General features: G+C 32.7%; 33 protein-coding genes and 3 tRNA genes (1 of these 36 only partly in view). 13 read left to right on the forward strand and 23 right to left on the reverse strand.

Features of this window, described 5'->3' with window-relative positions:
* On the forward strand, positions 1-1,040 hold the 3' portion of the coding sequence (locus DG508_RS09685; protein WP_108867949.1) for a glycosyltransferase. 199 nt of this gene lie to the left of the window's left edge; 1,040 of the gene's 1,239 nt are visible here — the last part of the coding sequence; the start codon falls outside the window, past its left edge; its stop codon occupies positions 1,038-1,040.
* 100 nt (positions 1,041-1,140) lie between these two features.
* Here DG508_RS09685 and rpsT read toward each other — a convergent pair whose 3' ends face one another.
* From rpsT to proS, 4 genes are all read right to left on the reverse strand, one after another.
* Complete coding sequence (rpsT, locus tag DG508_RS09690) at positions 1,141-1,389, reverse strand: 30S ribosomal protein S20 (RefSeq protein WP_108867950.1); 249 nt, start codon at positions 1,387-1,389, stop codon at positions 1,141-1,143.
* Positions 1,390-1,423: 34 nt separating this feature from the next.
* Positions 1,424-1,495, reverse strand: a tRNA-Glu gene (locus DG508_RS09695).
* A 68-nt stretch (positions 1,496-1,563) separates the two neighbouring features.
* A tRNA-Glu gene (locus tag DG508_RS09700) sits at positions 1,564-1,635 on the reverse strand.
* A 76-nt stretch (positions 1,636-1,711) separates the two neighbouring features.
* Positions 1,712-3,190: a proline--tRNA ligase gene (gene proS / locus DG508_RS09705; RefSeq protein ID WP_108867951.1), complete on the reverse strand. Its 1,479-nt coding sequence runs from the start codon at positions 3,188-3,190 to the stop codon at positions 1,712-1,714.
* 99 nt (positions 3,191-3,289) lie between these two features.
* On the opposite strand from proS, the gene DG508_RS09710 reads away from it, so the two are divergent.
* Both DG508_RS09710 and DG508_RS09715 read left to right on the forward strand, forming a co-directional pair.
* The gene (locus tag DG508_RS09710) at positions 3,290-4,360 is read left to right on the forward strand and encodes a hypothetical protein (RefSeq protein WP_108867952.1); all 1,071 of its coding nucleotides are present in this window, start codon (positions 3,290-3,292) and stop codon (positions 4,358-4,360) included.
* A 103-nt stretch (positions 4,361-4,463) separates the two neighbouring features.
* Entirely contained in the window at positions 4,464-5,981 is a 1,518-nt protein-coding gene (locus DG508_RS09715) for an OmpP1/FadL family transporter (protein ID WP_108867953.1), read from the forward strand.
* Positions 5,982-6,047: 66 nt separating this feature from the next.
* On the opposite strand, the gene DG508_RS09720 is transcribed toward DG508_RS09715, so the two are convergent.
* Complete coding sequence (locus DG508_RS09720; RefSeq protein ID WP_159090784.1) at positions 6,048-8,033, reverse strand: T9SS type B sorting domain-containing protein; 1,986 nt, start codon at positions 8,031-8,033, stop codon at positions 6,048-6,050.
* 132 nt (positions 8,034-8,165) lie between these two features.
* Positions 8,166-9,665 carry a T9SS type B sorting domain-containing protein gene (locus DG508_RS09725; RefSeq protein ID WP_159090785.1) on the reverse strand — a complete coding sequence of 500 codons (1,500 nt, stop codon included), beginning with the start codon at positions 9,663-9,665 and terminating at the stop codon, positions 8,166-8,168.
* Between the two features lie 287 nt (positions 9,666-9,952).
* Between DG508_RS09725 and folE the strand changes: the two genes are divergently transcribed.
* The 4 genes from folE (at position 9,953) to lgt (ending at position 13,493) form a co-directional block, all read left to right on the forward strand.
* On the forward strand, positions 9,953-10,630 hold the full coding sequence (folE, locus tag DG508_RS09730) for a GTP cyclohydrolase I FolE (RefSeq protein ID WP_108867956.1): 678 nt from the start codon (positions 9,953-9,955) through the stop codon (positions 10,628-10,630).
* A gap of 37 nt (positions 10,631-10,667) precedes the next feature.
* The gene (gene cysS, locus DG508_RS09735; protein WP_108867957.1) at positions 10,668-12,164 is read left to right on the forward strand and encodes a cysteine--tRNA ligase; all 1,497 of its coding nucleotides are present in this window, start codon (positions 10,668-10,670) and stop codon (positions 12,162-12,164) included.
* Between the two features lie 24 nt (positions 12,165-12,188).
* Positions 12,189-12,437 carry a membrane protein insertion efficiency factor YidD gene (gene yidD / locus DG508_RS09740; protein WP_108867981.1) on the forward strand — a complete coding sequence of 83 codons (249 nt, stop codon included), beginning with the start codon at positions 12,189-12,191 and terminating at the stop codon, positions 12,435-12,437.
* Between the two features lie 126 nt (positions 12,438-12,563).
* Positions 12,564-13,493, forward strand: coding sequence for a prolipoprotein diacylglyceryl transferase (gene lgt / locus DG508_RS09745; protein WP_108867958.1), 930 nt, complete (start codon positions 12,564-12,566; stop codon positions 13,491-13,493).
* 105 nt (positions 13,494-13,598) lie between these two features.
* On the opposite strand, the gene prfA is transcribed toward lgt, so the two are convergent.
* The 5 genes from prfA to DG508_RS09770 all read right to left on the reverse strand — a co-directional run bounded on the left by prfA (position 13,599) and on the right by DG508_RS09770 (position 21,325).
* Entirely contained in the window at positions 13,599-14,675 is a 1,077-nt protein-coding gene (gene prfA, locus DG508_RS09750; protein ID WP_108867959.1) for a peptide chain release factor 1, read from the reverse strand.
* Between the two features lie 174 nt (positions 14,676-14,849).
* Positions 14,850-16,742, reverse strand: a complete 1,893-nt coding sequence (locus tag DG508_RS09755) for a DUF5018 domain-containing protein (protein WP_108867960.1) — start codon at positions 16,740-16,742, stop codon at positions 14,850-14,852.
* Between the two features lie 227 nt (positions 16,743-16,969).
* Positions 16,970-18,529: a peptide MFS transporter gene (locus DG508_RS09760; protein ID WP_108867961.1), complete on the reverse strand. Its 1,560-nt coding sequence runs from the start codon at positions 18,527-18,529 to the stop codon at positions 16,970-16,972.
* A 137-nt stretch (positions 18,530-18,666) separates the two neighbouring features.
* The gene (locus tag DG508_RS09765; RefSeq protein WP_108867962.1) at positions 18,667-19,776 is read right to left on the reverse strand and encodes a hypothetical protein; all 1,110 of its coding nucleotides are present in this window, start codon (positions 19,774-19,776) and stop codon (positions 18,667-18,669) included.
* 526 nt (positions 19,777-20,302) lie between these two features.
* The gene (locus DG508_RS09770) at positions 20,303-21,325 is read right to left on the reverse strand and encodes a hypothetical protein (RefSeq protein ID WP_108867963.1); all 1,023 of its coding nucleotides are present in this window, start codon (positions 21,323-21,325) and stop codon (positions 20,303-20,305) included.
* Positions 21,326-21,500: 175 nt separating this feature from the next.
* Between DG508_RS09770 and DG508_RS09775 the strand changes: the two genes are divergently transcribed.
* The gene (locus tag DG508_RS09775; protein ID WP_108867982.1) at positions 21,501-21,986 is read left to right on the forward strand and encodes a peptide-methionine (S)-S-oxide reductase; all 486 of its coding nucleotides are present in this window, start codon (positions 21,501-21,503) and stop codon (positions 21,984-21,986) included.
* 4 nt (positions 21,987-21,990) lie between these two features.
* Here the strand turns inward: DG508_RS09775 and DG508_RS09780 are convergent, their stop codons facing one another.
* From DG508_RS09780 to DG508_RS09820, 9 genes are all read right to left on the reverse strand, one after another.
* The gene (locus DG508_RS09780; RefSeq protein ID WP_234418210.1) at positions 21,991-24,642 is read right to left on the reverse strand and encodes a WG repeat-containing protein; all 2,652 of its coding nucleotides are present in this window, start codon (positions 24,640-24,642) and stop codon (positions 21,991-21,993) included.
* A 69-nt stretch (positions 24,643-24,711) separates the two neighbouring features.
* On the reverse strand, positions 24,712-25,890 hold the full coding sequence (locus tag DG508_RS09785; RefSeq protein ID WP_108867965.1) for an AIR synthase related protein: 1,179 nt from the start codon (positions 25,888-25,890) through the stop codon (positions 24,712-24,714).
* Positions 25,891-26,028: 138 nt separating this feature from the next.
* Positions 26,029-27,516, reverse strand: a complete 1,488-nt coding sequence (locus DG508_RS09790) for a carboxypeptidase regulatory-like domain-containing protein (RefSeq protein ID WP_108867966.1) — start codon at positions 27,514-27,516, stop codon at positions 26,029-26,031.
* 40 nt (positions 27,517-27,556) lie between these two features.
* Positions 27,557-29,035 carry a CsgG/HfaB family protein gene (locus tag DG508_RS09795; protein WP_108867967.1) on the reverse strand — a complete coding sequence of 493 codons (1,479 nt, stop codon included), beginning with the start codon at positions 29,033-29,035 and terminating at the stop codon, positions 27,557-27,559.
* Positions 29,036-29,042: 7 nt separating this feature from the next.
* Complete coding sequence (locus DG508_RS09800) at positions 29,043-29,450, reverse strand: curli production assembly/transport component CsgF (protein WP_108867968.1); 408 nt, start codon at positions 29,448-29,450, stop codon at positions 29,043-29,045.
* Positions 29,451-29,458: 8 nt separating this feature from the next.
* Positions 29,459-30,175 carry a CsgE family curli-type amyloid fiber assembly protein gene (locus tag DG508_RS09805; protein ID WP_108867969.1) on the reverse strand — a complete coding sequence of 239 codons (717 nt, stop codon included), beginning with the start codon at positions 30,173-30,175 and terminating at the stop codon, positions 29,459-29,461.
* Between the two features lie 19 nt (positions 30,176-30,194).
* Complete coding sequence (locus DG508_RS09810; RefSeq protein ID WP_159090786.1) at positions 30,195-30,722, reverse strand: hypothetical protein; 528 nt, start codon at positions 30,720-30,722, stop codon at positions 30,195-30,197.
* Positions 30,723-30,816: 94 nt separating this feature from the next.
* The gene (locus DG508_RS09815; RefSeq protein WP_108867983.1) at positions 30,817-32,340 is read right to left on the reverse strand and encodes a hypothetical protein; all 1,524 of its coding nucleotides are present in this window, start codon (positions 32,338-32,340) and stop codon (positions 30,817-30,819) included.
* 340 nt (positions 32,341-32,680) lie between these two features.
* Positions 32,681-34,867: a glutamine synthetase III family protein gene (locus DG508_RS09820; protein ID WP_108867971.1), complete on the reverse strand. Its 2,187-nt coding sequence runs from the start codon at positions 34,865-34,867 to the stop codon at positions 32,681-32,683.
* Positions 34,868-35,085: 218 nt separating this feature from the next.
* On the opposite strand from DG508_RS09820, the gene DG508_RS09825 reads away from it, so the two are divergent.
* Positions 35,086-36,111, forward strand: a complete 1,026-nt coding sequence (locus tag DG508_RS09825) for a glutamine synthetase beta-grasp domain-containing protein (RefSeq protein ID WP_103863563.1) — start codon at positions 35,086-35,088, stop codon at positions 36,109-36,111.
* Positions 36,112-36,301: 190 nt separating this feature from the next.
* Here the strand turns inward: DG508_RS09825 and DG508_RS09830 are convergent, their stop codons facing one another.
* Together DG508_RS09830 and DG508_RS09835 are read right to left on the reverse strand one after the other, a co-directional pair.
* Entirely contained in the window at positions 36,302-37,255 is a 954-nt protein-coding gene (locus tag DG508_RS09830) for a calcium/sodium antiporter (RefSeq protein WP_108867984.1), read from the reverse strand.
* A 130-nt stretch (positions 37,256-37,385) separates the two neighbouring features.
* Positions 37,386-38,243: a M57 family metalloprotease gene (locus tag DG508_RS09835; RefSeq protein ID WP_108867972.1), complete on the reverse strand. Its 858-nt coding sequence runs from the start codon at positions 38,241-38,243 to the stop codon at positions 37,386-37,388.
* Between the two features lie 181 nt (positions 38,244-38,424).
* Here DG508_RS09835 and DG508_RS09840 point away from each other — a divergent pair, with 181 nt between their 5' ends.
* The 3 genes from DG508_RS09840 (at position 38,425) to DG508_RS09855 (ending at position 42,143) form a co-directional block, all read left to right on the forward strand.
* Positions 38,425-40,335 (forward strand): tetratricopeptide repeat-containing sensor histidine kinase, encoded by a 1,911-nt coding sequence (locus DG508_RS09840; RefSeq protein WP_108867973.1) that lies wholly within the window; start codon positions 38,425-38,427, stop codon positions 40,333-40,335.
* The gene (locus DG508_RS09845) at positions 40,304-41,050 is read left to right on the forward strand and encodes a LytR/AlgR family response regulator transcription factor (RefSeq protein WP_108867974.1); all 747 of its coding nucleotides are present in this window, start codon (positions 40,304-40,306) and stop codon (positions 41,048-41,050) included. Before DG508_RS09840 ends, DG508_RS09845 begins: the two co-directional genes overlap by 32 nt.
* A gap of 307 nt (positions 41,051-41,357) precedes the next feature.
* Positions 41,358-42,143: a hypothetical protein gene (locus DG508_RS09855; protein ID WP_159090787.1), complete on the forward strand. Its 786-nt coding sequence runs from the start codon at positions 41,358-41,360 to the stop codon at positions 42,141-42,143.
* 53 nt (positions 42,144-42,196) lie between these two features.
* Here DG508_RS09855 and DG508_RS09860 read toward each other — a convergent pair whose 3' ends face one another.
* A complete protein-coding gene (locus tag DG508_RS09860; RefSeq protein ID WP_108867977.1) occupies positions 42,197-42,709 on the reverse strand; it encodes an adenine phosphoribosyltransferase in 513 nt (170 codons plus the stop codon).
* Positions 42,710-42,933: 224 nt separating this feature from the next.
* Here DG508_RS09860 and DG508_RS09865 point away from each other — a divergent pair.
* A tRNA-Arg gene (locus DG508_RS09865) sits at positions 42,934-43,007 on the forward strand.
* Positions 43,008-43,481: the final 474 nt, after the last annotated feature.

The following is a 43,481-nucleotide window of genomic DNA, read 5'->3' on the forward strand; positions in this document are numbered from 1 at the left end:
CAAATTTTGATACCTTCATCAAAGAGCTACAACCAAACACTGTACTATTTGATAGATTCATGACAGAAGAACAATTTGGGTGGAGAGTAACAAAACATCTTCCTAATGTATTAAAAATACTAAACACAGAAGACCTACACTCATTAAGAAAAACAAGACACGAGGCTCATAAAAAGAAAAAAGAATTCAACACACAAGACCTTTTAAATAGTGATCACTCCAAAAGAGAAATAGCTAGCATCTACAGATGCGATCTATCATTAATTATATCAGACTTTGAAACAAAACTACTCAAAGACACTTTTAAGATAGATCAAAACCTTCTATTCTACCTACCCCTCCTCTTTGACCCAATCACCTCAATAACCCAAGAAAAATGGCCTTGCTACGAAGATAGAAACCACTTTGTCACTATAGGCAACTTTCGTCACGCTCCAAATTGGAATAGCATACTATATCTCAAAGAAATTATTTGGCCACTTATCAAAAAAGAATTACCAGAAGCAGAACTACATATTTACGGAGCATACCCACCCCCTAAAGCAACTCAATTACACAATCCAAAAGAAGGGTTTCTCATCAAAGGATGGGCAAAAAATTCCAAAGATGTAATATCCAAATCTAGAGTCTGCTTAGCTCCGCTTCAATTTGGAGCAGGGATCAAAGGAAAGCTTATTGAATCAATGTTATATGGAACTCCTAGCGTAACAACATCTATTGGTGCAGAAGGAATGCTCGACGAAGAATCAGACTGGAATGGCTTTATAACAAACGATCCTGAAAATTTTGCCAAAGCTGCTATAAAAATATTCAACAACAAAAATTTATGGCAACAGTCACAGCAAAATGGAGTAGAGATCATAAACACTAAATTCCAAAAGAGCAATTTCTCTTCCCTTTTTATAAATCGCATCAAAACTCTACAACAAAAATTACCCAAACATCGTACACAAAATTTCATTGGAAACCTTTTACAACATCACACCATGAGAAGCACTGAATTCATGGCTCGCTGGATAGAGGAAAAAAATAAAGCATAACACATACAACAAAGCAAGCATTACACGATTTTTAATAACAGACAAAGGCAGAAGTAAATAACACTTCTGCCTTTGACGTATATAAATAAAGTAGCACTTCTTATAAAGCAGCTACATATTTTGTTAGCTGAGATTTTAGGTTAGCTGCCTTATTCTTATGAATAATATTGTTTTTTGCTAACTTATCAAGCATAGACACTACACTAGGAAGTAAAGCCGTAGCCCCTTCTTTGTCAGCTTCACGTAATTTCTTGATAGCATTACGCGTTGTTTTATGTTGATATCTGTTTCTAAGACGCTTTGTCTCATTACTTCTGATTCTCTTTAATGCTGACTTATGATTTGCCATCTCTCTTCTATTAAATTTTTTACTATAAAATTCGTAGCCCGTAGGGGAATCGAACCCCTCTTACCAGGATGAAAACCTGGCGTCCTAGCCGATAGACGAACGGGCCATTTTCCTTTTTCAAGGATTGCAAATTTAAAGCTTTCACTTTAAACTTACAATTAATTTCAATATTTGTAGCCCGTAGGGGAATCGAACCCCTCTTACCAGGATGAAAACCTGGCGTCCTAGCCGATAGACGAACGGGCCATGTTGCCTAATTGCGGATGCAAAAATACAACTATTTTTGAATGGCGCAAGTGTTATTTCATTTTTTTCTTCACCCTTAATACGCCTTTGCAAATAACACTCTGATTTTAGATAAGTTACCACTAAAAATACATTTTCCATTTTCTTCCTCTGCATCAAAAGGAATACATCTAATCGTCGCTTTAGTCAACTCTTTTATCTTTTCTTCTGTCTCAGGGGTTCCATCCCAATGTGCAGAAACAAATCCTCCTTTTTTCTCTAAAACATCTTTAAACTCATCAAAAGTATCTACTCTTGTTATATGCTCATCTCTAAACTGTGTTGCTTTTTGATGCAAGCTGTTTTGAATCTCTACTAATAATGACTCTATCGTCTCTACCACTTTATCCTTAGAAACAAACTGTTTTGTCAATGTATCACGACGAGCTAACTCTACCGTTCCTTTCTCTAAATCTTTAGGCCCTATAGCAATCCTCAAAGGCACCCCTTGTAATTCATATTGAGCAAATTTGGCTCCAGGTCTATGCGTATCTCTATTATCAAACTTTACAGAAACACCTTTAGATCTTAAATCAGCAACTAACCCATTGGCTACTTCAGAAATTTGATTCAATTGTTCCTCTCCTTTATATATTGGCACAATTACTACCTGTATTGGAGCCAAGTTTGGAGGCAACACCAATCCATTATCATCACTATGAGTCATTATCAAAGCCCCCATCAAACGAGTAGAAACCCCCCAAGAGGTCGCCCATACATAATCTTGCTTACCTTCATTAGTAGTAAATTTAACATCAAAAGCTTTTGCAAAATTCTGTCCCAAGAAATGTGAAGTACCCGCTTGCAAAGCTTTTCCGTCCTGCATTAATGCTTCAATACAATACGTATCTTCTGCACCAGCAAAACGCTCACTTTCAGTTTTTCTTCCTTTAATAACAGGAATTGCCATGAAGCTTTCTACAAAATCTGCATATATATTATTCATTTGCTCGGTTTCTGCAATAGCTTCTTGTCTTGTTGCATGTGCAGTATGCCCTTCTTGCCATAAAAACTCTGCAGTACGAAGAAACAGTCTTGTACGCATTTCCCAACGCACTACATTTGCCCATTGATTTACCAAAATAGGAAGATCTCTATAAGATTGCACCCATCCTTTATAAGTATTCCAGATAATAGCCTCAGAAGTTGGTCTTACAATCAATTCTTCCTCTAGTTTTGCATTTGGATCCACAATCAACTTAGAAGCATCTTCAGGATCAGTTTTAAGTCTATAATGAGTTACTACAGCACATTCTTTTGCAAAACCTTCTGCATTTTTCTCTTCTGCTTCAAACAAACTTTTAGGTACAAATAATGGAAAATATGCATTTTGATGCCCCGTTTCCTTAAATTTTTTATCCAATTCAGCCTGCATTTTTTCCCAAATAGCATATCCATAGGGCTTAATTACCATACATCCTCTTACTGCCGAATTCTCGGCTAGATCAGCCTTTACGACCAATTCATTATACCATTTTGAATAATCTTCACTACGCTTTGTTAAATTCTTACTCATAAACTGCTATTTGGCACAAATGTTGTGACTTTGTTAAATATAATTTAGTTAGCGCAAAACTAACTAAATTTGTATTGTTCGACAATAAAATAGGAAGATATGCGATTTAAAAATTATTTTCAGAAAAAAGGAGCTGTAGGTTTTTTACTACTTACCTCTACACTTATGTTGACGTCCTGTGGTTCTTATGAATACACATCTTATAGAGATGGCATTTATGACGAAGCAAGAAGCCAAAAAAACACTGAATCTCAACCCAGAGCTACAAATCAAGAAACGAGTTATTATGCGAATTATTTTTCAGAAAAATCTTCGCAGATAGATAATGCTATTGAAGATGATGCCGTTTTCACCGATATCGATTCATATTCTAGTGGTGAATATGATGAAGCAGATACCACAGCTACTGCCTTAGGTTATGAAACAGGGCAACCTGCATGGGGTAGCAACCATGATGAAGTAAGCATCAATGTGATCAATACAGGATTTGCTGGAGGATGGTATGGACAACCTTATTGGGGAATGGGATTTAATAACTGGTATGGGCCTAGATGGGGCGGTTATTATGGTTCTTATTGGGGAAATTGGGGAATAGGATGGAACAATCCACATTGGTATGGAGGGTTTTATTGCCCACCTTTTTTCAGACCATACTATGCTGGTAATTACGGTTACTATAATAGATATCCATATCGCGGAAGAAATAGATATTTTGCCTATAACAGAAGAGCAAGAAATTCATACGCATATTCTACCAGAAGTCGTAGAGCTTATAACTCAAATTATAACAGATCAAGAAAGTCATCTGCTTACAACAGAAGTAGACAAGGATATAATAATAGTAGAAGAGTAAATGCATCACGACGAACTCGATCATCATCTAGCTACTCCAACCGTTCATCAAACAGTGGCACATATTCTCGTTCTCGCTCTTCTTCTCCTAGCAGAAGTAGTTCTAGATACTCAAGCCCTACAACGCGTTCTAGAAGTAGCTCTTCTACAAGAAGTAGAAGTTACTCTCCTTCATCAAGAAGTTCTTCTAGAAGTCGAAGCTCAGGATACTCAAGAGGTAGCTCATCTCGTAGTAGTGGTGCTTCTAGATCTGGAGGCGGCAGTAGATCAAGAAGTAGTGGAAGCCGTGGAGGTGGTAGAAGTCGAGGAAGAAACTAAAATTTTCTTTAAACACTTTATGTAATTAAACGTATAGTCAATAAAACTCTTGAATATCTTACCTAGTTATTGAGAAATTCTCTAATTAAAAATTAAAAAGTAAATGAAAAAGCTATTCTTATTCATAGGTATATTATCTATGTCTTTTTTGAATGCTCAAGATATTAATGATGCATTGAGGTATTCTCAACAAAACATTCTAGGAACTGCTAGATACAGAGGTATGAGTGGTGCCTTTGGAGCTCTTGGAGGAGATCTATCCGCCTTACAAATAAATCCTGCTGGTTCTGCTGTTTTTTTAAATTCTTTTGGTTCTGTAACAATTTCTTCCAGAAATATTAATAATGATACTAATTACCTCGGAACATCTAATAATCGCAACTCAAGTAATTTAAATTTTAACCAAATAGGAGCTGTTTTTGTATATAACAATTATCAGAACGATGATTCTTCTGGGATCAACAAAATATCGTTAGGACTAACCTATGGCCAGACTACAGATAATGCCAATAAATTATTTACAAATGGTCAAAGCAACACCTCTATAGAAAGTTTCTTTCGTACAGAAGCACAAGGATTTCCTTTAAGCCTGATTTCAAGAAGAGCTGGAGAAAGCATCAGTGGTCATTACAACTATCTAGGAGAACAAGAAGGATATGCTGCACAACAAGCTTTTCTTGGTCGTGAAGCTTTTATTATTGAAGAAAGAGATTCAATCCCAAGTAACACCTCTTATATTTCTAATATAGCACCTGGTAATTTTGATCAAGAATATTTTACAGAAAGTACAGGACTAAATGGAAAGTTTACTATAAACGGAGGAATGCAAATTAATAAGGATTTTTATATAGGAGTTAACCTTAATACTCATTTTATTAACTACGATAGAGTTACTGAGTTTTATGAAGCAAATAATAATACAGGAAGCATTATTAATGAAGTAATTTTTACTAATAAACTATCTACTACAGGAGCTGGTCTTTCTGCACAAATCGGAGGTATCGCCAAAATATCCAATATGATTCGTCTTGGTGCTTCTCTTGAATCTCCTACAGTATATTATATTGAAGAAGAAACCATACAACAATTAGAAACTTATAGTCGTGATAGAAACGAAACATATTTTACAGATCCTGATGTAATAAATATTTTTCCAGAATATCGATTACGAACTCCTGCAAAAGCAACAGGTAGTATTGCTTTTTTATTTGGTAAGCAAGGGTTAATCAGTTTGGATTACGCCTATAAAGATTACTCAACCACAAAATTAAGTTCTGATGAAGGAATTAGCTTTACCAATACCAACAGAGAAATAGATCGTAACCTACAAGGCACTTCTACTGTTAGAATTGGTACAGAATGGAGACATGGCAACTGGAGTGTAAGAGGTGGATATGTTTTTGAGGAGAGCCCATATAAAAACGAACTGGTTATGGGAGACAAAACAGGGTTTTCGCTAGGAACAGGTTTTGATTTCGGAAAATTCAAGTTTGATATTGCCTATGATTACTCAGAACAAGAATATACAGAAAATTTTTACCCTAATTCTGGTTTTAGCAATTTCACCTCTGTAGATAACTACACAGAAAACTTAACATTTACATTAGGAATGAATTTTTAAAGTACTGATATCTTAAAAAAATAAGCCTGTAAATAACACTATTGTTTCCAGGCTTATTTTTTTTTATTATCGTATTAGAGAAAAACTTCCTGAAAATACCCTTCTTTTTGTATCTAAACTAGTAGGGTCATCAAACTCAACCCTAAACCAGTACTCTGACGAAGGCATATTTCTTCCATTATAAGTACCATCCCATCCTGATCCTCCTGCTCGTAATTGTTTAAGTAATTTACCATATCTATCAAATATATAGATTTGAGCTGTGGATTGATCTTCAATATTTACAAGACTCCATCTATCATGAAAACCATCACCATTTGGTGTAAAATATTTAGGGTATCCTAACAATTCTATCAATTCAGAACGAATCTCTGGGGTACATCCAAATTTATTACGAATCGTTATCATATAATCTCCTGAACTTAAATTTGTGAAAATTGGAGAATCTTGATACTCTCCATCATTTAATTGATACTCATAGTCTGAAACATCTCCTATAGAAAACTCAGGAATTGCCGATATGGTATAACTATCAAAAAAAGCTTCTTCCCGCACCTCATAATTCACTTTATTCGGAGCCGCTGTAGGAATTAAAGTTATTTCATACTTTTCGCCCGTTTCTGGATTAATAGCATTGGTACAGGTGGGAATCATAGCAGACCCTCCTACTCGTGTTATTGACACCGTATAATTTTGTTCTTCAGTTAACTCTGTCACTACAAAAATAGCATCCTCCTTACCATCCCCATCTATATCTAGATTATCAGGAGTCCAATCATATATATATTTTTGCCCATCAATTTTTTCTAAATCCTCACCCAGTTCAACCGCATTTTGTGGTGTTCCATCTTGAAATACACATACACTCCTTTTACCTATAAAAGATTCATTATCCATAAAAAAAGGTAAAGGCGTTACCAATATATCAAATTGCGCAGGCACATCAGATACACAATCTAAAGCCGTATTCACTATCGAAGCGTATATCGTTTGCGGGTTATCTGTATTCTTAAAAGCCGAAATCTCAGATTCTGGGATAGGTTTTTCAGAATTATAATTCTCCTCATTGGCATAATACACAATCTTATAATCAAGATTGGGAGTTTCTGGAATATTTATATTATTTTTTGTTAAATCAAAAATCGAGACATCTTGATTCATCACAGAAGATGCACATTCTACAAGATCAGGAACACTTGCATTCACCAAAGGCCTATCCACAAACGTAATCTCAATCTCATCTGTTACCACATCTCCTTCTGTATCTTCTACCGATATTTGATACCTCCCAGAGGTAGTAACATTCAAAAAAGGAGTAGTCTCCCCTATTAGCATATCATACACTGATGTAGATTCATTAAAGATTGCCCACTCATAACTTACAGCACCATCAGTCGTACCATTGAGCGCTACCGTTTCTCCTTCACAAACTGTCTGATTTGGCCCTAACAACACTTCCAAGATTGAGCAATCTGTAACTCCTGTTCCTCCTGTTTTCTGAAAATTAATAAAACCTGGCAGTTGCGAAAAATTCGTTATCAGCACTAAATAATACTCACCTGCTTCTGCATTGGGTATTGTCATAAACTCAGTATAAGAAGAACTATAGCTACAACTTATTGTATTACTAAACGTGAGGTCTGAAGCGCAGGGTGTAACAGGGTTATCAAAGGGACCATAGCATATAAAGTCTACATCCAACTGGGTTCCTGTTCCATCCTCATTTTGTGTTTGCACAATAGTAAACTCCATTGTTCCTGAGTCTTTTATTCTCAAATAATACCAAGCAGGAAAAGGTTGCGATATTAAACAACCATAATCAGGACCTGATTCTGCTTCTACAGTACAATCAGAATTTAAACTATTGCAATTAGGAAAAACAATACCTGCAACACTACAGAAAGGATCTGCACCAGTATCTCCTATAGGATCAGAACAAACTGAACCTTGACCTATAGCAGGGTATGCTCCTAAAAAAACAATTAAAAATACTAATAAACGAAGTTCGTGGACACCTGTTTTTAATTCTGACTCGTAAAATATAAATTTCATTATCAAAACAATTAAAAAAGGGATAAAAAAGACCATAATTGGTCTAGTAAATTTAATAAATCCTTTGTATAAAAAAAACCTTTTAATTGATTAAAAGGTTTTTTTTATATTTTTATTAATAGAGAGAGAGTGCTAACGAATTAGCGAAAAATTACCTGCAAAAACTCTTCTTCGCATATTTGGATCTCTAGGCTCATTAAACTCAACTCTAAACCAATAATCAGATGAAGGCATATTTTTTCCATTATAGGTACCATCCCAACCTGGACCTCCTGCTCTCAATTGTTTAAGAAGCTTACCGTACCTATCAAAAATATAGATCAACGCATTAGGTTGCCCTTCTATATTAACAAGGCTCCAGGTATCATGAAAACCATCACCATTTGGTGTAAAATATTTGGGATATCCCAAGATCATAATTACGTCTGTTCTTTGTTCGCTATCTGGGCAATTTGCATACCGGGCGGTAATAAAATAATCTCCAGGAGGAACATCTGTAAATACTGCTGAGGATTGAAAAGGTCTATATTCTATAAAGCCATTGCCTATATCTCTATCTAGCCTATATTCAAAATCATTAAAGCCTGCAGCTACAACTTCTGGAGTTGCTTCTACAACCGCTGTTATTGTATAACTTCCTGCAAAAGATTCTTCTGCAATAGAATATCCTACCGACACCACTGACGAGGACACATCCAAAATCACTAAATCATCGGGAGATTCAGGCACTTCTGCACCTGTAGTATCAAAACCACTTAATCTATACACTCCTTCTGTATTGGCTTCCAGAAAAGGAAACATACCTTCAGGATCAGGAATATCAACAAAATTAGTTGTTCCAACCTCTGCTCTTGCCCATCTAAAAGATACTGCACCTGGAATACTAGGTGGGTCCCCAGGAAATCGCCCTTCTATAGTAACAGGGAAATCACCACAAGTAGCTATATCTCTACCAACACCTGGCTCGAGTATACTACAATCTGTAGTTCCTGCTCCTGGTTCATCCAAATTTGTTTGTTGCAATTGTATAACACCAGATTCATTAGCAAAATTGGTAATTAAAATCATATAATACTCACCTGATTGAGCTTCAGGTATAGTTAATGTCTCAATAAAAATATCATCATCTGGAGTCCTAGCATAGCTACAATCTATAATATTTGTATTATCCTGATTTTCTATATAATATAATGGATCATCTACATTGTTCACACATTCTGCTGGGCGTATATTATCACCATCTCCATTATTATCACATCCTTGGGATAAAACATCACAATTCAAAAACGAAGTAGTAAAAGGCCCCCAAGCAACAAAATCCACATCTAATTGTCTTTCTCCTCTATCCAAGCGACTATCTTCATCACCATCCACCCATTGCTGGATATCAAAAACCAAACGTCCTGGTTGATCTATACGAATAAAATACCAAGCTGGATTTGGGGTTGTATTCAGACATCCTATTTCACCTAATCCATCCATATCACCAATTGTATTAGGAAAAGTTAATTCCTGAGAAGCATCAGAACAAAAAGGGCGAGCAATCCTACATGCTACATCAAAATCCTGAGCAGATAGAATAGTACTCTTAAATATAAAAAGTAGTAAAATTTTAGGTAATATTTTTGCCATTCTCATAACATTTAAACTTTATTTTCTATTTGTTATAGTTCAATTTGGGACTTAAATATACATAACTTCTATAATAAACCTAATATAGGCAATTGTTTAACATAGCTTTTACTGAGTGAATCAACAAAATTGTATCTTTGCAGACTTATAATCTGAATGGTATCTATGTAATTACCATTTAAATTACAAAAAACAATAAAGTAAGAAGTTATTAGAACATGTCCTATAGATTATATAACTTCATCATACTTTATAAAAGTTTTGATTAAATAATAAAATTTTGAAGTGTGAAAATAGATAAGGCCCTTGAAGCAATTGAAGCGTTAGGTGATAATCATATAGCTACTAGCGCTACTACTCCTCTTAGAGAAGATGCCTTTAAACTTAGTGATGCAGAAAAAATTGCTTTGATTAAAGAAGATGTAAAACATATTATGGAAACCTTAGGATTAGATCTAAGCGATGATAGTCTTAGTGGAACCCCTCAACGTGTTGCAAAAATGTTTGTAAATGAGATTTTTTCGGGGCTTCACCCTGATAAAAAACCAAAAGCTTCTACATTCAAAAACCATTATAAATATGGGGAAATGTTGGTAGAAAAAAACATTACTGTATATTCAACCTGTGAACACCATTTACTACCTATTGTTGGTCGAGCTCATGTAGCCTATATTTCTAATGGTACTGTTGTGGGATTATCAAAAATGAACCGTATCGTAGATTATTACGCAAAGCGCCCGCAGGTACAAGAACGTTTGACAATGCAAATTGTGCAAGATCTACAAACTGTACTTGGTACAAAAGACGTAGCCTGTGTAATGGATGCTAAGCATCTATGTGTAAACTCAAGAGGAATACGAGACATAGAAAGTAGTACTGTTACTAGTGAATTTGGTGGTAAGTTTAAAGAAGAATCTGTAAAAAGAGAATTTTTGGATTACATCAAGCTTGACACTACTTTTTAATTTTTTTCAATAAAATTCATAAGCATCAATTTATATTATGGCAGCAACTTCGTTGTATACAAATCAAGAATTAAAGATTTACAACTCCATTTCAGGGCAAAAAGAAACATTCATACCTATTACAGAAGGTAATATTGGCATGTATGTATGTGGTCCAACAGTATATAGTAATGTTCATTTAGGAAACTGCCGTACCTTTATTTCTTTTGACTTAATTTTCAGGTACTTAAAACATTTGGAATACAAAGTTCGCTATGTACGAAATATTACTGATGCTGGGCATCTTGAAAATGATGCTGATGAAGGTGAAGACAAAGTGGCAAAGAAAGCACGATTGGAGCAATTAGAACCTATGGAAATTGTGCAACGATATACATTGGATTTTCATCATGTAATGTCAAAATTTAATACTATTCCACCTAGTATTGAACCTACTGCAACTGGTCATATTGTAGAACAAATTGAAACCATTAAAACAATTATTGATAATGGTTATGCTTATGAAGCTAATGGCTCTGTATATTTTGATGTAGAAAAATTCAATAAAGATTATCATTACGGAAAATTAAGTGGTAGGAATCTCGAAGATATGATTGCAAATACTCGAGAACTATCTGCACAAAGTGATAAGAAAATCCCACAAGATTTTGCCCTTTGGAAAAAAGCAGAACCTCAACACATTATGAGGTGGCCATCTCCGTGGAGTGATGGTTTCCCAGGGTGGCATTTAGAATGTACCGTTATGAGTACCAAATATCTCGGGGAACATTTTGATATTCATGGAGGAGGAATGGATCTAAAATTCCCTCATCATGAATGTGAAATTGCACAAGGAGAAGCTGCATGCGGACATGAACCTGTAAACTATTGGATGCATGCCAATATGCTTACTCTTAATGGTAAAAAAATGTCTAAATCAACGGGTAATACAATATCACCAGGAGAGTTATTCTCTGGTAATAATGATTTTCTAGACAAACCTTTTGACCCGACAATTGTACGATTTTTTATGCTTCAGGCACATTATAGAAGTATTCTGGATTTCTCTAATGATGCATTAGAAGCGTCAGAAAAAGGATTTTACAGACTAATAGACGCTATACAATCTTTAAATAATCTATCAATTAGTACAGATACTAATGGATTTAACATTCAATCTTGGAGACAAGAATGTTATGATGCAATGAATGATGATTTTAATAGCCCTATTTTGATTGCTAAATTGTTTGATGCTGTTAAGTTTGTCAATACTATTAAAGAGCAAAAAAATACAATCTCTGCTCCTGATCTCGAATTACTAAAGCAAACAATGCATAATTTTGTTTTTGATGTTCTTGGATTAGTTAATATAAACGAAAGCTCTTCTGACATCAGCGATAAACTTACTGGTACTGTTGAGTTATTAATTAATTTACGAGCAGAAGCAAGAGCGAACAAAGATTTTGCTACAAGTGATAAAATTAGAGATCAATTATTAGAAATGGGGATCCAACTTAAAGATGGTAGAGATGGAACAAGTTTTTCATTAAACTAAATTATTTTGGGTTTAAAAGCAAACATAAAACAAATTCTGATATTCCCTTTTGTCATCTTGGTAAAGTTATATCAGAATTTGATTTCTCCTTTGACTCCTGCTACATGCAGGTACCAACCTACATGTTCTCATTATACAATTGAAGCATTACAGAAACATGGAATATTAAAAGGAGGATGGCTTTCTATAAAACGTATTTTTAGTTGTCATCCGTGGGGAGGGAGTGGTTATGATCCTGTACCCGAAATTGATAATGAATCTATAAAAAAATAAATCAACAGGTGGTTTTATAGCTATACTATTAATAACACATATGCTTGCTATTTGATTACCTATACAACAATTCAAATTTGTTGTATAAATACCTATATTTAACTTTCAAAAAAATAAAACTCATACATGATACTATCTAAAATTATATGGAACCCAGTTGAAGGAATCGACCTTGGCTTTTTTGTTATTCGTTTCTATAGCCTAATGTTTGTTATTGCTTTTTCTCTAGGATGGTATTTGATGAAAAAAATCTATATCCGAGAAAATATTTCTATGGAGAAGCTAGATTCTATCTTTATCTATGCAGTTATCGCCACTTTATTAGGTGCTCGCTTAGGGCATGTTTTCTTTTATGATTGGGGGTATTATAAAAACAACTTGTTAGAAATTCTTTTGCCGTTTAGATTCAAGCCAGAGTTTGAATTTATTGGATTTCAAGGACTAGCAAGTCATGGAGCTGCTATAGGAATTATTATTGCTATGTATTACTACTCAAAAAATGTAATCCAAAAACATATATTATGGGTATTAGATAGAATTGTTATCCCTGTAGCTTTTGGAGGAATATTTGTTCGCCTTGGTAATTTTTTTAACTCTGAAATCATTGGTGAAGAATCAGGAGATTCTCTTTTTGGTGTAAAATTTGTTCGAGAAGCTATCAGTAAATCTCAAGCAGTAAAAGAAACAGGAATAAAACATGTAAATAATGCATATGCGGCTATTGTCGAGAATCCAAAATTTTCTGGTTTGTTAGATGCTGTTCCCTATAGACACCCTGCTCAATTGTATGAGGCATTCGGGTATATTTTTGTAGCTATTATTTTATGGTTTATTTATTGGAAAACTAATAAAAGAAATCAAAGAGGATTTCTTTTTGGAGTATTCCTTATTTTATTATGGACCGTGAGATTTCTTGTAGAATTTGTTAAGAAAAGTCAAGGTGGGTTTGAGGACGCACTTGGTGAATCTTTATCTACAGGACAATGGTTGAGTGTGCCATTTATCATTGCGGGTATCTATTTTATAATACGATCAAAGAATAAAATATCTGAATAAAAAAGTAGACCTTACAGTATTTACTCAACAGTAATTGAAGTAATAATTGGTTTTAAAAAAAGGTAGTAAAAATAAAAATCCGATACGTTGTATCGGATTTTTTATTTAAAATATTTCGTTGGATTCTTTTAGTTTCTCTGTATTGGCCACCAATTGAAGTTCGTCTATTATTTTCTGAATATCTCCATCAATAATATTACCTAAATCATATAATGTCAAACCGATACGGTGATCTGTTACACGACCTTGCGGGTAATTATATGTTCTAATTTTTGCAGATCGATCTCCAGAAGACACCATACTCTTACGTTTCTCAGAATCTGCTGCTTGTTTCTTTTCTAGTTCCATATCATATAATCGAGAGCGCAGTACTTTTAATGCTTTTTCAAGATTTTTATGTGATGATTTTTGATCCTGGCAGCTTACAATCATCCCTGTTGGTTCATGGTGCAATTTAATGGCAGAATATGTTGTATTCACAGATTGTCCTCCTGGGCCTGTAGAGGTTGTTCTTTCTATTCTTACTTCTGTCATATCTAGTTCTACATCAAATTCTTCGGCTTCTGGCAATACCATTACTGTAGCTGCACTGGTATGCACACGCCCTTGGGTTTCTGTTTGAGGAACACGTTGCACTCGGTGCACACCTGCTTCAAATTTTAAAATACCATATACATCTTCGCCATTGACCTCAAAAATAATCTCTTTATATCCTCCACTTGTACCTTCATTAAGATCAACAACACTTGTACTCCATCCTCTGCCTTCACAATATTTGGTATACATTCTGAATAAATCTCCTGCAAAAATACTTGCTTCATCTCCTCCTGTTCCTGCACGAATTTCTACCACACAGTTTTTAGCATCTTCAGGATCCTTTGGCACTAGCATGAATCGAACTTTTTCTTCTAAACTAGGCAACTCTTCTTTGGCTTCTTCCAACTGCATTTTTGCCATCTCTACCATTTCAGCGTCACTACCATCTGCAATAATCTCTTCTGCCTCTTTTAGATTATTGGTAAGCTCTATATAAATATCACGCACATCCATCAGTGCTTTAAGATCTTTATATTCTTTATTAAGTTGTATATATTTTTTTTGATCTGCAATGATATCTGGTTGAATGATTAAATCAGTCACTTCGTCAAATCTTTGCTTTACAATATTTAATTTATCAATCATAGTAAATATTTCCTATCTGTAGAAGATACAAAAGTACGCTTTTTTACCCAAAACCCATACTAACATTAATTATCTATCATTCATATCTTTACCACAAATCATTTTTTTTATAATAAACAAAAGCCTTTTGGATATTATATCCAAAAGGCTTTTTATTTAATGATTTATATTCTTTTATCGTTGTACTGTTAGTGTAAAGTATATTTCATACTCTACTCCATTATCTTCTACGAGCACATACCCTGTGCGATTACTAAAAACTTGAAAATAACCACTTATTTCTCCTGTTAAAACTGAGGTTGGATAGGTAAAAAAGCTTCCTATCTCCTGTTCTGGACTTGACCCTAATAAAACTATTTTTTTAATCGTATAGCTTGCTATATTCTCATTAAAAGCAACCCTAACTTGTCTTGGAAATACTGCACTAGTATCACTGTATAGTGTTGCTTCTGAAACATTCAAAGTGGGATGCTGATTTGGAGGAAGTTTAACGGTTACATCTACTCCTGTATCTATCCAACCAAAAGCTTCTACATTTCCTTTATAGCGTATGCGGTACGTTCCTGGCTTGATACTTCTATGAATACCAAATCGCATTTCTGTAGTATTTACATAATTTGTATAAGAAGTAGTTGTATTAAAAACTACATCTCCTCTTCCATTTATTAATTCTATTTGAACTCTAGAAAAAGAAATATAATCAAAATACAAATTCTGACCTGTCAATGTTATCGATGTACTATTAACAAATAATTCATTCTCTCTAATTCCTGTTACAACAGGTGCTTCTCCTTTTGTTATTGTAATTGAATTTCCTTCATTATTAAGAAAATCATAAACTGTCTTTACTCCGTCTAATTCAATTACAAATTCATGTCCTGTACCTGCAATTGCAATATCGGTCATCAAATCTGGCATTTGCAAAGAAAAACTATCTGAATTATTACTCATCGTTTTTCTTATTAATGGATACTCTACTCCATTTTTTCTGAGGTAAAAATTATGGTCAGCATATCTTGATTTATCAATGATAGCTGATACCGAGAATATTTGATCTGGTATCAATAACTCTCTAACTGGGTTACTTGCTCCTAATGCATATACAGAGTTTACTTGTCTGAATTTTGGAGTTCCTTTATCTAAAACAAAATTACTACTTACATCAAAATTATCATGCTCTATAAACACTTCTACTTTATAATAATCATTAATATATTCATCAGGAAGTTGAACAGTTATCGTCTTTTGATCAACATCTATAGAATTAACCAACAATCCATAAGAGCGTTCATCATTTTTGATATTAACTTTGATACTATCTTTATGAGGGTTAATTTCATTTACATTAAAGGTAACAAGAGCTCCTTTTTCTTTACCACTAAACGTATCCTCTATATCTGATGGCAAACTTAATTGAGGCAGTACTAGTTCTACAAAAACTAAATATTCTTGTTTAGAACCATCATCTGCTGTTACAATGTGTTTAACTGGATTTGTAAAATCCAACGTTTCTCCTGATGCAGGAACAATAGTTGCTTTATCATCAATAACAATAACTGTTTCTAAGGCTTCTATCGGACTTGCATAAGGTACATAATGAATGATCGTATCTTGATCTTCTTTTACTTTATTAATTAAATCATATCTGGAACTTCCAGGCGCTAGATTATTAAAAGAATGATAATATATATTTGTATCAGAATTTTCTTTGGTAATCACAGCATAATACTCTTTACTGGTATTATCTTCTGCTGTTACTTCAAAAATAAGGGAATATGTAAAGTCTAATGTAATTCCTGATGCTGGATTAATAGTCGCTTTTTCAGAAATTTCTATCACAGGAGTAAGATTGGTAATATCTGCACCTGAAGGGAATTTATAAATAATTGAATCATTCCTTAATGTCGCTTTATGCTCCTCTCCTTCAACAACAAACTTAACAGATAAGATTTCTTTTTCACTGCTTCTTGATTCATTACCAGAACCTCCATTTGGTTGTGCATCATCTCCACTAGAACAAGAAATGATCGTTCCTAACAAAAGAAACATTACAATTATTTTTTTCATTTTTTGGGTTTAAAATTCGCGCAAAAGTAATAAATATCAATTAATTACAATTATACCGTACCAAAAGTATGTCAAAACCTTGTCCTCTATCTTCAAGTCTAAAAAAACTGATCCTTATACTAAAAACAAACCTTCAAGAAGTGTACCTCTTGAAGGTTCTGATATTCGCAACACAATACCCTTGCACCTCCCAAAACAGAATTAGATCGTATATAAAGCGAGATAAATCAATGTACTCCTTCCATTAATTTTTTTATAATTGGTGAAATTAGTATTGCTATTATCCCTATCCAGATTGTGATGACTCCAAAATTAGCATATACTGATACATAAGAATATAACTGCTGAAAAGCTTCTGCATTACTTCCTTCTACTACTGTATTTGACAACCCAGTAATAGCCTCGCTTATAATTCCAAAAACACCTTCTGAAAAAGTACTAACTTCTCCTTCTTTTACGGTTGTAAGTTTTGCTATTTTACCAGCAAAGAAATGACCATAGAAATTAGCAGAAAACCACACCCCCATAATAAACGTAACATATTTTACTGGTGACAATTCTGTGATTTTTGAAAGCCCGATGGGAGATAAAAACAATTCTCCTATAGTTAATATAAAATACCCAAAAACCAGATAAAACATAGGGGTTTTTGCATATTGATCTACTTCGTTTGCAGACATCCCAAAAACTAAAAACCCTAATCCCAGAAATAACATTCCCAAGCCAAACTTAACAGCTGAGTTGGGATTTGCTTTTTTCTTACTCAAAAACGTCCATAACACTGCAAAAGGAACGGCCAGCAAAACTATCCATATAGAGTTTATACTATTGGTTTGGGCAGCATTGATCCCGATAAGATTTACATTTCTATCTGCAAATAATGTAAGTGAACTACCTGCTTGCTCAAATACAGCTGCAAATAAGGCATACAGTGTGGTAAAGTATACTGCAACCAGTAATCTTTTTCGTTCCTTGATTGATACTTGGGTTAAAATGTAAGTTATATATCCTATCAAAAACAAAGAGGCTACCCATACCAAATAGTGTTCAAATTCATTAAACCGCACTATCAATGCAAACACAGGAACCGATAGCCATGCAGATAAACTTACCAAGTCACCCTTATTGAGCCCATATATTCTCTTTTGATAACTTTTTAAATCTGGCACCAATCCTTTATTACCAAAAACATGTAATTGCGTTCCTCTTTTAAATACTAGCAACCCTACCAACATTCCTATACCAGCTAACAAAAATCCATAATGCCATCCATATAACTCTGCCAGCCATGCACACATCAAAGGAGCTATTGCTCCTCCTAGATTAATCCCCAAATAGAAAATTGTAAATCCAGAATCTCTTCTTTTATCTCCTTCTCTATACAATGACCCAACCATAGTAGAGATATTAGGTTTAAAAAAACCATTTCCCACAATTATTAATGCCAAGGAACCATAAAAAAATACAGGAGTTTCAATGGTAAGGAAAAAATGTCCTGCTGCCATTAAAATCCCACCTAGAAAAATAGATTTTCTATACCCCATATACTTATCGGCTATAATTCCTCCAATCATAGGTGTCACATAAACCAATGACATATAGGCGGCCATTACACCAAATGATTTATCATCAGAATACAAAAGATGTTTGGTCATATAGAGTACTAAAAGTGCTTTCATCCCATAAAATGAAAAACGCTCCCATAGTTCTGCAAAAAATAAATATAGTAATCCTTTTGGGTGTCCAAATAATTCCTGTTGGTTTGTAACAGCTTGATCTGAATTCATGTAATGTGTTTAAATTTATAGTAAACACAAAGCATCAATTCTTTACTTAAAATTAAAAATGAAGTACTAAAAAATACCTATTTATACCAACTTGTGCCTCCCGCACATCTAGTTACAAATAGTTACAAACTCAGTTTTTACGAGGTTTTATTGAATTCTTCTAATAGAATAGGGTCTATGGTAATATTTTCTGGAATAACTCTGAGCCTGTATTTTCCCTGCCCCATAAAGGTGAATAAATCTTTTCTTTCTAGTCGTGATATTGATGGTAATTGAAGTATCGTATTCATATTTTCTATAATACGACTCAGATATGTTTGACTCTTTATCTCTCCGCCCGAGCTCACCAATAGGTACTGTCCTTCTCCCTTCTCACATTTACGTCTAACTGCAAATTTAAGCAAGTTTTTATACTGGGTAGTTTTTGAACCAAAGTCTATGGTTTTATCATAAATTTCTTTTGAAGGAATTGTAATCTTCACTAATGACCAATCCAAAAATTTAATAGTCATCTCACTTGGTCTAGGGGTAAGGGCTAGCTGAATGACCCAACTGGTTGCCAACACCAAGAATATCGAAATAAATGTGGTTTTGGCAATAATCTTTATCAAATTACCATACATCACATCATTCATCACCACAAAAACATCTGGTGTTTGTGATACTAACATGAGTAAAAAGGCTAGTACAGATATTACAGCAACTAGCTTCAATCCACGATTCATAAATGTTTTATAAAAAGATACCATAAACAGGTAGGTTAAAAAACAAGAGAGTATCAAATCAGGTACACTACTTATTCTAATTCCGTTTATCACAGGACTATCCTTATAGTTTTGTATCAAAACAAATGTCATTATAGAGATTACAATAACCAAAACAGTGAGGATAATTGTATTTTTTTTATTCTTATACAAGAATCGAGGTGCAAAATCAAAATAGAATAATGCCAATAGTAAAACCAGCGTATTTATTACTGAAAAAAAGCTATACCCGATATCATAAATAATCATGGTGTCAAAAGCAAAAAGGTGCCCCAGATAAATCCATGTTCCAGAAAACACCCAAATAAAAAGAGAGATGCTTAGATACAATAAGCCTTTATCTATCCTTTTTTGTGAATCATCTTCTTCTAAAAATTGTTTGAATCGCTTTCTAATATTATACCATATTGCTAATAATAATATTCCTCCGATCAATGAGATACATATATGTGCAAGACTATAAAATTTGGTAATATCGGACATGAGTTTGTGTCTTATTATATTGGAGCAATTTACATATATCTTCAAAAACAAACACCTTCTTATTTTGAAATCTTCCTGAGCTCTCTACCAAGCCTATATTCTTTTTTTTAGCACGAAACACTTTGATACAATACTCCTTGTAGTAGTTTTTTGTTTCCTTGTATATAAAAACCAATTCCTCGCGCTCTTAATATGTTTCCTCCTTGCAGGGAAGACTCAAAGTAGTATGGGGAGCGATAAAAAAGGTACTGGAAACACCTGTCTCACCACGGGGAACAATATAAATACTGTGGGGACAGGCAATATAACTACGAGGAAAGGTGAAAAACGTGCGGGGATGCTGCTCCCTCTATATTTATCGTTTTCTGTACACTGTATATCCCTAATATTTTAAGACCGTAGTGTTCTCCTAAGGTGTTATAAAGTGTAAATATTTAACACAATATAATTCTCTCGTATTTTGTAATGTCAATCAAAAATTACAATTGAGATATACCTATTTTATAATGAAGACCTTAAAAAATAATTATTCCTTCCTTACAATATATGTAACCGAGCGATCATAATCATACCTTTCATGCTTAACATCAAGTAAATAGGTATTTGTATTTGGGATGTTTCTTGAAGTTATTTTTTGAGCGAGCACATATTCCGCAAAAATTTTGAATTGAGTAGTCTCATTATTTACACTAAATTCATAATATTGATATCCTTTGGGGTAGAACGTTCCTGGTACGAAATGATTTCCCCCAGAACTACCATTTGCAGTTACAGCTTTATCTTTAATAATTAACTCTTTGCCATCGCCTATTATAAACCTATCTCTCTGTCTACATTGATCAAATTTATGAAGCAGCTCATAAGGCCTCTTCCTATTTCCAATATTCTCATCCCAAAGAGGAGTAGGTATTTCTTCTATTATAAATTCATTTTGAGGATATGTTAGCAAATACTTACCTCCAATATCTCTAACACACTCTAGATTTGTTAAAACCTGTTTATTAAATTCGTCTGCTGCTTTATGATAACTTATAGAATCTATTTTACGACTTATCTCATAATGCAAACTATCTGGAAACTTATTTAATGCATAGGCTCCTTTTTCTTTAAGCTCCTTCTCTAGGTTATCTTTATATAGTTTACCATGAAATGGATGAGTGGGTATTTTCTGTGGTTCAGATTTTAGGTTATTATATTTAACCACATTTCTATTTTCATCTTCAAGATAAAAGTTCCCATTTTTTGCGATAAAATAATCTCCATGTCTAGGAATAGAATCAATCCTATTTAATTCATCATCCATCTCCATAATATATTGCCCTGTAGCACCATCATCATAAAAAAAATTAACCGCAGCGAATAGTGTAGCGTTATTAGAGCTATACATATCATACATTTTCATTTTGAGAGGCTTAATCGTTATTTCAGGGTTTGAACTTTCTGGAAACACCGCCATATTAGGAAACTTATCATCTTCGGTTTTTGTATACCCACAACTAATGATGATAGCAGTAATTGCAAAAAAAATGGTGACTTTTATTATTCTCATAATTTTTTGTCTTTTATTTATTTTTTCAAATATCTTCTATTTCCATTAATATGAAAACATTAAAACAATTTTCGTACAGAAACAGTTATTATTTAATGGCATAGATTATATATTCGTATAGATTTGGTTGAATATTTACCGAATCTATACGTTAAAATGATGCTATATGGTGATTATGAATATGCAAAAAATAGGTTTTGGTGGTGGATGTCATTGGTGTACTGAAGCTGTTTTTGATTCATTAAAGGGAGTCATACAAGTAAAACAAGGATACATACGAGGCCATAAGGAAAATGATTATTTTTCTGAGGCTGTTCTTGTGTATTTTGATCCTAAAATTATTCTTATCAATGATCTTATAGCCATACACCTACATACTCACAATAGCACATCTGATCATAGTTTTAGAAAAAAATACAGAAGTGCTGTGTATTATCATAATGAATCTGAACACAATCTTATAAAAACTATTCTTAACGGGCTTCAAAAAGATTTTAAGGATCAAATAATCACTCAACCTGTACTTTTTCAAGAGTTCACATCTTCCAGGTCCCAACTTCTTAATTATTATTCTAATAACCCAGAAAAACCTTTTTGTAAAAAGTATATTGATCCTAAATTAAAGTTGCTAAAAGAAAAATATTCTAAAATTACAAAGTAGACTACTAATCTATAGTTTCTTCTTCTACTTCTACCTCTTCTATCTCTATTCCATCATCGTTTAATGGTTTCCCCTTGGTATCGATCATTACTTTTTCGCCTTTTAGTTTTACTTCTGCCTGACCATTCTTAAAATCTCTTGCATAATTAAATTGGGCTGGGATCACTTCTTCTCCTTTATTATTGATATAGCCATAGGTATAAGCATTTTGCGCATATACAGCTAGTCCTTCATAAAAATTATTAAGGCCATAATACTTAGGAGGCAATATTACTTTGCCTGTAAAGTCGAGTACTCCGTATTTATCATTTTCTTTAAAAGTTGCATACCCCTCATTAAATCTAGATATAAACTGATATTTTGGAGCCACTATTTCTTTTCCTGACACATCATATAGTCCATATTTTTGTTCTTTTATTACTGTAATAATGCTGCCATTGTCATGTTTTGAAGAATAATGCTTTATTCTATCAAAAATAATCGGGATTACTACATTATTTTCTTTATCGATGTATCCATACTTTCCTTCTTTTTTTACACTTGCAATTCCTCTGGAAAATTTAGATACTTTATCATAAATAAACGGGATTACTTCTTTTCCATTTTCATCGATAAAACCTCCTTTACCATTCTTCACCGCGGGAGTTATGTCAAATAAGAATTCTCCTATATAATCATACTTAAAAGAAGAAAGCTCTTTTATACGTACTGCATCAAACAATGTGTATTTACCATTATTTTTAATCGAAAATATTTTTTTACCAGGGATCATTGCTACATAATCATAGGGACCTCCAATTAGTTTTTCTTTATATAGATCAAACAAAAACTCTTTCCTCTCTTTTCTTACCACTATAATCCCCTGATATGCATTTTGGTAGGTGTGAATTGGGCTATATTCTGGTTTTAGGATTAGAGTTCCTTCTGAACTATAAATCCCATATTTACCTTCTCTATTTTTTACTACGAAAAAGTATTTTCCTTGATCTCTAAAATAAGATACCTTTTTATAGATTGTTGGTATAATTTCTGTTTCTTTTTGGCCTACAATTCCTTGTAATCCTTCTTTTTCTACTTTATAAAATTCATTAGGTTCAATGACCTTTACCGTCTTATCATAACTATTAGATATTAGTATATTTGCAAGTGTATCTACCACTCCGTACTTTTGATCACTACTAAAGCTACTTAACCAACCTTTATACCTATCAAATCTAGGTGCATGATCAAAAATAAAATCGCTTTGCAATTCTCCTTTAGAATTAATAAAGGAGTATTTACCATCTTTTTTTACTGGAACATGTTTTTTACTCCCATATTCTACCTTATCAAAAATAAAGGGCTGTATGTTCTTACCCTCATAATCCAACAATCCCCATTTTCCTTCTTTTTTTGCAACCAAAAGTCCTATTTTATTTTGCAATAATAGGTCTTCATATAACGTGGTATTAATTGTTTTTCCTTGGGCATTAATCAATTTCCAAGTGGTTTTGCTTTTAACACCTATAAGATTTTCATTAAAGATTTTAACTTCTTCGAATTTTTCTGAGGAAACCAAACCAAAATCTGTGTTAAAAACAGTCCATTTTGAACCTTGACTTATCATATAAATCCCATGTTGAAAACTTAGATGACTTGCATTAAAGGTTTTAATTTTTTTTCCTTCAATAGTAAAAACATCATACCCTTTTCTATTCTTTTTTTCTGCAATGATCCTATCATTATTCAATGAGATAAATTCATATTGTAAAGGTATGATCAACTTTCCTGTTTTTGAAAGTACTCCTTCAAAGTCGTCTATGGTTACAATTCGAATTAGTCCATTTTCTAAAAAAATTGTATCTCTAAGCGTATATTCTGAAATTATCTTTCCATTTTCATCAAAAAAAACAGATTTTTCACCTTTTCGTCCATCAAAAATCGTATTATCATCATTGTTTCTCACATAATCAAACTCTATCGGTACTATGATTTGAAAAGTATCTGAAACTACTCCTGATTTTCCTGCATTTTCTACAAAAATTTTATTATCATCTCTCCATGTTTTTGCTTTATCAAAAGCTACAGTAGATCTCTTATTTATACGTATGTTATAGATATAATTTTTCTGATGTCTTTCTAAAAAAAGAACATTTTTATTGGATATGTAATATCTGTCATATATAGGTTGTTCTATAATTTTGCCTTCAAAATCTTTTATTCCATAGAAGCCATTTTCAAAATAGATATATTCATCATCAAACACAGTCAAGAAGTTTGGTAACTGGTCTTTGATGGTATACTTAACCTTTCCTTGTTTATCGATAACAAAAATTCCCTTTTTGTTTTGTACTACAGTTGTATTCCCTTTAAACTTCTCTGTTCTAGCATATTTAAACGAGATTACCTCTTTTCCTTCTGTATTTACAAAACCCCATAAATTATTCTTTTTTACCTGCGCTAATCCTTGAGAAAATGGTCGCACAGCATCATAAATTACAGGAACAACTTCGACTCCTTCCTTATTAACAAAACCTTCTTTATGATTTTTGTTTTCTACTCTTGCAAAGCCATTTTCTAATGTAGAAACAAATAGGTATTTCTTTGTAAGTTCGTTTTTAATACTCTCTTCAAAATTGTTTTCATCTATGGTTTGAGCATAAGAGTTACAAAACATTAAGAAACACAATATCTTACCAAAAAAAATAATCTTAGCAATTCTCATTTGTACAAAGTATATATCTTATTAATATTCAAACACTCCAAACTCACTATTTATGGTAAGTTTTTTATTATCAGAAGCTTCTACGCGACCTACTATCTGAGCATCTACATTAAAGCTTTTAGAAATTGAGATTATATCTTCTGCTATTTCTGGAGAGACGTATAGCTCCATACGGTGTCCCATATTGAATACTTGGTACATTTCTTTCCAGTCTGTTCCAGAGTTTTCCTGAATTAATTTAAATAAAGGCGGAACATCAAATAAATTATCTTTTACGATATGTAGATTGTCTATAAAATGTAGAATCTTGGTTTGTGCACCACCACTACAGTGTACCATTCCATGTATCGATTTACTATCGTATTGTGATAGTATCTTTTTGATTATAGGTGCATAGGTTCTTGTTGGTGATAATACTAGTTTACCCGCATCTATAGGAGAGTCAGTAACAGCATCGGTTATATTTGTTTTCCCAGAATATACCAGATCAGCAGGAACTGATGGATCAAAGCTTTCTGGGTATTTTTCTGCTAGGGTTTTATTGAATACATCGTGACGGGCAGAGGTCAACCCATTACTTCCCATTCCTCCATTATATTCTTTTTCATAACTAGCTTGACCAAAAGAAGCTAATCCTACAATAACATCTCCTGGTTTTATATTTGCATTATCAATAACGTCTTTACGCTTCATACGAGCAGTTACAGTAGAATCTACAATAATTGTTCGTACTAAATCTCCAACATCGGCAGTTTCTCCTCCAGTAGAATGAATCTCTACTCCAAAATTTTTAAGCTCGGTAAGTAATTCTTCGGTTCCATTTATAATTGCCGAAATTACCTCTCCTGGAATTAGGTTTTTGTTTCTTCCTATGGTAGAAGAAAGCATAATATTATCTGTCGCTCCTACACACAAAAGGTCATCAATATTCATGATTAGTGCATCTTGTGCTATTCCTTTCCATACAGAAACATCACCTGTTTCTTTCCAGTACATATATGCCAAAGAGGATTTGGTTCCAGCCCCGTCTGCATGCATGATAAGACAATATTCTTCATCACTGGTAAGGTAATCAGGAACAATTTTACAAAAGGCCTTTGGAAACAATCCTTTATCTATATTCTTAATAGCACTATGTACATCTTCTTTTGATGCAGAAACCCCACGTTGCGCATAGCGTTTACTTACTTCTTCGCTCATGATATTGAAAATTAGAGCGCAAAGATAATTTAATTAATTACGAATTGCGAATTACGTTGTATGAATTATACTTCTAAATTTTACATCTAAAAATTACAAAACAAGACTACACTCTTTGGATAATATATCTCTTGATTATCACTCCCAATCTGGCATAGATGCTTTTGTTAACAGAACGGTTCGTCCATCTAAATCTAGAATAGATACTGTTTCTATAATTCTTTCTGAAATACCATCATTAGAGGTATTTACATAGACCACACTAGCTTCATTGGGAGAAAATCTAGCATCTAAATCATTGGTTCCTGCGGTTTTATCTGTAGACAAATCTGTACTTGTAGTAGTTCCAAAATCATAGATAAACATATGGGTATCTAATTGCCTATAGTTTGCATTTTCTGATCCTGATATATCATGACTATACAGCAATTTGGTTCCATCTACAGATAAATTAATACTTCCTACAGCTCCAGAAACACCTGTAAGCACAACATCTTGTACTGTTCCTACCTCATCAATAGTAAAAACCTGCACTGCATACCCATCTAAATTATTGGTTTTTAACACAATAATTCCTGTGCTTTCATTTTTATCAACTTCTGTTATCAGATCTCCTGTAGTTTGATAAATTAGGCTCAAGCCACTTCCATCTATATTTATGCTATATAATTTATTTTGATTAGGAAACAATAGTTTTGCTCCATTGCCATCCCAAGAAAAATCTATCTCTTCAAGATTAAACCCTGAGACGCCAACTGTAGAGGTTACTTGTTTTACATCTGAACCATCTTCATTCATCACAAACAAATGGATTTGCGAGCCAACAGATTGTAAAAATGCAATTTTACCATTTGCTGTATTTCTTCTGGGTCTAAAGCTATTTTTTGAGATTGCAGTAAGTGCTATTTCTGTACCTCCACTCTCATCTGCAGAATAAATCACACTATTACCATCAACTAATCTGGTATAAATAATTCTATTATTGGGTGCTGGCTCTGTCTCAAAAGCAAAAACTGTACTATTTACTGGTTCATTAATATCATCATCTGTACTTACTTGCCAAAAGTATTTTGTACTATATGATAATCCTGAAATAGTATATGTTGTGTCTGTAATATTTTCAAATACTTCTTCTATAGTATTATCTTCATTTCTTAAACTTATTTTATAAGTCAGTGCATCATCATCAGGATCACTACCACTCCAAACTAATTTTATTTCTACTGGTTGATCTACAGCATTATCTATTGGTGTTGATAATATTGCTGCAGCAGGGGCACGATTGGTTGCTGTTGCTATATCCATTTCTAACACAACTTCTAATTCACTATTAGCAATCACAGTAATCCCCTCAAAAATAGCTAACAAGCCTTCTTTTTGTGCAGATAAGGAGTATTCTCCCGAGGGAACGTCATTTAATTGATATACTCCATCTTTATCTGTAAATACTGTACTTGAAGAGGGGTTTGTTGAAATTTTCACATTCTCTATAGGTTCATTGGTTCCTACTTTTACTACTTTTCCTTTTACAGCTCCCAAACCTTCTAAATCAATAGTGTCTTCACTACATGAAACGGTAATTAAAATTACAAAGACAGCTATTATTTTTATGATTAATTCTTTCATCTGTTTTTTTGTATTGTTTTCTTGCACTAAATAGAGTTAACTATTGATTATTTTTGATTGTATTTTTTCTTACATTTCTATTCCTCTTCTTCAACTTATACAACTCTTGAGTTTCCTTTTTTTCTTGTTGTCTATTTTTTTTATCTGTTTTCATCTTGCTGCTCCCAAAATACCAATTAACTCCTAATGAAAAATTAAAGTATTGATCGTCTCTTTTTCCTTGAACGACTCCATCTAGTTCATCACTAAGCACTAGATTATGTACAGCATTTACAGAAACACCTACTTTATCTGATATCAAATACTCTATTCCTGCTCCATATTGCAACTTAAATAAAGTAGTATCAAAATCATCATTATTAACTACTCCAATTCCTCCATACATAAAAGGCGATAGTTTTTCAAATGGCAACAAACTCAATTCTGTGTTAAGCTCAAATGCATTGAATCCTTGTGAGAATGAATTTTGATTGGTGAGTTCAAATTTATGCGCGCTTACATTCACATTTAGATATGGGTTAAAATACCATCTTGCTCCTATTTCTGCTGCATAGGTGTGTTCTGGTTTGTTAAGATCACCACTCATCAATGCTGTTCCGCCTTTTATAAAAACAGATGCTTTGGATCTTCTTTCTTTAAAATACCTATCATATAATGCTGTATTTTGCGCTTCTTCTTTTTCTTCATTATACTTTTCTACTAGTGCATCTATTTCTTTGGTTTCTGCATTAACAGCCCATAATCTATCTTCAACTCCTTCTACAATTAATGATTCTACAGCTTTTTCTATTGCTTCTGACACGGCCATTTGTGCAGGTTCATTTTTTGTAAAACCTGTTTCTGCCTCCAGTAATCTTTTAAATCGTACATATCTAAAGAAATTTGCATCCAAAGCTTGTGACAATATAGTTTTGGAGACATATACTGTTTTCAATATTTTACCACTAGAGGTTGAAACAGCTCTTAAATAAATTGTTATTCTATCTTGTCTATATTGAGTAGAACCTCCTACTCCAAAATACCTTGCTCCCAATCCTCCTGTAATAATATTAGAATCATAAGAAACAATTCCTCCTTCTAGAATAATCCCAGCATACAATAAGGGGGGTAATTCTGGCTCATTTGTTTTTTTGTTCTTCCTGTATTCTTTTCTGGTAGAGCGTATAATATTACGTTCATTAAGTAAATTACTCAAGTTCTCTCTCTCTATAGGTACAAACCACTTAGAGTCTTCTAATGCTTTGATCAAAATTGTAGTAGCTCCTTGAGTGACTGCTGTACTAAATGTACTTCCTGCTTCTGTTGGTTTGTACTGCCCTGTCTGATCTCTGAATTTATAAACTCCCACTACAACGGGGTCTACAGGTGGCGGGAAATCTCTTAAGGTTTTTGTTACTTCTGTATCTTCACCAATTCTAGCGCTTTCTATAGTAATAGGTTGATTAAAATAGGCGCCACATCCAGATAATAAAATTGCACAAGATATTGCTGTAAATATTCTATAAAACTTATGATGCATTAAAAAATTAATTAGGAATTATTACTTGGGACTGATCTCCTGTATTTGTATCTAAAATATTAATTACCAATCCTTCTCCTGATGGAAAAATTTCTACGAATAGTGTTCCAAAACTAAAGGTTCCTTCTGTGAGTCCATCTTCTCCAAATTGTTCGGTAAACAAAGTCCTTGATATTTGATTTAACAACTGGCTATTTAAATTCTCCGTAAACCTCTCTATGTCTGATCTTTGATCTCTAGATGAGTCACTGCCATCTGTAAATTCATTCTGAGCTTCTGCAGAACTAAGAAGCCATTGATAGTTAAATGTATCTCCTCCAAAAGCTGGGTTGACTGGCTTATACACCAAGTTTTGCCCAAAAGAAAAACTGGTAATGGAGCACATAACAAAAAATGTAATTATAACTGATTTCATATATTAATTTAATACTGAAAGATATCGTTCTTCTGTTTTTTTAAGTCTTTGAAATATTTATATACTTTTCTTATCGAAATTTTTGACATGTGTTCTAAATATTCTAAATCTGGTTTTCCTATAAATTCGTGAATAACATTATCTTCTATTTTTACCTGAATAATTGTACTACGCCCAAAGCTTAGTTTTTCATAAACCCCTACGACTTTACTTCCGTTTATTTGATTATTTGAATACATATTGAAAAAGAATTCATAAAAGTCTCTTCCAGGTTTAGTTTTTGTTTCTTCTATAACTATCCCTTTTAATTCTATACCATCTTCTATTGAACGTTCTTGTAATTGGCTAGTTGCTCCTTCATTAAAGACCAACCTATCTTTACCTATAATTTTATCTTCTTCATAGATTAATAAAAGTACTACTATTTTACTCTTCTCATCTACATTTATCACTCCTTTAGAGAGTTCTTTTCCTTCATTGGCTTCTAATGTAAACCTTCCTTCTTGTTTATTTTTGGATATATTATTAGCTACATCTGTCTTAAAAACAGAAACGGTATATTTTAGACTTTTATTAACTTCTGTGGTATTTGTAGCTGTTGCTACAACGGCAATGACATCTCCAATAGTTTGCGTTTTGATCTTGGCAACTACATCAGTATTTGTATACTGTGCAGTTACTATTTGGAAAAAAAATAGTGCAAGTATGACTAATTTAAATTTCATACTAAATATGCCTTGGTAATTAAAAACTTCTAACTATTATCGTTCTGGCATCACCAGACATTTTAAACTTCAAATTTTTAGATAATTCATTACTACCAAATCGTTCAAAAATAAGGTCATTCCCTTCTTGAAGAAGTTCTAGTTTTGTAGCTATACTAGGATTAAAAGAAAAATCTATTACAGAATTATTAGTTCCTGTTTGAGAAATTACTTTTTCTATTGATCTAGCAGACTCATTGATATCTATTTTATTGTGATCTCCTTTTTGAATTATATTAATATTTGAAGATTCTGCAACAACACTAGAAAACACTCTATTATTTGCTCCGATTTGTTGAATAAAAATTGCGTTATCCCTCATAGTAACTGATGATGCATTCCTATCACTTACTTGAGACAATACATCATTGACTTGAGATATTGCAATAAACTTATCTTGATTAGTAGTCAAAAGTTGTCCTTCTTCTTTTACCTCTTGTGCATGAATAGCAAAAAAGGAGGAAAAAGAAAAAAACATCACTAACTGTATAATAATGATTTTATTCATTTTTAAGAGTTTTAAGAAATCAAGATAAGAGTTACACTCAATATTGAGTACAACTCTTATCCTGACGTTAAGTTTATTAAATAAAATCTATTTTTTATTTAGAACCGCTTTGAACTACTTCTGCCATATTATTAGTTCCTGTTTGTAAAATTACACTAGCATTCATATCTCCTGATTGAGTTACATTTGTCATATTCCCAGTTCCAAATTGAGTATCTTCTGCTACGTTCATAGTTCCTAACTGTAATATATCACTTACATTCCCTACTCCGTTTTGAGAAGAGATTGCAGTATTTTCATCTCCGAATTGAATTTGGCTTGTTAAGTTACTCTCTCCACCTAAATTTAAATCAGAATATCCTTCTTGTGTAGCTTCTGCAACATTACCTGTTCCTATTTGGATTTGAGAAACTGTATTTTCTCCTCCAAAAAACAAAATGTTTTGAGTAGCAGAGGCATTGTTTCTATCTCCTAATTGCGCTTGTTGTATTGTATTCTTGTCTTCTTCATGTCTAGCATAAGCATTATTATCATCACCAGACTGGTACTGGTTTACATATCCTCCTCTTGATTTAAAGGAAAACCCTCCTTGCTCAGAAGTTGCAACATTACCAAATCCTGATTGATCTTGAACCAGTACATTATCTGTTCCTGATTGCTCTCCTGAAGCAGTATTTTGTTCTCCTGATTGAGCTTGATCAGATATATTACTTGTACCATTTTGAGATACTTCTGCTAGATTTGCACTACCTTCTTGTATTTGTATAGCAAAATTATTCCCTCCAAAAGATCCTAAATTCTGTGTTGCATTCGCTCTGTTTGCATCTCCTGTTTGGCTTTGAAGGATTGTATTATCATCTTCTTCATGATTTGCAAAGGCATCATTTTCATCACCTACTTGAACCTGTTCTACTATTCCTCCTCTAGAATCAAAAACACTGCTCCCTTGTACTGAATTTGCATTATTCCCACCTCCTTGTTGATCTTGACTCAAAGAATTATTGTTACCCCATTGCTCTGCAGTTGCTATATTAGCATCTCCTACTTGAGATTGTGAAGAGAGATTATTATCACCTTGTTGTATTATAGTAGATGCATTAAGATTACCTTCTTGCGCCAATTCGCTATAGTTATCTACTCCCAACTGTTCTGCTGATGCAGAATTACCATTACCATACTGAGCTTGGTTTGCAACATTGGTTTCTCCTTCTTGAGATACAGTAGCTTCATTCTTATCTCCTTCTTGAAGCTGTTCTGTGATATTACCTCCTCCAAAATATTGTAAATTCTGAGTAGCACTGGCAGAGTTACCATTACCTACCTGAACTTGATACACTTGGTTACCCGACTCTTCATGTTGTGCAAATGCCGAATTTTTGTCTCCTGTTTGTGATTGTTCTACAATTCCATTATTAGAATTAAATAAACTACTTCCTTGAATAGCTTCAGCTGAATTTGCCATACCTTCCTGTACCGTTAAAGAACTATTAGAATCCCCTATTTGTACAATATTTGCTCCATTATCATCTCCCGTTTGACTAACATTACTATTGTTTGATTGTGCGACCATTGCCGTAGTACTTAATAAAGTTACTAGGCCAAAAACTAGTTTTTTCATATGTGATATATATTAAAGTGATTAAATTGAGTTATTCTTTAAAAATTACAGCATAAGAGTTAACCAAGACTAGAAAACATCTAATCTTTTATCTTACTTTAAGTAAAAATATATTTTGGGACTTATTAAAAGGGGTGTATCAAAAGTATGACGACCATTTTGATACTATCAAATTTAGCAAAATATTAAGCTATTATTATGAATTTTTCAACTATTCGATGAAATACATACTAAAAACCCATAGAAAAACATTTTTCTATGGGTTTTAAAGGCTTCAGAAATAGTTAACTTTTTGTTAAATCATTTTCTAAAAAGAGTTAGTAAGTTAATTCTTACGCTTTTATCTAGTAAATAACAACTCTCTATATTTGGTCAATGGCCATAATTCATCATCAATCAATAGTTCTAACTTATCACAGCTATACCGAATTTCATCAAACAAAGGCCTCACTTTGTCGCAATAACTAGAAGCTTTTTTCTCTAGGTCCTCAAGTTTATTAGCTTTTTTTCTAGCCTCAGTCATTTCATTAACTTTTGTATTGATTTTTCCGATATGTCCAGAAATCTCTTCTATAATCTCCATTTGCTCCTTGGCATATTTTTTAAAATCTTTACCATATAATTCTTTTAATCCAGAAACATTATTTATCAGCATGTTTTGATAACGTATTGCTGTTGGAATTACATGGTTTCTTGCAATATCTCCAAGAACTCGGCCTTCTATTTGAATTCTCATCACATATTCTTCTACTTCTATTTCATATCGAGCTTCTGCTTCTATCTTATTCATCACTCCCATCTCTTCAAAAAGCTTCACGTTCTTTTTAGATATCTTTGCTTTTAAAGCTTCAGGAGTGGTTTTATTATTACTTAACCCTCTCTTTTTCGCTTCTTTTTCCCATTCTTCACCATATCCATTTCCTTCAAAAAGAATATTTTTGGATTGTTTGATATATTCTCTTAATACATTAAAAATTGCTTCATCTTTTTTGAGTCCTTTTTTATCAATTAATGCATCAACTTCTATCTTAAAATCAACTAGTTGTTTTGCAACTATTGTATTAAGTATTGTCATCGGGTTTGCACAGTTTGCTTTTGAACCTACTGCTCTGAATTCAAATTTGTTTCCTGTAAAGGCAAAAGGAGAAGTTCTATTACGATCTGTATTGTCTAGTAATATCTCTGGTATTTTCCCTACAACATTTAATTTTAAATCTGTTTTCTCTTGTGGAGATAATTTACCATCTGTCACTCCTTCTAATTCTTTCAGCACTGCTGTCAATTGTTCTCCTATAAACACCGACATAATTGCAGGAGGGGCTTCATTAGCACCCAAACGATGATCATTACTAGCAGACGCAATACCTGCTCTCATTAATTCTTCATTTTCATTAATTGCTTTGATTGTATTAATAAAAAATGTTAAAAATTGCAGATTACTCATAGGAGTCTTTCCTGGCCCTAATAAATTAACCCCTGTATTGGTTGCCAGCGACCAGTTATTATGTTTCCCTGATCCATTTACTCCTGCAAAAGGTTTCTCATGTAATAAAACCTTTAAATTATGGCGAGTAGCAACTTTATCCATCACATCCATAAGTAAAGAATTATGGTCAACGGCTAAATTTGTTTCTTCATAAATAGGAGCAAGCTCAAATTGATTAGGAGCTACTTCATTATGACGTGTTTTTACAGGAATACCAAGTAACATACATTCTGTTTCCAGGTCTCTCATATAGTCTAAGGCTCTGGTAGGAATACTTCCAAAATAATGATCATCTAGTTGCTGTCCTTTTGCAGGAGAATGCCCCAGTAATGTTCTCCCAGTCATCACAATATCAGGTCTTGAGTATGCCAATGCACTATCAATCAAGAAATACTCTTGTTCCCATCCTAAAGAGGCATTTACTTTTTTTACATTTTTATCAAAATACTTTGCTACCGCTGTAGCAGCATTATCAACTGCTTGCAAAGCTCTCAATAAAGGTGTTTTATAATCTAGTGCTTCTCCTGTATATGCAACAAAAACGGTAGGAATAGAAAGAGTTGTCCCATAAATAAAGGCAGGAGAAGTAGGATCCCATGCGGTATACCCCCTAGCTTCAAAAGTATTACGAATACCTCCATTAGGAAAAGAAGATGCATCTGGTTCTTGTTGAACTAATTGACCTCCTCCAAATTTTTCTATTGCTTGCCCATTACCAATAGTTTCAAAAAATGCATCATGCTTTTCTGCTGTTGCTCCTGTAAGTGGCTGAAACCAATGAGTATAATGAGTTACTCCTTTAGAAAGGGCCCACTCTTTCATTGCAGATGAAATTTGATCAGCAATCTTACGATCAATCTTAGAACCATGTTCTATTGCATCCATCACACTATTATAAGCATCTCTTGTTAGGTACTGAAGCATGGTTGTTTGATCAAAAACATTTTCACCAAACAACACAGACCGTCGTTCATCTTCTGTAACTAAAACAGGTTCACGATGTAAGGTCTCTTTTAGAGCTTGAAATCTAAGTGTTGACATAATTAACTAAGTTTTTATACAAAGATAAAAGAAGTTTCTATTATAGATATGAAAATTCTTATCTTTTAAATTAACAATTATTCAAAAGACCCTTAAAAAAAACAGGGTATTATCAAAAATAAGTAATTTTTCAGCTTTCTCACCCCTATTTTTTGGGTCTAATGTAAATATAACCTAATTTTGAAGCTTGTAAGTGTTCAATTTATAAAGCATTAATTATGAATAAGACTAAATTAGAGTACATTTGGTTAGATGGTTACGAACCAACTGCTAATCTGAGAAGTAAGACAAAAGTTGTAGAAAATTTTAGTGGAAAGCTTGAAGATTGCCCAATGTGGTCTTTTGATGGGAGTTCTACAAGACAAGCAAAAGGTGGTTCTTCTGACTGCTTACTAAAGCCTGTTGCTATTTATCCTGATCCTGTAAGAAAAAATGGTTATCTTATTATGACCGAAGTTCTGAATGCTGATGGAACTACTCACCCTTCTAATGCAAGAGCTACCATTGATGATGATGACAATGATTTTTGGTTTGGTTTTGAGCAGGAATACTTTATCATGGACAAAAACACTCAATTACCTTTAGGGTTTCCTGTGGGTGGTTATCCAGGTCCTCAAGGTATGTATTATTGTTCTGTTGGCGGAAGAAATACACACGGAAGAGAGTTTGTTGAGGAACATGCTGACTTATGTATTGCAGCTGGACTTAATTTTGAAGGTATCAATCAAGAAGTAGCTAGTGGCCAGTGGGAATTTCAATTATTCGCCAAAGGTGCAAAAAAGGCAGGTGATGAAATCTGGATTGCTAGATACTTACTCGATCGTTTAACTGAGCACTATGGATATTACATTGATTATCATCCAAAACCAATAAAAGGAGACTGGAATGGTTCTGGAATGCATGCTAATTTTTCTAATGAACTTTTGAGAACTTGTGGTTCTAAAGAAGTATATGAAACTATTTGTGAAGCATTCAGACCTGTTACCGAAGAGCATATAGCTGTATACGGTGAATTTAATGACCAAAGATTGACTGGATTACATGAAACACAATCTATAAATGAATTCTCTTACGGAATATCTGATAGAGGGGCTTCTATAAGAATACCTATCATTACTGTAGAGAACGGATGGAAAGGTTGGCTAGAAGATCGTCGTCCTGCTTCTAATGGAGATCCTTATAAGATCGCTGCAAGAATTGTTACTACTGTAAAAACCGCAGATGTAACGGCAGTATTAGCATAAAACATCTATTTACCAACTAAATTAAACGCAAAAGACACCTTTTTTGGAGTACTCCAAAAAAGGTGTCTTTTTTTATCTCTATTTTTCTTTTTCTTTAAATAAACTACGCACAAAGTATTCGTTTAAAGCAGACCTTTAATTTCAAGATAAGCTTCAAGACATTAAGAACTCACTTAGTAAACTTATTCTTCTATTTCAAAAATACCAAGGCTATAAAAACACAATAAGCGCCAAAGATTAAAATCCCTTTTGTACGACCAAGCACCATTCTCTTAGGTACAAATGCCAACGGAAGAAGAACCATTGCAAAACCAAGCATCCAGTAAATATTTACATTCATTAATGTCTCATCTTTTACTGCAATTGGCTGAATTAAAGAGGTTATTCCTAACACAGATGCTATATTAAAAATATTAGACCCAATAAGGTTTCCTAAAGAAATTGCTTTTTCTTGTTTGAGTGCTGCAATAACAGATGCTGCTAATTCAGGAACACTTGTTCCTACTGCTATTAAGGTAACTGCTATAACACCTTCACTAATTCCCATATTCACAGCAATAGTTTCTGCTCCTTTTACCAATAACTCTGATCCAAAATATAATGCGCTACCACCAATGAGTAACCAAATAACAATTTTGAAATTAGATGTTTTCTCTAAAGAATCATCAACTTCTTCTACTTCTACAGTAGATGCTTTTCTGGCTCTCCTTATTAATATAATAAGGTATACTAGCAAAGATAACGTCAACATCATTCCTTCTATACGAGTCAAAACTCCATCATTTTCTAAAACCAAATACAAGGCAAATGACAATAACACCATCACTGGCCAATTAAACTTATAAAAATCTTTATCAATAGCCAGAGGGCCAATTATTGCTGTGATTCCTAACACTAATCCTATATTAGCTATATTAGACCCTATCACATTACCTAAAGAAATATCTGATAATCCGTCTAATGCTGCCTGAATACTTACCAGTAATTCTGGTGCAGAAGTTGCAAAAGAAACTACTGTCAACCCAATTACCATACGAGATAATTTAAGTCGAAAAGAAAGTGCGACAGACGATCTAACCAAGAATTCTCCCCCTACAACAAGAAGTATCAATCCAATAATAACATAAAATATGCTAGTAATCATAAATTTTAATTTTGTTTGCGAAGATACTATTATATCAATACTTTTCTTCAAAAAAAAATAGCATCCATATTTCAGGATGCTATTTTAAAAACAGCTCTATTGTAGCAAATAAAACTAAGTTGTGTGTATTTTAATATAGATATTCTAATGCAACGATATCATATTGTCCAAATTCACCTTCATTATAAGGAAAACATGCATTCATTATCGAGGAAGAATCCTGGCTGGCTCCTGGAGTTCCAGGAATATAAATAGCTCCTTCGGGAGCAGCCGGCTCTCCACTCTGACCACAAGATTGTCTTGTATTCCAATCTGTATGTCTTAGTCCAAAACAATGTCCTAATTCATGAGTAAATAATCCTTCTAGTAATTGATCATCACCATGTCTATTTGCGCCTCCATTAATTTTTACTCTCTTAAATGGTTCTCCTGCTCTAGGAAATCCAGCCACTCCTCTAACTCCATCTTGAGGAATTTCATTAGAGTTTAATTGCGTATAGGCTACAATATCATTTGCTGTAAAATTTGTAGAAAAAACTAATTCTATCTGAAAACCAATATTAATAGCATTATAATTTGCTACTGCATATTGTAACCCTCTTTGAGCAACAGCACTAAGTCCAAAATTATTATTACCATTATACCCTACAACACGATATGTTCTTGGAGTACTCACCAAATTATTAGTTCTATATTGTTTACTCTGTACTCCTCCATGAAGGTCTGTTCCCATAATCTGATCATATGACATAGAGATATCACCTTCTATAATATACATTTCTTTTTGAGTACCATCTATATCTGTAATTATTTGTTTATGTACTCCATTTGAATTATAATGTAACTGTTCTATTTTTGCTAATACTTCTTTAGAAACCTCATTAGATACTTCTTCTGTTGTATCAAAAGAAGATTCTTTTTCACAGGATATAAAAACAGTTAGAATTACGGCATTAAATAATACCGTAAGGAATTTGAAATTTTTCATTGAATTTGTGTTTAAAGTTGTACTAATTTATTTGTATCCTTTATTAAAATTAAAACACATTACACCAACTGCTTATTTTTTTACATGAACCGTTACTTTTAACACATAAAACCAATAAAATCACAAAACATAAGTCAAAATTTTAATTCTTTTGTACATTCACGACCCATATAGCACCAATATGATAATTAAAAAAATAGCTTTTCCACTACTTTTAACACTACTCTGTTTAATTACTACTCCTATGTGTTCTAGTAGTATAACAAATGTATATTCAAAAAAAACAACACAAGATTCGATACTCGCTAAACTTATCGGAAATCAACAAAAAGCTACGTTACTAAATAATACTGATAGCATTATCAAAAGTGAACTAGCCTTATTACGTTATTATACATATACTCAATTAAAAAATACAGAAACTAAAGAGTTCTTTAATTTACTTAACTATTGCAAAGACAATAATAAGGCGAATTGTATTATTGAAATTTACTCTATGCTTGCTTTTCATATGCAAAAAAATGATCAGTTTTTAAAAGCCTTAGAATATTATAATATAGCAGATGAATTATCTCACGGATACCCAAAAGGGAAGTTAAAATGGTCCATCTTACTTAATCAAGGTACATTATTCAGTGAATTATTAGAACCCGAAATTGCTAGAAAAAAATTTAAAAGATCTTTTACATACATTCAACCTGGTAAAGATCACATGAGAGCTATTTCTTTATTAAACATCTCTACTACTTTTGAGAAGACCAACCCTGATTCTATGGCTTACTTTTCTAATCAGGCTATTCAGATACTAGAAAAAAATCCAGATCGTTTTAATTCATTAGAGATTGCAGCTAATAATGTAGCATACGGCTACATAAGACAAAATAAACTCAAGGAAGCTTCAGAGGTTATTGATAAGTATATTGATCTAGATAATATCTCTAATAACAAAAAGGAATCTTTTGTGTCGTTTTTTTTCAATACAATGGGAGAGTTAAATTATAAGTTAGGAAATTACGATACGGCTATAGAATATTACAAAAAATCAATACGCAAAATCAAAAACGAGCACCCTCCTTCTACTATTATGAGTTTAAATGATCTGGCAGAAATCTTTGAGATCAAAGGAGATTTAAAAAAATCTGTCTATTATTTAAAAGCAAAAGAAAAGTATCTTCAAAAGTTTAATGAAAATAAACTAAAAAGAGAAATCGCCAGATCAGAGTACAATAAGATTCTCAAGGAAAAAAATAAATTGATTACAAATCTGGAAACTAAAAATTTAAAAAACAACAAACAGGTTTACAATAGTAAAATTATCGCCTTGAGTTCTGGTATCATTACTTTACTATGTGCATTAGTCTTTTTTACTATTTATCAAAAAAGTAGATTAAAAATTTCTCAACTTAATGAAGAAGTAAGTATTACCAGATTGAAATCACTACGATCAATAATGAATCCTCATTTCTTATTTAATTCATTTAATACACTACAAAGTTTTATTCTTCAAAAAGATAAATTTGAGGCTAGTGAACATATGAGAGAGTTATCACAATTGATTCGTAAGGTATTGTCGAACTCTGATAGTTTATACATAAGCTTTCAAGAAGAATTAGAAATTATAAAAACATACATCATTTTAGAAAACAAAAGATTTGACAATCAATTTAAGCTACATATAGACATTGATCAAAATCTAATTGGACTGAACCCAAAAATACCTTCAATGATCATACAACCTCATCTGGAAAATGCGGTTACCCATGGGTTAAGCACTAAAAATAAAAAAGAACTAAAACTATCTTTCATAAAAAAACATAACTGTATCCAATGTATTATTGAAGATAATGGTATTGGAAGAAAAAAAGCTGCTTCGCTAAACAAAAAAGCAAAAAGTAGAAACCATCTGTCTATCGCTTCTGAAAATACTGCCGAAAGAATAAAGCTTCTTAAAAAAATAGGTTATAAAGAAACTTCACTAGAGGTTACAGACTTATTAGGCCATACTAATAAACCAAAAGGAACAAGAGTTATTCTTAATTTGCCAATTATAGATCACTATCATGAGTACACCACTAAAATGCGTTATCATTGATGACGAAAAAATGGCTCGTAACAGCCTAAAATTATTATTAAACACCTATTGCCCTCATGTAAAAATCACTGGAGAGGCTTGGGATCAAACATCTATAAAAAAACTATTTAAAGACCAAACTCCTAATGTTGTACTTCTTGACATCCAATTAGGAAACAGTACTGTTTTTGATATAATCCCTAACCTAGATCGTATAAATTCTAAAATAATTTTTACAACAGCTCATGAGGATTATGCTATCAAAGGATATAAATATGATGCTATTGATTATCTGCTAAAACCTATAGATCCAATAGAATTAAAAAAAGCTATAACCAAGGCCTCTCAATTTATCGAAAAAGAAAAAACACCTGAAAACAATATAGAAGAAAACTTAAAAGACTTTTTTCAATTAAGAGAATCCTCTCAAATTATACTATCAGATAGCAGAGGTTCTCACGTTATTAAAGTTAAAGATATTATGTATTGTATTGCAGAGGGTAATTACACTTCTATCATTTTAAATAACCAACCTCAAATGGTGGTTTCTAAAAACCTTAAATTTTTTGAAGAAAAATTAACTCCTTCCAACTTTTTTAGAATACATAAATCCAACCTAATCAATACTCATTACCTTAAACTACTTAGCAATGATGGAGGGTATATTGTAATGAGTGACGGAAAAACATTATCTATATCAAGAGATAAAAAGAGAGAACTATTGAATAGAATCTGATAGATCATCTACATCCAAAAAAAATGACCTCACAAAAAAGAGATTCATTTTTTGTATTTTTGAATCATGCAACGACAATTCTTTTCGATTATCGCCAAAATCAATAAAGCAATACTCCCTAGCTTTACAAAAAGACATTTAGATCTTAGTAAAGCTTCTAAGTTACAACTCCTTATTTTTGGTTGGAGACTTTATGTTACTAAAAGAGCTCTTGGCTGATAAAAATATTTTTTTGCAACATCTCTGTCTATTTTTCGTAATTAAGAAAAAATCAATTGTATTTATAAAAACAACCAAAATTTATAGTATGAAAAAGTGGGTCTTTATTGGGATAGGCATACTAGGTATGTTTTCCTTAACATCATTTACAAAACATCAAAATGATTATTTAACCGTTACTCAAAAAAACACTGATGAGGTAACAGCGATAATTAAGAAAAACACAACAGAAAAAGAATTGGAGGACATAAAAGGATTCTTTTTAGAAAATGATATTGAATTAATTATTAATAAAATAGATTTTAATAAACAAAAGGAAATTATTGGTTTAAGTATTGTTTTAAAAAAAGGAAATTCAAAAACTCAATATTCATCTTCCTCTAATACACCAATTTCAGAAATAAAATTAGGCTACAAAGATGGTGGTTTATACATTACAAACTCAGGAATGTCTGATATTATGGTTTTTAAAAAGCAATCTGGATTCAACAACCCTGCAATGGATATGGATAGCATCATGAGAGGTCATGGATTTGCTTTTAATTTTAATGATCATATGGATATTCAAAAACTTAAAGATCAAATCATGAAATCCTTTGATTTTGATGAGGATGAAAACGGGAACTTTACGTTTAATGGTCAGCATGCTACTCCTTTTCATAACTCAAGATCACAAAAATTTAATTTTGTGGATAACCCTGATATAAATAAGCTTATTATTATTGATGGTAAAGAAGCTGATTTTGATACTTTAGATAAACTTGCTAAATCAGATAAACTAGCCGAAGTAGATTTTTTAAAACCTACAACTGCAATTAGTATTTATGGTGACAAAGCAAAAGATGGAGCTATTATTGCAACCACAAAAAAATAGAAAATAATTCTAGTATATTATTTAGTAGCCTTCATAAAAATGAAGGCTTTTTTTTAATATTCCAAAAGTCTTGCTACAGGAACCCCTAGCTTGCCTCTTCCTTTTAGAAAGCTTAATTCCATAATAAAATTACACTGTACAACTACTCCTCCTAATTCTGTCACCAAATCACAAACCGCTTTTGCAGTACCTCCAGTAGCCAATACATCATCATGTATTAAGACATTCTCTCCTTTTTTAATTGCATCAATATGTATTTCTAAAATATCTTCTCCATATTCTAAGTCATAACTTTTTGATACTACAGAATATGGTAATTTTCCTTTTTTTCTCACGGGTACAAATCCAGCTTCTAATCGTTCAGCAATCATACTCCCCATTATAAATCCTCTAGCCTCTACCCCTATCACTTTATCAATCTTAATACCTTTTGGACTCAAATCAGCCAATTGATCCACACACGCTACCAAAGCTTTATGGTTACTCAATAGTGGAGTAATATCTTTAAACAAAACTCCTGGTTTAGGAAAATCTGAGATATCTCTGATATAATCTTGTATATTCATCGTTCGAAAATACTGAAAATAAAAAAAAGACGCTAAAAAAAGAATCCATAAACTAATTCCTTTTTCACTTCCCTTTTATTTTAACAATCGCATTATCAATCTATTTCAATCATTTTTTCAAGTATCATCTTTTAAAAAAAAAATTATACATCTTTTTATCTACAAAAAAACAATATAAATGTTGTGACCATTATAAAAAACTGTTATATTTGCACCCGCAAAAAGGCCTCGTAGCATAACTGAATAGTGCACTTGATTACGGCTCAAGAGGTTGCAGGTTTGAATCCTGCCGAGGTCACTTGATAATCAAAGAGTTACAGTAACAAAACACTGTAACTCTTTTTTATTTGCACAAAGCTTGCACAAAATATATACGATTATGGATCAATAGTTTAGCCTCTATAAGTTCGGAGTGCTCTTTTAAATTTCATAATACTATGAAATACAAGAAATGGACCTTAGTTCAGAAGCTAGAAATTCTATCAGTTTCGGAAGAAATAGGTATAGCAGAAGCTTATCGTAAGTACAGAAACAAATAATACCTATAAAACCAGTCAACACTGAACTCTAAAGAGTTATAATATTATTTATTCGATTAGTAGTATTTATATTTTTCCTCCAAATCGTTCCATTTTTCTCCACAGACCCTTTCTAAAATTTTACAAGGGGTTATTATGGATCAAGACTAATTGTTGTGTTTATGCAAATATTCTAGTTAATCTAAAGAGAAAGAATTCTACATTTTTGACTCCTCTAAATTGTGCTCTAAAGG

Origin of the sequence: Aquimarina aquimarini, assembly GCF_900299535.1 — a bacterium.
Classification (GTDB): Bacteria; Bacteroidota; Bacteroidia; order Flavobacteriales; family Flavobacteriaceae; genus Aquimarina; species Aquimarina aquimarini.

Coding starts and splice junctions, on each gene's coding strand:
- DG508_RS09835 (WP_108867972.1), bottom strand. CDS start 38,243: ATGAAAAATTTCAAATTCCTTACGGTATTATTTAATGCCGTAATTCTA.
- DG508_RS09815 (WP_108867983.1), bottom strand. CDS start 32,340: ATGAAAAAACTAGTTTTTGGCCTAGTAACTTTATTAAGTACTACGGCA.
- DG508_RS09710 (WP_108867952.1), top strand. CDS start 3,290: ATGCGATTTAAAAATTATTTTCAGAAAAAAGGAGCTGTAGGTTTTTTA.
- DG508_RS09780 (WP_234418210.1), bottom strand. CDS start 24,642: ATGTTTTGTAACTCTTATGCTCAAACCATAGATGAAAACAATTTTGAA.
- DG508_RS09795 (WP_108867967.1), bottom strand. CDS start 29,035: ATGCATCATAAGTTTTATAGAATATTTACAGCAATATCTTGTGCAATT.
- proS (WP_108867951.1), bottom strand. CDS start 3,190: ATGAGTAAGAATTTAACAAAGCGTAGTGAAGATTATTCAAAATGGTAT.
- DG508_RS09725 (WP_159090785.1), bottom strand. CDS start 9,665: ATGGCAAAAATATTACCTAAAATTTTACTACTTTTTATATTTAAGAGT.
- cysS (WP_108867957.1), top strand. CDS start 10,668: ATGGCAGCAACTTCGTTGTATACAAATCAAGAATTAAAGATTTACAAC.
- DG508_RS09715 (WP_108867953.1), top strand. CDS start 4,464: ATGAAAAAGCTATTCTTATTCATAGGTATATTATCTATGTCTTTTTTG.
- DG508_RS09805 (WP_108867969.1), bottom strand. CDS start 30,175: ATGAAATTTAAATTAGTCATACTTGCACTATTTTTTTTCCAAATAGTA.
- DG508_RS09840 (WP_108867973.1), top strand. CDS start 38,425: ATGATAATTAAAAAAATAGCTTTTCCACTACTTTTAACACTACTCTGT.
- DG508_RS09845 (WP_108867974.1), top strand. CDS start 40,304: ATGAGTACACCACTAAAATGCGTTATCATTGATGACGAAAAAATGGCT.
- prfA (WP_108867959.1), bottom strand. CDS start 14,675: ATGATTGATAAATTAAATATTGTAAAGCAAAGATTTGACGAAGTGACT.
- DG508_RS09765 (WP_108867962.1), bottom strand. CDS start 19,776: ATGTCCGATATTACCAAATTTTATAGTCTTGCACATATATGTATCTCA.
- DG508_RS09775 (WP_108867982.1), top strand. CDS start 21,501: ATGAATATGCAAAAAATAGGTTTTGGTGGTGGATGTCATTGGTGTACT.
- rpsT (WP_108867950.1), bottom strand. CDS start 1,389: ATGGCAAATCATAAGTCAGCATTAAAGAGAATCAGAAGTAATGAGACA.
- DG508_RS09810 (WP_159090786.1), bottom strand. CDS start 30,722: ATGAATAAAATCATTATTATACAGTTAGTGATGTTTTTTTCTTTTTCC.
- DG508_RS09855 (WP_159090787.1), top strand. CDS start 41,358: ATGAAAAAGTGGGTCTTTATTGGGATAGGCATACTAGGTATGTTTTCC.
- DG508_RS09820 (WP_108867971.1), bottom strand. CDS start 34,867: ATGTCAACACTTAGATTTCAAGCTCTAAAAGAGACCTTACATCGTGAA.
- DG508_RS09755 (WP_108867960.1), bottom strand. CDS start 16,742: ATGAAAAAAATAATTGTAATGTTTCTTTTGTTAGGAACGATCATTTCT.
- lgt (WP_108867958.1), top strand. CDS start 12,564: ATGATACTATCTAAAATTATATGGAACCCAGTTGAAGGAATCGACCTT.
- DG508_RS09860 (WP_108867977.1), bottom strand. CDS start 42,709: ATGAATATACAAGATTATATCAGAGATATCTCAGATTTTCCTAAACCA.
- DG508_RS09790 (WP_108867966.1), bottom strand. CDS start 27,516: ATGAAAGAATTAATCATAAAAATAATAGCTGTCTTTGTAATTTTAATT.
- DG508_RS09760 (WP_108867961.1), bottom strand. CDS start 18,529: ATGAATTCAGATCAAGCTGTTACAAACCAACAGGAATTATTTGGACAC.
- DG508_RS09720 (WP_159090784.1), bottom strand. CDS start 8,033: ATGAAATTTATATTTTACGAGTCAGAATTAAAAACAGGTGTCCACGAA.
- DG508_RS09770 (WP_108867963.1), bottom strand. CDS start 21,325: ATGAGAATAATAAAAGTCACCATTTTTTTTGCAATTACTGCTATCATC.
- DG508_RS09830 (WP_108867984.1), bottom strand. CDS start 37,255: ATGATTACTAGCATATTTTATGTTATTATTGGATTGATACTTCTTGTT.
- DG508_RS09825 (WP_103863563.1), top strand. CDS start 35,086: ATGAATAAGACTAAATTAGAGTACATTTGGTTAGATGGTTACGAACCA.
- DG508_RS09785 (WP_108867965.1), bottom strand. CDS start 25,890: ATGAGCGAAGAAGTAAGTAAACGCTATGCGCAACGTGGGGTTTCTGCA.
- DG508_RS09800 (WP_108867968.1), bottom strand. CDS start 29,450: ATGAAATCAGTTATAATTACATTTTTTGTTATGTGCTCCATTACCAGT.